The organism is Escherichia sp. WS2035 (genome assembly GCF_046487065.1).
Taxonomy (GTDB): domain Bacteria; phylum Pseudomonadota; class Gammaproteobacteria; order Enterobacterales; family Enterobacteriaceae; genus Escherichia; species Escherichia coli.
In genome coordinates, this window is sequence record NZ_JBJQKD010000003.1 from 172,535 (window position 1) to 230,205 (window position 57,671).

At 50.5% G+C, this 57,671-nt stretch carries 53 protein-coding genes, 1 tRNA gene and 1 riboswitch (2 of these 55 running past the window's edge); of the genes, 29 read left to right on the plus strand and 25 right to left on the minus strand.

What is annotated here, in order from left to right:
* The 5 genes in view from ACJHX4_RS07730 to ACJHX4_RS07750 are tightly spaced (at most 10 nt apart) and all read right to left on the minus strand, a layout consistent with a single transcriptional unit that may run on beyond the window.
* Nucleotides 1–646, minus strand: the 5' portion of a protein-coding gene (locus ACJHX4_RS07730; protein ID WP_000614945.1) for a MurR/RpiR family transcriptional regulator. 242 nt of this gene lie to the left of the window's left edge; 646 of the gene's 888 nt are visible here — the first part of the coding sequence; the start codon lies at nucleotides 644–646; its stop codon lies beyond the left edge, outside the window.
* A complete protein-coding gene (locus tag ACJHX4_RS07735; RefSeq protein ID WP_001531973.1) occupies nucleotides 643–1,590 on the minus strand; it encodes an iron-siderophore ABC transporter substrate-binding protein in 948 nt (315 codons plus the stop codon). The genes ACJHX4_RS07730 and ACJHX4_RS07735 overlap by 4 nt, the downstream gene beginning before the upstream one ends.
* Before the next feature lie 10 nt (nucleotides 1,591–1,600).
* Complete coding sequence (locus ACJHX4_RS07740) at nucleotides 1,601–2,638, minus strand: FecCD family ABC transporter permease (RefSeq protein WP_001298372.1); 1,038 nt, start codon at nucleotides 2,636–2,638, stop codon at nucleotides 1,601–1,603.
* 8 nt (nucleotides 2,639–2,646) lie between these two features.
* Complete coding sequence (locus ACJHX4_RS07745) at nucleotides 2,647–3,630, minus strand: FecCD family ABC transporter permease (RefSeq protein ID WP_000986445.1); 984 nt, start codon at nucleotides 3,628–3,630, stop codon at nucleotides 2,647–2,649.
* A complete protein-coding gene (locus tag ACJHX4_RS07750; RefSeq protein WP_000940874.1) occupies nucleotides 3,627–4,436 on the minus strand; it encodes an ABC transporter ATP-binding protein in 810 nt (269 codons plus the stop codon). Before ACJHX4_RS07750 ends, ACJHX4_RS07745 begins: the two co-directional genes overlap by 4 nt.
* Nucleotides 4,437–4,809: 373 nt before the next feature.
* Between ACJHX4_RS07750 and ACJHX4_RS07755 the strand changes: the two genes are divergently transcribed.
* Nucleotides 4,810–6,951 carry a TonB-dependent siderophore receptor gene (locus ACJHX4_RS07755; RefSeq protein ID WP_001240664.1) on the plus strand — a complete coding sequence of 714 codons (2,142 nt, stop codon included), beginning with the start codon at nucleotides 4,810–4,812 and terminating at the stop codon, nucleotides 6,949–6,951.
* A gap of 63 nt (nucleotides 6,952–7,014) precedes the next feature.
* Here the strand turns inward: ACJHX4_RS07755 and parE are convergent, their stop codons facing one another.
* The 5 genes from parE to nudF are packed head-to-tail and all read right to left on the minus strand — an operon-like array spanning nucleotide 7,015 to nucleotide 11,421.
* Complete coding sequence (parE, locus tag ACJHX4_RS07760) at nucleotides 7,015–8,907, minus strand: DNA topoisomerase IV subunit B (RefSeq protein ID WP_000195275.1); 1,893 nt, start codon at nucleotides 8,905–8,907, stop codon at nucleotides 7,015–7,017.
* Between the two features lie 28 nt (nucleotides 8,908–8,935).
* Nucleotides 8,936–9,517, minus strand: coding sequence for an esterase YqiA (gene yqiA, locus ACJHX4_RS07765; protein ID WP_000105733.1), 582 nt, complete (start codon nucleotides 9,515–9,517; stop codon nucleotides 8,936–8,938).
* The gene (gene cpdA, locus ACJHX4_RS07770) at nucleotides 9,517–10,344 is read right to left on the minus strand and encodes a 3',5'-cyclic-AMP phosphodiesterase (protein WP_000444744.1); all 828 of its coding nucleotides are present in this window, start codon (nucleotides 10,342–10,344) and stop codon (nucleotides 9,517–9,519) included. Before cpdA ends, yqiA begins: the two co-directional genes overlap by 1 nt.
* A gap of 24 nt (nucleotides 10,345–10,368) precedes the next feature.
* Complete coding sequence (locus ACJHX4_RS07775) at nucleotides 10,369–10,791, minus strand: DUF1249 family protein (protein ID WP_000833393.1); 423 nt, start codon at nucleotides 10,789–10,791, stop codon at nucleotides 10,369–10,371.
* The gene (nudF, locus tag ACJHX4_RS07780) at nucleotides 10,792–11,421 is read right to left on the minus strand and encodes an ADP-ribose diphosphatase (RefSeq protein WP_000917117.1); all 630 of its coding nucleotides are present in this window, start codon (nucleotides 11,419–11,421) and stop codon (nucleotides 10,792–10,794) included.
* 204 nt (nucleotides 11,422–11,625) lie between these two features.
* On the opposite strand from nudF, the gene tolC reads away from it, so the two are divergent.
* From tolC to dsbI, 6 genes are all read left to right on the plus strand, one after another.
* On the plus strand, nucleotides 11,626–13,107 hold the full coding sequence (gene tolC, locus ACJHX4_RS07785) for an outer membrane channel protein TolC (RefSeq protein WP_000735289.1): 1,482 nt from the start codon (nucleotides 11,626–11,628) through the stop codon (nucleotides 13,105–13,107).
* A 147-nt stretch (nucleotides 13,108–13,254) separates the two neighbouring features.
* Complete coding sequence (locus tag ACJHX4_RS07790; RefSeq protein WP_000831543.1) at nucleotides 13,255–13,926, plus strand: DUF1190 family protein; 672 nt, start codon at nucleotides 13,255–13,257, stop codon at nucleotides 13,924–13,926.
* Nucleotides 13,927–13,931: 5 nt separating this feature from the next.
* Nucleotides 13,932–15,092: a glutathionylspermidine synthase family protein gene (locus ACJHX4_RS07795; protein WP_000442882.1), complete on the plus strand. Its 1,161-nt coding sequence runs from the start codon at nucleotides 13,932–13,934 to the stop codon at nucleotides 15,090–15,092.
* Nucleotides 15,093–15,576: 484 nt separating this feature from the next.
* Complete coding sequence (locus ACJHX4_RS07800; RefSeq protein WP_001531979.1) at nucleotides 15,577–17,373, plus strand: aryl-sulfate sulfotransferase; 1,797 nt, start codon at nucleotides 15,577–15,579, stop codon at nucleotides 17,371–17,373.
* 17 nt (nucleotides 17,374–17,390) lie between these two features.
* Nucleotides 17,391–18,059 (plus strand): thiol:disulfide interchange protein DsbA/DsbL, encoded by a 669-nt coding sequence (locus tag ACJHX4_RS07805; protein ID WP_000040020.1) that lies wholly within the window; start codon nucleotides 17,391–17,393, stop codon nucleotides 18,057–18,059.
* A 14-nt stretch (nucleotides 18,060–18,073) separates the two neighbouring features.
* Nucleotides 18,074–18,745, plus strand: a complete 672-nt coding sequence (gene dsbI, locus ACJHX4_RS07810) for a protein-disulfide oxidoreductase DsbI (protein WP_000511508.1) — start codon at nucleotides 18,074–18,076, stop codon at nucleotides 18,743–18,745.
* A gap of 45 nt (nucleotides 18,746–18,790) precedes the next feature.
* Here dsbI and ygiD read toward each other — a convergent pair whose 3' ends face one another.
* The gene (gene ygiD, locus ACJHX4_RS07815; RefSeq protein WP_247773250.1) at nucleotides 18,791–19,564 is read right to left on the minus strand and encodes a 4,5-DOPA dioxygenase extradiol; all 774 of its coding nucleotides are present in this window, start codon (nucleotides 19,562–19,564) and stop codon (nucleotides 18,791–18,793) included.
* A gap of 157 nt (nucleotides 19,565–19,721) precedes the next feature.
* On the opposite strand from ygiD, the gene zupT reads away from it, so the two are divergent.
* Nucleotides 19,722–20,495: a zinc transporter ZupT gene (zupT, locus tag ACJHX4_RS07820; protein WP_332279026.1), complete on the plus strand. Its 774-nt coding sequence runs from the start codon at nucleotides 19,722–19,724 to the stop codon at nucleotides 20,493–20,495.
* A gap of 61 nt (nucleotides 20,496–20,556) precedes the next feature.
* On the opposite strand, the gene ACJHX4_RS07825 is transcribed toward zupT, so the two are convergent.
* On the minus strand, nucleotides 20,557–20,727 hold the full coding sequence (locus tag ACJHX4_RS07825) for a hypothetical protein (RefSeq protein WP_001296421.1): 171 nt from the start codon (nucleotides 20,725–20,727) through the stop codon (nucleotides 20,557–20,559).
* A gap of 578 nt (nucleotides 20,728–21,305) precedes the next feature.
* Between ACJHX4_RS07825 and ACJHX4_RS07830 the strand changes: the two genes are divergently transcribed.
* The 4 genes from ACJHX4_RS07830 to ACJHX4_RS07845 all read left to right on the plus strand — a co-directional run bounded on the left by ACJHX4_RS07830 (nucleotide 21,306) and on the right by ACJHX4_RS07845 (nucleotide 26,278).
* A complete protein-coding gene (locus tag ACJHX4_RS07830; RefSeq protein ID WP_000915008.1) occupies nucleotides 21,306–21,869 on the plus strand; it encodes a fimbrial-like protein in 564 nt (187 codons plus the stop codon).
* Between the two features lie 84 nt (nucleotides 21,870–21,953).
* The gene (locus tag ACJHX4_RS07835; protein ID WP_001060691.1) at nucleotides 21,954–24,476 is read left to right on the plus strand and encodes a fimbria/pilus outer membrane usher protein; all 2,523 of its coding nucleotides are present in this window, start codon (nucleotides 21,954–21,956) and stop codon (nucleotides 24,474–24,476) included.
* Between the two features lie 15 nt (nucleotides 24,477–24,491).
* A complete protein-coding gene (locus ACJHX4_RS07840; RefSeq protein WP_000841836.1) occupies nucleotides 24,492–25,232 on the plus strand; it encodes a molecular chaperone in 741 nt (246 codons plus the stop codon).
* Nucleotides 25,229–26,278 (plus strand): pilus protein, encoded by a 1,050-nt coding sequence (locus tag ACJHX4_RS07845; RefSeq protein ID WP_000631281.1) that lies wholly within the window; start codon nucleotides 25,229–25,231, stop codon nucleotides 26,276–26,278. The genes ACJHX4_RS07840 and ACJHX4_RS07845 overlap by 4 nt, the downstream gene beginning before the upstream one ends.
* A gap of 53 nt (nucleotides 26,279–26,331) precedes the next feature.
* On the opposite strand, the gene ribB is transcribed toward ACJHX4_RS07845, so the two are convergent.
* Nucleotides 26,332–26,985 carry a 3,4-dihydroxy-2-butanone-4-phosphate synthase gene (ribB, locus tag ACJHX4_RS07850; protein ID WP_001076989.1) on the minus strand — a complete coding sequence of 218 codons (654 nt, stop codon included), beginning with the start codon at nucleotides 26,983–26,985 and terminating at the stop codon, nucleotides 26,332–26,334.
* A gap of 103 nt (nucleotides 26,986–27,088) precedes the next feature.
* A riboswitch (FMN riboswitch) is annotated at nucleotides 27,089–27,237 on the minus strand.
* A 121-nt stretch (nucleotides 27,238–27,358) separates the two neighbouring features.
* Between ribB and ubiK the strand changes: the two genes are divergently transcribed.
* Nucleotides 27,359–27,658: a ubiquinone biosynthesis accessory factor UbiK gene (gene ubiK, locus ACJHX4_RS07855; protein WP_001296423.1), complete on the plus strand. Its 300-nt coding sequence runs from the start codon at nucleotides 27,359–27,361 to the stop codon at nucleotides 27,656–27,658.
* Nucleotides 27,659–27,692: 34 nt separating this feature from the next.
* Here ubiK and glgS read toward each other — a convergent pair whose 3' ends face one another.
* The gene (gene glgS, locus ACJHX4_RS07860; RefSeq protein WP_001296424.1) at nucleotides 27,693–27,893 is read right to left on the minus strand and encodes a cell surface composition regulator GlgS; all 201 of its coding nucleotides are present in this window, start codon (nucleotides 27,891–27,893) and stop codon (nucleotides 27,693–27,695) included.
* A 269-nt stretch (nucleotides 27,894–28,162) separates the two neighbouring features.
* Here glgS and ACJHX4_RS07865 point away from each other — a divergent pair, with 269 nt between their 5' ends.
* From ACJHX4_RS07865 to ibsE, 3 genes are all read left to right on the plus strand, one after another.
* On the plus strand, nucleotides 28,163–28,792 hold the full coding sequence (locus ACJHX4_RS07865) for an OB-fold-containig protein (protein ID WP_000599932.1): 630 nt from the start codon (nucleotides 28,163–28,165) through the stop codon (nucleotides 28,790–28,792).
* A 26-nt stretch (nucleotides 28,793–28,818) separates the two neighbouring features.
* Entirely contained in the window at nucleotides 28,819–30,480 is a 1,662-nt protein-coding gene (locus tag ACJHX4_RS07870; RefSeq protein WP_001296425.1) for a flotillin family protein, read from the plus strand.
* 239 nt (nucleotides 30,481–30,719) lie between these two features.
* Entirely contained in the window at nucleotides 30,720–30,779 is a 60-nt protein-coding gene (gene ibsE, locus ACJHX4_RS07875) for a type I toxin-antitoxin system Ibs family toxin (RefSeq protein WP_001387082.1), read from the plus strand.
* A 119-nt stretch (nucleotides 30,780–30,898) separates the two neighbouring features.
* On the opposite strand, the gene hldE is transcribed toward ibsE, so the two are convergent.
* The 3 genes from hldE to ygiF are packed head-to-tail and all read right to left on the minus strand — an operon-like array spanning nucleotide 30,899 to nucleotide 36,544.
* Entirely contained in the window at nucleotides 30,899–32,332 is a 1,434-nt protein-coding gene (gene hldE, locus ACJHX4_RS07880; RefSeq protein WP_001531980.1) for a bifunctional D-glycero-beta-D-manno-heptose-7-phosphate kinase/D-glycero-beta-D-manno-heptose 1-phosphate adenylyltransferase HldE, read from the minus strand.
* Nucleotides 32,333–32,379: 47 nt separating this feature from the next.
* A complete protein-coding gene (gene glnE / locus ACJHX4_RS07885) occupies nucleotides 32,380–35,220 on the minus strand; it encodes a bifunctional [glutamate--ammonia ligase]-adenylyl-L-tyrosine phosphorylase/[glutamate--ammonia-ligase] adenylyltransferase (protein ID WP_001296426.1) in 2,841 nt (946 codons plus the stop codon).
* A gap of 22 nt (nucleotides 35,221–35,242) precedes the next feature.
* Nucleotides 35,243–36,544: an inorganic triphosphatase gene (gene ygiF / locus ACJHX4_RS07890; RefSeq protein WP_000046307.1), complete on the minus strand. Its 1,302-nt coding sequence runs from the start codon at nucleotides 36,542–36,544 to the stop codon at nucleotides 35,243–35,245.
* A 241-nt stretch (nucleotides 36,545–36,785) separates the two neighbouring features.
* Here ygiF and ACJHX4_RS07895 point away from each other — a divergent pair, with 241 nt between their 5' ends.
* Nucleotides 36,786–37,406: a TIGR04211 family SH3 domain-containing protein gene (locus ACJHX4_RS07895; protein WP_001125335.1), complete on the plus strand. Its 621-nt coding sequence runs from the start codon at nucleotides 36,786–36,788 to the stop codon at nucleotides 37,404–37,406.
* A gap of 63 nt (nucleotides 37,407–37,469) precedes the next feature.
* Nucleotides 37,470–38,708 carry a fused tRNA nucleotidyltransferase/2',3'-cyclic phosphodiesterase/2' nucleotidase/phosphatase Cca gene (gene cca / locus ACJHX4_RS07900; RefSeq protein ID WP_000708473.1) on the plus strand — a complete coding sequence of 413 codons (1,239 nt, stop codon included), beginning with the start codon at nucleotides 37,470–37,472 and terminating at the stop codon, nucleotides 38,706–38,708.
* A gap of 79 nt (nucleotides 38,709–38,787) precedes the next feature.
* Here cca and bacA read toward each other — a convergent pair whose 3' ends face one another.
* Both bacA and folB read right to left on the minus strand, forming a co-directional pair.
* A complete protein-coding gene (gene bacA, locus ACJHX4_RS07905; RefSeq protein ID WP_001296428.1) occupies nucleotides 38,788–39,609 on the minus strand; it encodes an undecaprenyl-diphosphate phosphatase in 822 nt (273 codons plus the stop codon).
* 90 nt (nucleotides 39,610–39,699) lie between these two features.
* Nucleotides 39,700–40,068 carry a bifunctional dihydroneopterin aldolase/7,8-dihydroneopterin epimerase gene (gene folB, locus ACJHX4_RS07910; RefSeq protein ID WP_001295541.1) on the minus strand — a complete coding sequence of 123 codons (369 nt, stop codon included), beginning with the start codon at nucleotides 40,066–40,068 and terminating at the stop codon, nucleotides 39,700–39,702.
* A gap of 104 nt (nucleotides 40,069–40,172) precedes the next feature.
* On the opposite strand from folB, the gene plsY reads away from it, so the two are divergent.
* Nucleotides 40,173–40,790, plus strand: a complete 618-nt coding sequence (gene plsY / locus ACJHX4_RS07915) for a glycerol-3-phosphate 1-O-acyltransferase PlsY (RefSeq protein WP_001272796.1) — start codon at nucleotides 40,173–40,175, stop codon at nucleotides 40,788–40,790.
* 12 nt (nucleotides 40,791–40,802) lie between these two features.
* Here the strand turns inward: plsY and ttdR are convergent, their stop codons facing one another.
* Nucleotides 40,803–41,735 (minus strand): L-tartrate utilization transcriptional activator TtdR, encoded by a 933-nt coding sequence (ttdR, locus tag ACJHX4_RS07920; RefSeq protein ID WP_001531984.1) that lies wholly within the window; start codon nucleotides 41,733–41,735, stop codon nucleotides 40,803–40,805.
* A gap of 206 nt (nucleotides 41,736–41,941) precedes the next feature.
* Here ttdR and ttdA point away from each other — a divergent pair, with 206 nt between their 5' ends.
* From ttdA to ttdT, 3 genes are read left to right on the plus strand one after another with little or no spacing between them, the layout of a single operon-like run.
* Nucleotides 41,942–42,853, plus strand: coding sequence for a L(+)-tartrate dehydratase subunit alpha (gene ttdA / locus ACJHX4_RS07925; protein WP_000986806.1), 912 nt, complete (start codon nucleotides 41,942–41,944; stop codon nucleotides 42,851–42,853).
* A complete protein-coding gene (ttdB, locus tag ACJHX4_RS07930; protein ID WP_000722957.1) occupies nucleotides 42,850–43,455 on the plus strand; it encodes a L(+)-tartrate dehydratase subunit beta in 606 nt (201 codons plus the stop codon). Before ttdA ends, ttdB begins: the two co-directional genes overlap by 4 nt.
* Before the next feature lie 47 nt (nucleotides 43,456–43,502).
* The gene (gene ttdT, locus ACJHX4_RS07935) at nucleotides 43,503–44,966 is read left to right on the plus strand and encodes an L-tartrate/succinate antiporter (RefSeq protein WP_000804948.1); all 1,464 of its coding nucleotides are present in this window, start codon (nucleotides 43,503–43,505) and stop codon (nucleotides 44,964–44,966) included.
* Nucleotides 44,967–45,008: 42 nt separating this feature from the next.
* Here the strand turns inward: ttdT and tsaD are convergent, their stop codons facing one another.
* Nucleotides 45,009–46,022: a tRNA (adenosine(37)-N6)-threonylcarbamoyltransferase complex transferase subunit TsaD gene (gene tsaD, locus ACJHX4_RS07940; RefSeq protein ID WP_001264377.1), complete on the minus strand. Its 1,014-nt coding sequence runs from the start codon at nucleotides 46,020–46,022 to the stop codon at nucleotides 45,009–45,011.
* A 237-nt stretch (nucleotides 46,023–46,259) separates the two neighbouring features.
* Between tsaD and rpsU the strand changes: the two genes are divergently transcribed.
* From rpsU to rpoD, 3 genes are all read left to right on the plus strand, one after another.
* On the plus strand, nucleotides 46,260–46,475 hold the full coding sequence (gene rpsU, locus ACJHX4_RS07945) for a 30S ribosomal protein S21 (RefSeq protein WP_001144069.1): 216 nt from the start codon (nucleotides 46,260–46,262) through the stop codon (nucleotides 46,473–46,475).
* Between the two features lie 110 nt (nucleotides 46,476–46,585).
* On the plus strand, nucleotides 46,586–48,331 hold the full coding sequence (dnaG, locus tag ACJHX4_RS07950; RefSeq protein WP_000918810.1) for a DNA primase: 1,746 nt from the start codon (nucleotides 46,586–46,588) through the stop codon (nucleotides 48,329–48,331).
* Nucleotides 48,332–48,525: 194 nt separating this feature from the next.
* Nucleotides 48,526–50,367: an RNA polymerase sigma factor RpoD gene (gene rpoD, locus ACJHX4_RS07955; protein WP_000437380.1), complete on the plus strand. Its 1,842-nt coding sequence runs from the start codon at nucleotides 48,526–48,528 to the stop codon at nucleotides 50,365–50,367.
* Between the two features lie 77 nt (nucleotides 50,368–50,444).
* On the opposite strand, the gene mug is transcribed toward rpoD, so the two are convergent.
* A complete protein-coding gene (gene mug / locus ACJHX4_RS07960; protein WP_000228937.1) occupies nucleotides 50,445–50,951 on the minus strand; it encodes a G/U mismatch-specific DNA glycosylase in 507 nt (168 codons plus the stop codon).
* A 124-nt stretch (nucleotides 50,952–51,075) separates the two neighbouring features.
* Here mug and ACJHX4_RS07965 point away from each other — a divergent pair.
* A tRNA-Ile gene (locus ACJHX4_RS07965) sits at nucleotides 51,076–51,151 on the plus strand.
* Between the two features lie 53 nt (nucleotides 51,152–51,204).
* On the opposite strand, the gene nfeF is transcribed toward ACJHX4_RS07965, so the two are convergent.
* The gene (gene nfeF / locus ACJHX4_RS07970) at nucleotides 51,205–51,969 is read right to left on the minus strand and encodes an NADPH-dependent ferric chelate reductase NfeF (RefSeq protein WP_001066500.1); all 765 of its coding nucleotides are present in this window, start codon (nucleotides 51,967–51,969) and stop codon (nucleotides 51,205–51,207) included.
* A 287-nt stretch (nucleotides 51,970–52,256) separates the two neighbouring features.
* Between nfeF and nfeR the strand changes: the two genes are divergently transcribed.
* Nucleotides 52,257–52,880 (plus strand): DNA-binding transcriptional regulator NfeR, encoded by a 624-nt coding sequence (nfeR, locus tag ACJHX4_RS07975; protein WP_000017999.1) that lies wholly within the window; start codon nucleotides 52,257–52,259, stop codon nucleotides 52,878–52,880.
* A 106-nt stretch (nucleotides 52,881–52,986) separates the two neighbouring features.
* On the opposite strand, the gene aer is transcribed toward nfeR, so the two are convergent.
* On the minus strand, nucleotides 52,987–54,507 hold the full coding sequence (gene aer, locus ACJHX4_RS07980) for an aerotaxis sensor receptor Aer (protein ID WP_000094714.1): 1,521 nt from the start codon (nucleotides 54,505–54,507) through the stop codon (nucleotides 52,987–52,989).
* Nucleotides 54,508–54,924: 417 nt separating this feature from the next.
* Between aer and ygjG the strand changes: the two genes are divergently transcribed.
* A complete protein-coding gene (gene ygjG, locus ACJHX4_RS07985) occupies nucleotides 54,925–56,304 on the plus strand; it encodes a putrescine aminotransferase (protein WP_001297164.1) in 1,380 nt (459 codons plus the stop codon).
* Between the two features lie 41 nt (nucleotides 56,305–56,345).
* Here the strand turns inward: ygjG and ACJHX4_RS07990 are convergent, their stop codons facing one another.
* A complete protein-coding gene (locus ACJHX4_RS07990) occupies nucleotides 56,346–56,678 on the minus strand; it encodes a tRNA-binding protein (RefSeq protein ID WP_000450588.1) in 333 nt (110 codons plus the stop codon).
* Between the two features lie 218 nt (nucleotides 56,679–56,896).
* Here ACJHX4_RS07990 and ebgR point away from each other — a divergent pair, with 218 nt between their 5' ends.
* Nucleotides 56,897–57,671: the 5' portion of a transcriptional regulator EbgR gene (ebgR, locus tag ACJHX4_RS07995; protein WP_000212450.1), read on the plus strand. The gene runs 209 nt beyond the window's last position; 775 of the gene's 984 nt are visible here — the first part of the coding sequence; its start codon is at nucleotides 56,897–56,899; its stop codon lies beyond the right edge, outside the window.

Below are 57,671 nucleotides of genomic sequence, written 5' to 3' on the forward strand. Positions count from 1 at the left end.
CCAGCCGCCTCGCCTCACGAAGCGTTGTCAGCCCTTCCCGGTGCGCTGATTTTTGCGCCATCATGATCAGAACATCGCCACGTTGAAGCGCGATCAGTTGCTCGGCAAGGCCAATACCCGTACGGTTTAGTGCCGTGGCAGGCAAACCTATGCGGTTGAATAGTCGTGCGGTATAGTCCGCCAGAATACCCGAAGCGCCAATGCCAAAAATTGCGACTTGCCGTGCCTGCACCAACAACGCTACAGCTTGCGCAAGCGCGTGGCGGTTTTCAGGCTCTGACAGGACATTACAGGTATACAAATGCCCTTCAAGAACAAAGTCGATTGCGGTGTTAACATCGCTCGTCAAGTTACTCACCGTCGTAGACATCTTTTCGCTGGAACTAAGGGCTGGACCAAGCCACTGTTCCAGAGTGCGTTTCAGATCACGCAGCCCGGCAAACCCCAGGGCCTGTATAGCCCTGATAACTGTGGCATCGGAAGTGTTCAACGTGGCCGCAATTTCCATCGCCGTTTGCTCGAGTACCACTTCACGATGCTCATTTATGTAGCTGGCGACAACTCTTAACCCAGGCGTTAACTGACTCGCGCGAGTGCGAAAACGCTCACCAAAAATATCAACCCGCGCTTTATCTTTCTGGATCATTTAGCCTCCGGTAGAGGTCGCCCTGCAATTTGTGATTGTATCTGCGCAGCCATCAGCCCCAGAGATGCAAAGGAGTTAGAAATTGCCTCTTCACGAGAAATCAGCACATAACGCCCGGAACGACAGGCAGTCAGAAACTGACACCATCCCGGCATGACTTTTTCCATTGCTGCCAGCTCATCCTGAGGTTTACCACCGGTGTCACCGCGCCAGGTTGCAAAAACAAAATCGGCATCCAGTTCAGGTAAACGCTCCGCGCTCACATCCATTCGCCCACCTTCAGGAATGCTCTCAATCAGCGGCGGAAAACGAAAACCAGCATCGCGTAATACCCGCCCCAGCGAATGATAGCTATGCATCACATTAATTTTTCCCTGGTTTGCCTGAATCACCGATACCGTTATTTTTTGGCTGTCCAGCGTCGCCTTCAGCGCATTGATTTGTGCCTGATAGCGGCGTTCAAGTATCGCCAGCTTCGACTGCGTTCCTGTAAGTTCTGCCAGCTTGCGATAGATTTCTGGCGCGCCCCCTTTGAGATGATCAATGCTCACCGTGGGCGCAATTTTTTCAAGTTGTTCAATGGGCGTATTACGGGTCGGTTCTGTGATGATCAGGTCAGGCTTTGCCGCCACAATCGCTTCAATATCAATATCAGCGGTACCAATAAAGGCGATCGATGAATTATCAAAGTCGACACCTGTCAATAACGCGCCAGATCGAATGAAATGGCTACCGTCAGGCCGAGTTCGCCCGTGGCTGGCGACAGGAGGTACACCGAGCTCAATCAGAGGAATAGTGATATCAAGATCGTGTAAAGAGACAATTCTCTTTGGATGAGCAGGAACAGTGACTTTGCGCCCTAAATCATCAGTAAATACCTGAACAGGTTCTGTTGCACGGGAAAAAAATGACAACAGTATCAGCAGAGAAAAAAATAAACGCATATAACTCCCGTTAAAAACTGTTCCTGCGCTGCCAGAGCAGTAGCAAAAAAAATGGTCCACCAATCAGTGAGATAATGATTCCGGCAGGCAGTTGCAAAGGCAAAAAAGCCAAACGACCAATGCTATCCGCCAGAATAACTAACAACGCCCCCGATACCGCACTCCCCAGCAGTAATGTCGTCTGCCCGCCACGTAGAATAAAACGTGATATATGGGGTGCTATCAATCCGACAAAACCGATGTTACCAACACACGAAACGCAGACGGCTGTCAGGATTATGGGTGCGGCGACACGTAACAACGCCAGGCGAGAACTATTCACGCCTAACCCGGTTGCCACCTGATGACCAAGCAGAGCGATATCCGCAGTCCTGGCGGTGAACAGCAATAAAAGAGCGGCTGGCAACATCCAACAGGCTGAAATACCGACTAACATCCAGTTAGCTGCATGCAGGCTTCCCGATAACCACATCAATGCAGTTTGTACATCTCGAACATCTGCAGTGGTCATAAATACACCGATACCGGCGGCGAAAAACCAGGAAACACCAATACCAATCAGAACAAATCGCGGGCGGGAAATATCGCGCGCACAAAAAATCACGATTAAAGCCACCAACAGGCCACCAGCAAGACCAGCCACTGGACGCCAGAACATTCCCAGCATTGGAAACTGGAAAATCAGCCACAGCACAGCCACGCTACATCCTTCTTTGACGCCGATTAAACCAGGATCGGCAAGGCCGTTACGTGCAATGGATTGCATTGCGGCCCCTGCCATACCTAACATGGCCCCGCATAGCAATGCCATGATGACTCTCGGCAAGCGAATATCCTGCACAATATAACGTGCGTCTGTGCTTACGTTTTCTGGAGCAAACAACGCTCGTCCTACTTCCGATGCCGGAACAGAGAAAGAACCCTGCATCAGACCGAATATCAGTATTCCAACCGCAAGCAGGAACAGCCCACCAAGCAACAGCAGATTTTTAGGGCGTACCAGTGTCGAAAACTTACCAACACGTAGTGGGCGTAGCCCGACGTTCATTATCCGACTCATTTGAACATCCTCGTCGCCATAATGACAAAAACAGGCGCACCAACTAACGCCGTCATGACACCGGTCGCTAACTCATGGGGCGTGAAAAGCGTCCGGGCAATAATATCTGCCAGTAATAACAAAAGCGCGCCGACACAAGCTGAAAGAGGGAGCAGAACGCGCAGATCCGCTGATACCAGACGCCGGACAATCTGCGGTACTAGCAGGCCGACAAAACCAATGGGGCCAGCAATCGATACGGCTGCGCCACAGAGCAACGCGATCGCAAGCAGGGTGAATGTTCGCGTGCGGAGTACAGAGACGCCCAGCCCCTGCGCCATGCGATCGCCCAGTGCCAACATGTTAAGGGAGGGCGCAAGGTAAAGGGCTAACACAAATCCCCCCAGAGAAAACCAGGCGGACGTACCCAGCGTCGCCCAATCCTGCCCCGCTAAATCACCTGCTAGCCATGTCCGCATCGCCAGCAGTGTTTGTTCGTCAAGAATCAGGATTGCAGCCGTTATTGAGGACACGAACGCCGATAGCGCCACGCCGCATAAAGTAACTTTCATTGGCGTTACCCCTGAACGCCCTGCGGAGGAAAGCAGCAATATCAACAGGAACAATAACGCGCCCCCCGTAGATGCCAGCAGTGGGCGTCCAACCGGAAAGGCCAGTCCAAGCGCACTGGCGGCAACGACAGCAAGAGCGGCTCCGGCATTTAAGCCTAAAATATGTGGCTCCCCCAATGGGTTACGAATGACAGCCTGCAACAAAGCACCAGCAACACCAAGAGAAGCACCGGTAAGCAATGCTGCCGCTAAACGCGGCAAACGGAGTCTTACAATTACGTTGTGATCGAAGTTTTGCGGATCAAAATGAAGAAATGCCTGCAACACCGTTTGTGGTGCAATAAATCGGGCACCAATCCCTGGATATACCACGCATCCCACCAGCAGTAAGGTGAGGAAAATTACAGTAACCAGCCCTGTGCGCATCATACTTTTTCTACACCACGAAACGGCATGAAGAACGGCTTTCCCGTCAGAGGATTTATTGATGCGTGAACATCTACGTCAAAAACAGCTTTTACCAGCTCAGGCGTGCAATGCTCCCCCTCATTCAACACACGCACCACTTTCCCCTGGCGTAAAAATATCAACGTATCGCCATAATTGACGGCAAAATTCAGATCATGCAACACCACGACGACTGTACGCCCGTGATGACGCGTTAAATCATGTAATAACTCAAGAATTTCAACCTGATAACGTAAATCAAGCCAGGTTGTGGGTTCATCCAGCAGGATATAAGGCGTCTTTTGCGCCAACACCATCGCAATCCAGCAACGCTGGCGCTGCCCACCAGAAAGTTTTTCAACAGGTAAATGTGCAAACTCCTGCGTACCCGTTAATTTCAGGGCCTCTTCTACCGCCTGCTCATCGGCGTCGCTCCATTGACGTATGAAATTTTGCCAGGGAAAACGCCCACGCGACACCAGTTCATAAACGGTTAAGCCCTCCGGCAATAATGGCGACTGCGGCAAGATCCCAAGTCTACGGGATAACGCTTTCGTTGGTTGCTCGTGAATCGCTTTGCCATCAAGCAATATCGAACCGCCCATGGGTTGCAAGATACGTGCAATGGTGCTGAGCAACGTCGACTTTCCACAGCCGTTTGCCCCAACCAGAACGGTCATTTTTTCTGTGGGAACGGAGAAAGAAACACCATCAACAATGATTTTCTTGTGATACCCGGCAGAAACATTGTCGAGGATCAGCCCCTGCCCTTTTGCGTTATGTGCCACGTGTACGCCAACTTAATCAAAGACAAACAAAAATAAAACTCATTCTCCTTTGAGAGTTTGACGCCACAAAATGTAGTAGTCAAGCAGTTAAAAGCCACACAAAAACAAGGTAAATAACAGGTAAAATATTTTTATACATAAAAATAAAAACATTAAATATCAATAAATTAAAAGCAATCAAATTGTATAAACCTTTCATAAAAACACATGTAGCAATTTTTTGTTATTTCTCATTTACTACTACATTACTGCGTGATTGAATGATTCTCAATTACATATCCGATGGCGAAATAACAAACGGATAGTGCTTAGTGAGCAATAAGAAACAATTTTCACTCGCGACAATCCGCGAGTTTTTGGGATAACAGACTAAATGGCTATGTTCACACCTTCATTCTCAGGACTCAAAGGTCGGGCGCTCTTTTCACTGCTTTTTGCGGCACCGATGATTCATGCAACAGACTCTGTAACGACCAAAGATGGCGAAACAATCACTGTTACAGCAGATGCAAATACCGCAACTGAGGCAACCGATGGTTATCAACCTCTGAGCACCTCTACGGCGACATTAACCGATATGCCGATGCTGGATATCCCGCAGGTGGTCAATACGGTTAGCGATCAGGTTCTGGAAAACCAGAATGCGACAACGCTGGATGAGGCGCTTTATAACGTCAGTAACGTGGTACAGACCAATACATTAGGCGGAACTCAGGACGCCTTTGTACGCCGTGGGTTTGGCGCAAACCGGGATGGCTCCATCATGACCAACGGTCTGCGAACCGTACTTCCTCGCAGTTTCAACGCCGCCACAGAACGTGTGGAAGTGCTAAAAGGCCCGGCCTCCACGCTGTATGGCATTCTCGATCCTGGCGGACTGATTAACGTCGTGACCAAGCGCCCGGAAAAAACATTCCATGGTTCGGTTTCAGCCACCTCCTCCAGTTTTGGTGGCGGCACTGGGCAACTTGATATCACAGGTCCCATTGAAGGCACTCAGCTGGCGTATCGCCTTACCGGGGAAGTGCAGGATGAAGATTACTGGCGAAACTTCGGTAAAGAGCGCAGTACATTTATTGCCCCGTCACTCACATGGTTTGGTGATAATGCAACAGTAACCATGCTCTATTCCCATCGGGACTATAAAACTCCGTTCGATCGTGGAACGATTTTCGACCTTACGACGAAACAGCCCGTAAACGTTGATCGAAAAATACGTTTTGACGAACCGTTTAATATTACAGATGGTCAGTCCGATCTGGCGCAACTCAACGCAGAATATCATCTCAATAGCCAGTGGACAGCACGCTTTGATTACAGCTACAGCCAGGATAAATACAGCGATAATCAGGCGCGTGTTACCGCATATGATGCAACGACAGGAACACTGACACGGCGTGTTGATGCAACTCAGGGCTCTACCCAGCGTATGCATGCTACTCGTGCGGATCTGCAAGGGAATGTTGATATTGCCGGATTCTATAATGAGATTCTGGGTGGGGTGTCATATGAATATTATGATCTTCTGCGTACAGATATGATTCGCTGTAAAAAAGCTAAAGATTTCAATATTTACAACCCTGTTTATGGTAATACCAGCAAATGTACAACGGTTTCGGCGTCGGACAGTGATCAGACGATCAAACAGGAGAGCTACTCAGCGTATGCACAGGACGCACTCTATCTGACCGATAACTGGATTGCCGTCGCCGGGATCCGCTATCAGTATTACACGCAGTATGCGGGTAAAGGCCGTCCTTTTAATGTCAATACTGACAGCCGCGATGAACAATGGACTCCCAAACTGGGGTTGGTCTACAAACTGACGCCATCGGTATCCTTATTTGCCAATTATTCGCAAACATTTATGCCGCAGTCGTCAATTGCCAGCTACATTGGCGATCTTCCACCGGAATCATCTAATGCTTACGAAGTCGGGGCAAAATTCGAGCTATTCGATGGTATCACCGCAGATATTGCGCTGTTTGATATCCATAAACGTAATGTGTTGTATACCGAAAGTATTGGTGATGAAACCATCGCCAAAACGGCAGGCCGTGTTCGTTCAAGAGGGGTAGAAGTCGACCTTGCGGGAGCATTAACTGAAAACATTAATATCATTGCCAGCTACGGCTATACCGATGCTAAGGTTCTGGAGGATCCTGATTATGCAGGGAAACCATTGCCGAATGTTCCTCGTCATACCGGTTCGCTATTCCTGACCTATGATATTCATAACATGCCAGGCAATAATACGCTGACATTTGGCGGTGGTGGACATGGTGTAAGCCGTCGTTCGGCAACCAATGGGGCTGACTATTATCTGCCAGGCTATTTTGTTGCCGATGCCTTCGCCGCATACAAAATGAAATTGCAGTATCCGGTCACACTGCAATTAAACGTCAAAAACCTGTTTGATAAAACGTATTACACCTCTTCCATCGCCACAAATAATCTGGGGAATCAGATTGGCGATCCGCGTGAAGTGCAATTCACGGTGAAAATGGAATTTTGATCAAAAAAGCCCGGTATACACTTGTATACCGGGCTATGTTTTATTCTTCTGGCGGGAGGATTATCAGACCTCAATCTCTGCCATGTCGCCTTTTTCTTGCAACCAGTTGCGGCGATCTTCCGAGCGTTTCTTCGCCAGCAGCATATCCATCATCGCGTCAGTACGCTGATCGTCTTCATCATCGATAGTCAACTGCACCAGACGGCGAGTGTTCGGATCAAGCGTGGTTTCGCGCAATTGCATCGGGTTCATTTCCCCGAGACCTTTAAAACGCTGGACGTTTGGCTTGCCTTTCTTGCGTTTTAATTGCTCAAGTACGCCCTCTTTCTCTTCTTCCGTCAGCGCGTAATAAACCTCTTTCCCGAGGTCAAGACGGTAGAGCGGTGGCAGTGCAACGTAAACGTGACCGTGTTTCACCAATGCGCGGAAGTGTTTTACAAACAAAGCGCAGAGCAGCGTGGCAATGTGCAGACCATCGGAGTCAGCATCCGCCAGGATACAGATCTTGCCGTAACGAAGCTGGCTCAAATCGTCGCTGTCAGGATCGATACCGATAGCTACCGAAATATCGTGCACTTCCTGCGAAGCCAGCACTTCGTCGGAAGAGACTTCCCAGGTGTTAAGGATCTTACCTTTCAGTGGCATGATCGCCTGATATTCGCGATCGCGCGCCTGCTTGGCAGATCCGCCTGCGGAGTCACCTTCCACAAGGAATAGTTCGGTACGGTTAAGATCCTGCGCGGTACAGTCAGCCAATTTACCAGGCAGCGCCGGGCCGCTGGTTAGCTTTTTACGCACCACTTTTTTAGCCGCACGCATACGACGCTGGGCGCTGGAAATCGCCATCTCTGCCAACAGCTCCGCCGCCTGAACGTTTTGGTTCAGCCACAGGATGAAGGCATCTTTCACCACGCCCGAAACGAATGCCGCACACTGACGCGAAGAGAGACGTTCTTTGGTCTGCCCGGCAAACTGCGGATCCTGCATTTTTACTGACAGCACATAGGCGCAGCGATCCCAGATATCTTCCGCCGACAGCTTTACACCACGCGGCAGAATGTTGCGGTATTCACAGAACTCACGCATCGCGTCCAGCAGGCCCTGACGCAGGCCATTAACATGGGTACCGCCCTGCATCGTTGGGATCAGGTTGACGTAGCTTTCGGTCAGCAGTTCACCGCCTTCCGGCAGCCACAGTAGCGCCCAGTCCACCGCTTCAGTATCGCCAGCGAAATTACCGATAAACGGTTTTTCTGGCAGCGTCGGTAAACCGTTTACCGCTTCCGCCAGGTAATCATTCAGACCGTCCTGATAGCACCAGCGCTGTTCGGTGTTGTTGATCTCATCTTTAAAAGTGATCTCAACGCCCGGGCACAGTACCGCTTTGGCTTTCAGCACATGCGTCAGGCGTGAAACAGAAAAACGCGGGCTGTCAAAGAAGGTTTCATCCGGCCAGAAGTGCACGCTGGTACCGGTATTGCGTTTACCGCAAGTGCCGACAACCTGTAAATCTTGCACCTTTTCGCCATTTTCAAAGGCGATGTTATAGATCTGACCATCGCGGCGTACGTTAACTTCTACGCGCTTCGACAGGGCGTTAACTACCGAAATCCCCACGCCATGCAGGCCGCCAGAGAACTGGTAATTTTTGTTAGAGAATTTACCGCCCGCGTGCAGACGGCAAAGAATCAGTTCAACCGCCGGTACCCCCTCTTCCGGGTGAATATCTACCGGCATCCCGCGCCCATCGTCAATCACTTCTAACGACTGGTCGGCATGTAAGATTACATCCACGCGTTTTGCGTGGCCCGCCAGTGCTTCATCGACACTGTTATCAATAACTTCTTGCCCCAAATGGTTAGGGCGAGTGGTATCGGTATACATCCCCGGACGGCGGCGAACCGGCTCAAGCCCGGTGAGTACCTCAATGGCATCAGCGTTATAAGTTTGCGTCATGGTTTAAGTTAGCAATTCGAGTTGATCGTCAGAGATGGTGCAGACCAAGAAAATCGACGATCGGGTTGAAATAATCTTCGAAGCCCGTGAATGCGTGGTTGCCGCCTTCTATGACAGTCTGGCGGCAGGAAGCGTAGTACGCCACCGCCTGGCGGTAATCCAGCACTTCATCTCCCGTCTGTTGCAGCAGCCAGATCAAATCCGGCGCTTCCAGCGGGTCAATCTGCATGACTTTGAGATCGTAAATATGGCGTGACTCTAGCACATATTGCTGCCCGGTGTAGGGGTTCTCGTTCTGACCGAGATAGTCCGTCAGCAGTTCAAACGGGCGCACCGCCGGGTTGACCACCACTGCGGGCAGCATAAAACATTGCGACAACCAGGTGGCGTAATATCCCCCCAGTGACGAACCGACAATACCCAGCGAATCGCCGCCATGTTCCAGGACAATGGATTCCAGCAGTTCTGCCGCGTCGGAAGGATACGGCGGCAGCTGCGGAATGATCATCTCAACGTCAGGGTGATGTTCCGCCAGCCAGTTTTTTAACAAGCTCGCTTTTGCAGAGCGCGGCGAGCTGTTGAAACCGTGTAAATAAAGAAGCGTAGACATCAGTAGCCTTCTGAAGCGGTATCAGGTTGGAAGCGTGCGTCCGCCAGGCGATGCACCTCGGTGGTCAGCGTGCCATCAGCATGTAACTCAAGAGTACGCCAGCCGGGCGCGATGGTATCCAGCGTAAAGTTGGAACAGTGCGGCTTAAACTGCACACAGGTCGACGGCGTTGCCAGCAGGCGGCGACCGTTCCAGTCGAGATCCAGCTCCTGATGAATATGACCGCACAGCAAGTATTTGACGTGCGGAAACTTCGCCAGCACGGTATCCAGTTCGCCCGCGTTACGCAGGCTGTGTTGATCAAGCCAACTACAACCCGCAGGTAGCGGATGATGATGCAGCAGCAGCAACGTATGGCGTTCTGGCGCATCGGCCAGTTTACGTTCCAGCCACTCAAGCTGAAACTCGCTCAGCTCACCGTGCGGCACGCCAAACACCTGGCTATCCAGCAACAGGATTTGCCATTGCTCACCAATAAACACCCGCTTCGCCGGGGAGATACCCGCATCCTGTAACGCACTGTACATCGCGGGCTGGAAATCGTGGTTGCCCGGCAGCCAGACGCAGGGCGCACGAAAACTTGCGATGCCTTCAGCGAAATGCTGATAGGCCGCAGAGGATTGATCCTGCGCTAAATCACCTGTCGCGACAATCAGGTCGAATTCGTGCTGGTGTGGCCGAATCGCCTCCAGCACCGCCTGGTAGCTTTCCCAGGTGTTTACCCCTAACAGGGCTTCGTGCTTTTGTGCAAACAGGTGAGTGTCGGTAATTTGTAAAATCCTGACTCTGGCCTCACCAGCCAGAGGAAGGGTTAACAGGCTTTCCAAATGGTGTCCTTAGGTTTCACGACGCTAATAAACCGGAATCGCCATCGCTCCATGTGCTAAACAGTATCGCAACCAGTCCGCTAAAAACTGATTAATTTGATGCTTTTCGTCGCGTTGATGCAACTTTTTATTAGGATAATCATACCGCGCTTTGAAGCGAAAAATCTGCTGGCTTGAACACACTTCAGCCACCATCGCGTCATGATACAGACGCACCGTCATTGACGGAAGGCTCCAGTAACTGATCGCGGGCGCAGTCTGTTCTATTGTCACCAGGGTAGTGTATCGGGTCGATTCCACAATCGTCAGCCGATATTGTGCGTTTGCCACCTGATAGCTTACAGTTTCGCCGGGTGCGTCATTGCGCGGTAACAAACGGCGCAATTGTGAAAAGTTCATCTCGCACAGGCGCATCATTTCAGGAAAGTCAGGTGTGTAACGCTTCATTTATGCCCACTCATTTTTTAACGCTTGATGATGCAGCTGCAGCCATTGCAAAGCGATGACCGACGCTGCGTTGTCGATTTTCCCCTCTTCTACCCACTGGTATGCCTGTTCCCGGCTTACCACATGAACGCGAATATCTTCGTTTTCATCAGCCAGACCGTGAATACCGCTTGCGGTCGTGGCGTCCACTTCGCCCACCATAATTGACGAACGCTCACTGGTGCCCCCCGGGCTTGCCAGGAAACTTAACACCGGTTTGGTCCGTTTGACTATCAGTCCCGCCTCTTCAATCGCTTCGCGACGGGCAACATCTTCCACACTTTCACCCTCTTCAATCATCCCGGCAACCATCTCCAGTAGCCAAGGGGTTTCGCTGGTGTCGTACGCGGCAATCCGAATCTGCTCAATCAGCACAACTTCATCACGCACTGGGTCAAAGGGTAGCAAGACTGCGGCGTGACCGCGCTCAAAAATTTCCCGCCGTACCTCATGACTCATTTGCCCGTTGAATAGACGATGACGAAATCTATAAAGATCTAATGAAAAAAAGCCGCGATAAAGTGTTTCTCGTGCAATAATTTCTACATCGTTTTTGCCAAATGTAACGGGCAGGTTGTCTGGCTTAAGCATTGTTAATGTCCTGGCACTAATAGTGAATTAAATGTGAATTTCAGCGACGTTTGACTGCCGTTTGAGCAGTCATGTGTTAAATTGAGGCACATTAACGCCCTATGGCACGTAACGCCAACCTTTTGCGGTAGCGGCTTCTGCTAGAATCCGCAATAATTTTACAGTTTGATCGCGCTAAATACTGCTTCACCACAAGGAATGCAAATGAAGAAATTGCTCCCCATTCTTATCGGCCTGAGCCTCTCTGGGTTCAGTTCGTTGAGCCAGGCCGAGAACCTGATGCAAGTTTATCAGCAAGCACGCCTTAGTAACCCGGAATTGCGTAAGTCTGCCGCCGATCGTGATGCTGCCTTTGAAAAAATTAATGAAGCGCGCAGTCCATTACTGCCACAGCTAGGTTTAGGTGCAGATTACACCTATAGCAACGGCTACCGCGACGCGAACGGCATCAACTCTAACGCGACCAGTGCGTCCCTGCAGTTAACTCAATCCATTTTTGATATGTCGAAATGGCGTGCGTTAACGCTGCAGGAAAAAGCAGCTGGGATTCAGGACGTCACGTATCAGACCGATCAACAAACCTTGATCCTCAACACCGCGACCGCTTATTTCAACGTGTTGAATGCGATTGACGTTCTTTCCTATACACAGGCGCAAAAAGAAGCGATCTACCGTCAATTAGATCAAACCACCCAACGTTTTAACGTGGGCCTGGTAGCGATCACCGACGTGCAGAACGCCCGCGCACAGTACGATACCGTGCTGGCGAACGAAGTGACCGCACGTAATAACCTTGATAACGCGGTAGAGCAGCTGCGCCAGATCACCGGTAACTACTATCCGGAACTGGCGGCGCTGAATGTCGAAAACTTTAAAACCGACAAACCACAGCCGGTTAACACGCTGCTGAAAGAAGCCGAAAAACGCAACCTGTCCCTGTTACAGGCGCGTTTGAGCCAGGACCTGGCGCGCGAGCAAATTCGCCAGGCGCAGGATGGTCACTTACCGACTCTGGATTTAACGGCTTCTACCGGGATTTCTGACACCTCTTATAGCGGTTCGAAAACCCGTGGTGCCGCTGGTACCCAGTATGACGATAGCAATATGGGCCAGAACAAAGTTGGCCTGAGCTTCTCGCTGCCGATTTATCAGGGCGGAATGGTTAACTCGCAGGTGAAACAGGCCCAGTACAACTTTGTTGGTGCCAGCGAGCAACTGGAAAGCGCGCATCGTAGCGTCGTACAAACCGTACGTTCCTCCTTCAACAACATTAATGCTTCTATCAGTAGCATTAACGCCTACAAACAAGCCGTAGTTTCCGCTCAAAGCTCATTAGACGCGATGGAGGCGGGTTACTCGGTCGGTACGCGTACCATTGTTGATGTGTTGGATGCGACCACCACGCTGTACAACGCTAAGCAAGAGCTGGCAAATGCGCGTTATAACTACCTGATTAACCAGTTGAATATTAAGTCAGCTCTGGGTACGTTGAACGAGCAGGATCTGCTGGCACTGAACAATGCGCTGAGCAAACCGGTTTCCACTAATCCGGAAAACGTTGCCCCGCAAACGCCGGAACAGAATGCTATTGCTGATGGTTATGCGCCTGATAGCCCGGCACCAGTCGTTCAGCAAACATCCGCACGCACTACCACCAGTAACGGTCATAACCCTTTCCGTAACTGACGACGACGACGGGGCTTCGGCCCCGTCTGAACGTAAGGCAACGTAAAGATACGGGTTATCTGCCGCATTCTTCCCCCTTCTCGCTTCAATTTCGACCAGCCATCCTCTATTCTGATGGGTATTTACCACTGGTCCCGGAAGACAAAAATGAAACGGACAAAATCCATACGCCACGCATCGTTCCGCAAAAACTGGAGCGCACGCCATCTGACACCAGTCGCTCTCGCGGTTGCCACTGTTTTTATGCTGGCGGGCTGTGAAAAGAGTGATGAAACAGTGTCTCTCTATCAAAATGCTGACGACTGTTCAGCTGCAAACCCAGGCAAAAGCGCCGAATGTACCACCGCGTACAACAATGCGCTGAAAGAAGCCGAACGTACTGCGCCGAAATACGCCACCCGTGAAGACTGTGTTGCTGAATTTGGTGAAGGTCAGTGCCAGCAGGCACCAGCCCAGGCTGGCATGGCACCAGAAAACCAGGCGCAGGCCCAGCAATCCAGCGGGAGTTTCTGGATGCCGCTGATGGCCGGTTACATGATGGGACGTCTGATGGGCGGCGGCGCGGGATTTGCACAGCAGCCGCTGTTCTCCTCGAAAAACCCGGCCAGCCCGGCTTACGGTAAATATACCGACGCGACCGGTAAAAACTATGGCGCAGCCCAGCCAGGCCGCACCATGACCGTACCGAAGACGGCAATGGCACCAAAACCGGCGACCACTACTACTGTTACCCGTGGCGGTTTTGGTGAATCTGTTGCCAAACAAAGCACTATGCAGCGTAGCGCAACCGGCACCTCTTCTCGTTCAATGGGTGGCTGATACCGATGGAAAGAGTCAGTATTACCGAGCGCCCGGACTGGCGCGAAAAAGCCCACGAATACGGTTTCAATTTTCACACCATGTACGGCGAGCCGTACTGGTGTGAAGATGCTTACTACAAGTTGACCCTCTCTCAGGTTGAAAAGCTGGAAGAAGTCACCGCCGAACTGCACCAGATGTGCCTGAAAGTGGTGGAAAAAGTGATCGCCAGCGATGAGCTGATGACCAAATTCCGCATACCAAAACACACCTGGAGTTTTGTGCGCCAGTCATGGCTGACGCACCAGCCATCGCTTTATTCGCGTCTTGATCTGGCGTGGGATGGCACTGGCGAACCTAAACTTCTGGAAAATAACGCCGATACGCCAACGTCACTATACGAGGCGGCGTTCTTTCAGTGGATCTGGCTGGAAGATCAGCTTAACGCCGGTAACTTGCCGGAGGGCAGCGACCAGTTTAACAGTCTGCAAGAAAAGCTGATCGATCGCTTCGTTGAGCTGCGTGAACAGTATGGCTTCCAGTTGCTGCATCTCACCTGCTGTCGCGACACGGTGGAAGATCGCGGAACCATTCAGTATTTGCAGGACTGCGCAACGGAAGCTGAAATCGCCACCGAGTTCCTCTACATTGACGATATCGGGTTAGGTGAAAAAGGTCAGTTCACGGATTTACAGGATCAGGTGATTTCCAACCTGTTCAAGCTGTATCCGTGGGAATTTATGTTGCGTGAGATGTTCTCCACCAAGCTGGAGGATGCAGGCGTACGCTGGCTGGAACCGGCGTGGAAGAGCATTATCTCCAACAAAGCGCTTCTACCGCTACTGTGGGAGATGTTCCCGAATCACCCGAACCTGCTGCCCGCTTATTTTGCGGAAGATGATCATCCGCAAATGGAAAAATATGTGGTTAAACCGATCTTCTCCCGTGAAGGCGCAAACGTGTCGATCATTGAGAACGGCAAAACCATTGAAGCAGCGGAAGGTCCGTATGGCGAAGAAGGGATGATTGTTCAGCAATTCCACCCGTTACCGAAATTCGGCGACAGCTATATGCTGATTGGTAGCTGGCTGGTGAACGATCAACCTGCCGGAATTGGCATTCGTGAAGACCGTGCATTGATCACCCAGGATATGTCTCGGTTTTATCCACATATTTTTGTTGAGTAATACAGCTTAATATTGCCCCGATAAGCGGGGCAATCTCTTATAATCCACCATTCATAATTCCCATCAATATATAAACACATACATATCCAACCTTTATTTAACATTAATACTCAATTTAATGTTAAATCGTCATATGCAAGCGATATTGTAATTAAAGTAAGTGAATACATCACAACATAACTATTTGATATTATTTAAATACTTTACTTTTATCTCACCAGATTTAAATTTAATAATTAAAAAACAATGTTGCAGGGATCACACTACACAGTATTGAACATTGTGATTGATATATTGCCCCCCTACTATCCATTAAACATAAATATTTGTTTCACCGAATAACAACATATTTAAAAGAAACACAAAAACATTCTCACTCTTTATTGAATTAATATTTATATTCACGTAACGAATTTATTAGCACCCTCTCAACAGTCGATATTCATCATTATTATATATTTGCGTTATATAAGGAGATATATCCATGTTTGATAAATATAGAAAAACACTCGTAGCCGGAACTGTGGCGATAACCCAGGGTTTGTCAGCATCGGGGGTGATGGCTGCGGGTTTTAAACCAGCACCGCCTGCCGGGCAGCTTGGGGCGATTATCGTCGATCCCTACGGTAATGCGCCCTTAACCGCGCTGGTTGATTTAGACAGCCATGTTATTTCTGACGTCAAAGTTACCGTCCACGGGAAGGGCGAAAAAGGCGTTGACATCAGCTATAAAGTGGGCAACGAGTCACTGAAAACTTACGATGGTGTACCGATTTTTGGTCTTTACCAGAAGTTTGCGAACAAAGTGACCGTTGAGTGGAAAGAAAACGGTAAGGCCATGAAAGATGATTACGTGGTGCAGACTTCCGCCATCGTCAACAATTACATGGATAACCGCTCCATCTCCGACCTACAGCAAACCAAAGTCGTTAAAGTCGCGCCAGGTTTTGAAGATCGCCTCTATCTGGTTAATACCCACACCTTTACCGCCCAAGGTTCCGATCTCCACTGGCATGGTGAGAAAGATAAAAATGCCGGTATCCTTGATGCGGGTCCGGCAACTGGCGCACTCCCTTTTGATATCGCGCCATTCACCTTTATCGTCGATACGGAAGGCGAATACCGCTGGTGGTTGGATCAAAACACCTTCTACGATGGTCGTGACCGCAACATTAACAAACGTGGTTATCTGATGGGTATCCGTGAAACGCCACGCGGCACCTTTACCGCTGTACAAGGTCAGCACTGGTACGAGTTCGACATGATGGGGCAGGTGCTCGAAGATCACAAACTACCGCGCGGATTTGCTGACGCCACTCATGAGTCCATTGAGACGCCAAATGGCACGGTACTGTTGCGCGTAGGTAAGAGTAACTATCGTCGCGATGACGGCGTACACGTCACCACCATTCGTGACCATATCCTCGAAGTCGATAAATCTGGTCGCGTTGTCGATGTATGGGATCTGACCAAGATCCTCGATCCGAAACGCGATGCACTGCTCGGCGCGCTGGATGCAGGTGCAGTTTGCGTTAACGTTGACCTTGCCCATGCAGGACAACAGGCAAAACTGGAACCAGATACACCGTTCGGCGACGCGCTGGGTGTAGGGCCAGGCCGCAACTGGGCGCACGTGAACTCTATCGCCTATGACGCAAAAGATGACTCTATCATCCTCTCCTCTCGCCACCAGGGTGTTGTGAAGATTGGTCGTGATAAGCAAGTGAAATGGATCCTTGCGCCCTCTAAAGGTTGGGAAAAACCGCTGGCCAGCAAGCTGCTGAAACCGGTTGATGCTAACGGTAAGCCAATTACCTGTAACGAAAATGGCCTGTGCGAAAACTCAGACTTCGACTTTACCTACACCCAGCATACCGCCTGGATTTCCAGCAAAGGAACGCTCACCATTTTTGATAATGGCGATGGGCGTCATCTGGAACAACCTGCCTTACCAACCATGAAATACTCCCGCTTTGTGGAATATAAGATTGATGAGAAGAAAGGCACCGTTCAGCAAGTGTGGGAATACGGTAAAGAACGTGGCTACGATTTCTATAGCCCGATTACCTCCATCATTGAATATCAAGCCGACCGTAACACCATGTTTGGCTTCGGTGGTTCTATTCATTTGTTCGATGTCGGGCAGCCAACCATCGGTAAGTTGAACGAAATCGATTACAAAACCAAAGAAGTGAAAGTGGAAATCGACGTGCTGTCAGATAAACCCAATCAGACTCACTATCGTGCACTGTTAGTCCGTCCACAACAGATGTTCAAATAATTAAGAAGGGAATAAAAATGTCGAAATTAGGGATCTCATCACTATTTAAAACCATACTGCTTACCGCAGCTTTGGCTGTTTCATTTACCGCTTCTGCATTTACCGAAGGCACGGATTACATGGTTCTGGAAAAACCTATTCCGAATGCCGACAAAACGCTGATTAAGGTATTTAGCTACGCCTGCCCGTTCTGTTACAAGTACGACAAAGCGGTTACCGGTCCGGTATCGGAAAAAGTGAAAGATATCGTTGCTTTCACGCCGTTCCATCTGGAAACCAAAGGTGAATACGGCAAACAAGCAAGCGAAGTCTTTGCGGTCTTGATCAATAAAGATAAAGCAGCAGGCATTTCCTTATTTGATGCTAACTCTCAGTTTAAGAAAGCCAAGTTTGCCTACTACGCGGCTTATCACGACAAAAAAGAACGCTGGTCTGACGGTAAAGATCCCGCTGCCTTTATCAAAACTGGTCTGGATGCCGCAGGTATGAGTCAGGCGGATTTTGAAGCGGCACTGAAAGAACCAGCAGTTCAAGAAACACTGGAAAAATGGAAAGCCTCTTATGATGTCGCCAAAATCCAGGGGGTTCCAGCCTATGTCGTTAATGGTAAGTACTTGATCTACACCAAGAGCATCAAATCCATCGACGCGATGGCAGACCTTATCCGTGAGTTAGCAAGCAAATAACAGGGAAACAGGCTATGGGTATTAAGGGAATGTGGAAAGATCTTCGCACATCACCAGTTGACACACTGGTCAGATGGCAGGAGCAACGCTTGTTGTGGTTGTTAATGGCCGTTGCGATGGGCACGTTAATTATCCTGGCGCACTCTTTCTTCCAGATCTATCTCTACATGGCACCCTGTGAGCAATGTGTATACATTCGCTACGCCATGTTTGTGATGGTGATTGGAGGATTGGTTGCAGCGATCAATCCAAAGAACATCATCCTCAAGCTAATTGGCTGCGTGATGGCATTTTACGGCAGCATTTTGGGACTGAAGTTTTCGCTCAAACTGAACGATATCCACCATGCAGTACATAATCCGGATCCCGATTCACTGTTTGGCGTACAGGGTTGCTCTACCGATCCCACTTTTCCCTTTAACCTGCCGCTGGCACAGTGGGCACCAAATTGGTTCAAGCCTACCGGGGATTGTGGCTATGACGCACCAATCGTTCCTGATGGCGTCACACTGAGCAGCACGCAACAGTGGTTTGTGGAAATGTATCAGCAATCTGAAGGCTGGTATCTGCTACCACCATGGCATTTTATGAATATGGCTCAGGCTTGTATGCTGGCTTTTGGTATGTGTCTGGTGCTGCTGGTCATTATGAGTGGCGCATGGGCGCTTAAAATCATCAGAGGCTAACTCAGCAACACCCGAAGCCAGTCATTCTGGCTTCGGGTTCTTTTATTAACCTATCTGCACCGACAGCATACTTAAACTGCCCATTTCTATACCATCGACCGGAATGGTAATTGGCTCCTGCCCATCCCACGCCCCTAAGACATACAACAACGGCAGATAGTGCTCTGGCGTTGGGTTCGATAACGCGCCACCTTCATGGTCGAGATAATTCACCAGAGGATGTTGTTCCACCGGCCCTTGCCACGTCAGATTCGCTTTCACATACTCATTAAACGACATCGCCCACGGATACGGTGAACTATCACCGTGCCACTTCACTGTACGCAGGTTATGCACCACGTTGCCACTGGCGACCAACATTATCCCTTCATCACGCAGCGCCGCGAGTTTGCGCCCCATTTCGAAATGCCAGGCGGCAGGTTTGCTACTGTCGATACTCAACTGCACCATCGGGATATCGGCGTCAGGATACATCTTAATCAGTACGCCCCACGAGCCGTGGTCGAAGCCCCAGGCTTCTTTATCCAGCGTCACAGGGACCGGCGCTAACAGCTCAACCAGATGCTGTGCCAGCGCAGGTGAACCCGGAGCAGGATAATGCGTATCGTACAGCGCCTGCGGGAAGCCACCAAAGTCATGAATCGTGGGCGGCGTCTCCATCGCGGTCACTCCTGTTCCACGGGTAAACCAATGAGCCGAAACCACCACAATCGCTTGCGGGCGTGGCAATGTCATCCCCAACTTCTGCCAGCTGCGGGTATACAAATTATCTTCCAGCACGTTCATCGGACTACCGTGACCTAAAAACAATGCTGGCATACGTGTTCAAGACATGATGATATCCTTAACTAAAGGTGTCATTTTGATATCCTCACAATACGCTTGTTCGGCGGAGTAAGAACCCGGATAACAATGATGATGATCATCAGTTATTTTGACGATCTGCCTGAAGGTGAAGATTTATAAGGAGTTGTCGATGTCAGTACCTCTCATTCTGACCATACTGGCGGGGGCAGCCACGTTTATTGGCGCGTTTCTCGGCGTTCTCGGGCAAAAACCCTCGAACCGCTTACTGGCGTTTTCGCTAGGATTTGCGGCGGGGATCATGTTGCTCATCTCATTAATGGAAATGCTTCCTGCCGCATTAGCCGCCGAAGGAATGTCACCTGTGTTGGGTTATGGAATGTTTATCTTCGGTCTGCTTGGCTATTTTGGTCTGGACCGCATGTTGCCACATGCGCATCCGCAGGATTTAATGCAAAAATCGGTGCAGCCGTTGCCAAAATCGATCAAGCGCACAGCCATTCTGCTCACTCTCGGTATCAGTCTGCATAACTTCCCGGAAGGGATTGCCACCTTTGTCACGGCGAGCAGCAACCTGGAGCTGGGATTTGGTATCGCCCTGGCCGTAGCGTTGCACAATATTCCTGAAGGTCTGGCGGTTGCAGGCCCGGTTTACACGGCAACGGGGTCAAAACGTACCGCAATTCTGTGGGCGGGGATTTCCGGACTGGCTGAAATTCTCGGTGGTGTGCTGGCATGGTTAATTCTTGGCAGCATGATTTCTCCGGTGGTCATGGCGGCAATCATGGCGGCGGTTGCCGGTATTATGGTGGCGCTCTCGGTTGATGAATTAATGCCGCTCGCCAAAGAGATTGACCCCAATAATAACCCCAGTTATGGCGTGCTATGTGGAATGTCAGTGATGGGATTCAGTTTAGTGCTGCTACAAACGGCAGGAATTGGTTAAAGATGATAATGACAGATGTTGCCCATTGCTAAAGGCAACATCTGTATCGTTATTAAAGGTATTATTGATGCTTTTCAAACACTTCTTTATCGGAGCGTTTATCTAATTTACTTCGGGCAGCTAACAGCGCATCTCTGTCATGGCGAAAAGCTTTACAGTAACGTTTAAGATGAAGAAAATAGCCACCAGCTAGTAGAACAATTAATACAATCCAGTACCAGGCAATAAACATCCTTTTCACCTTCAAAATTTAACATTACTAAACATTTAGCGTTAAAATTTCACATATCCAACGTTGAATATATTCATATACTCGCATAGTTGTGGATCATGTATATGATTTCGATCATAGTAAGTGTTGTATTATATCTCATGATTGTTCAAAAAACAATCGATCGATAATATTGATTATGTATCAATTCTCCATAAAACATTACTCAGGATAATAAAATTTAATAAGTATCACTAGATATATATTATATCTTTGAAGTTATTCCTCCCTCCGATTTTCATAAAAAACACTCCCTAATCCACTTCAACACCCGTGTAAATAACTGTAAATAAATGGCTATTTATCAATCAAAATATACACTAAATATATTATAAAAACTTCAAACAGCTAATAACCAGAAAAATATGCTCAAACATATAATTATAAATTATATGTTTGAAATTTACTTAACCAATCTTCAATATAAACATATCTGGCCACCTCTAACTATGGTAATCTCTCTATGCAATTAATATTAAATTAGACCTGTATTAATTGTCCCATTCACAGCCTATCCTAATCTATAAAGGATTATAGTCATGTTAAAAAAAACATTGTTATCTATGTTCGCAACCGCATTGTTATCTGGCGTTGCTTTTAACGCGCTTGCTGATGACCCAAATCAGGGTTCTGGTAAAATAACATTTAAAGGTGAAGTTATCGATGCGCCTTGTTCTATTGCTCCTGGTGATGAAGATCAGACAATAAACCTCGGTGAAGTTGCTGATACTGTATTAAAAAGCGGACAGAAATCTCTTCCTGTAGATGTCACCATTCACTTGCAGGATTGTATTTTATCTGACGGCACTAACACTGTTGATAAAGTCAAAATCACCTTTAGTTCTGCCAGTGTTGACGCTACCGACTCCAACCTGCTTAAAAACACTCTGGAAGGTAACATCGGCGGCGCAACTGATGTAGGCGTACGTCTGGTGAAATCAGACAACACCAACGTGACTCTTGGCACTCCAATCACTATCAACTTCCCGACGACTAACTCCTACCAGGAGTTGAACTTTAAAGCCCGTATGGAATCTCTGGGACGCACCGCGACCCCGGGTAACGTGCAGGCACAGGCCAATTACGTACTCGACTACAAGTAAGCGGCAATTAATACGCACAACGTCAGACGGTAAAGCCGATGATATGTCATCGGCAACTTTGGGTCTTTTTTGAAATGGATTTTTATGAACAATAAAAACACGTTTACCGGGGATACATTATCCCACGCAATTAAAAATGCCCTGTCTGGCGTAGTGTGTTCGCTACTCTTCGTTTTACCTGCCCATGCAGTGGAATTCAACGTTGATATGATTGATGTTGAAGACCGTGAGAATATCGACATCTCTCGTTTTGAGAAAAAAGGCTATATCCCCCCAGGCAGATACCTCGCTCGTGTGCAAATAAATAAAAATATGTTGCCACAAGCGTTAATACTGGAATGGGTAAAAGCCGATAATGAAAGTGGTTCGTTACTCTGCTTAACCAAAGAAGATCTGACTAGTTTCGGTCTTAATACGGAATTTATTGAATCATTGCAAACCATAGCTGGCAGAGAATGTCTCGATTTAAGCCAACGTCAGGAGTTAACGACACGGCTTGATAAAGCTACGATGATATTATCGCTAAGTGTTCCCCAGGCGTGGTTAAAATACCAGGCAACAAACTGGACGCCACCAGAGTTTTGGGATACCGGTATCGCCGGGTTTATCCTTGATTACAATGTGTACGCCAGCCAATATGCCCCACATCATGGAGACAGCACCCAAAACGTCAGCTCCTATGGTACGTTAGGCTTTAACCTCGGCGCATGGCGCTTACGTAGCGATTACCAATATAATCAGAATTTTGCTGATGGACGCTCGGTAAACCGCGACAGCGAATTTGCGCGAACTTATCTGTTTCGCCCTATCCCCTCCTGGTCGTCAAAATTCACTATGGGCCAGTACGACCTGAGCTCCAATCTTTACGATACCTTCCACTTTACTGGCGCATCGCTGGAAAGTGATGAAAGCATGCTGCCGCCAGATTTACAGGGTTATGCGCCACAAATTACCGGCATCGCGCAGACCAACGCGAAAGTAACTGTGGCACAAAATGGTCGTGTACTTTATCAAACCACTGTCGCGCCAGGCCCTTTTACTATTTCTGATTTGGGGCAATCGTTTCAGGGGCAGCTGGATGTCACAGTGGAAGAAGAAGATGGCCGCACCAGCACCTTCCAGGTTGGATCCGCATCCATTCCCTATTTAACCCGTAAAGGGCAAGTGCGCTATAAAACGTCGCTGGGAAAACCGACATCCGTCGGGCATAACGATATCAATAATCCCTTTTTCTGGACGGCGGAAGCCTCCTGGGGCTGGTTGAACAATGTGTCGCTGTATGGTGGCGGCATGTTCACCGCTGATGATTATCAGGCTATCACTACCGGTATTGGCTTTAATCTTAACCAATTCGGTTCGCTTTCTTTTGATGTCACCGGAGCAGACGCGTCTTTGCAGAAACAAAATAGCGACAATCTGCGTGGTTACAGCTATCGCTTCAACTATGCAAAGCATTTCGAATCGACAGGTAGTCAGATTACCTTCGCGGGTTATCGCTTCTCAGATAAAGATTACGTGTCGATGAGTGAGTACCTAAGCTCGCGTAATGGCGATGAGTCAATTGATAATGAAAAAGAGAGTTATGTCATTTCCTTGAACCAGTACTTTGAAACACTGGAATTAAACTCTTATCTCAACGTTACACGCAATACTTATTGGGACAGCGCCAGCAATACCAACTACTCCGTATCTGTAAGCAAAAACTTTGATATTGGCGATTTCAAAGGTATCTCTGCATCGCTGGCAGTAAGTCGAATCCGCTGGGATGACGACGAAGAGAATCAATATTACTTCTCTTTCTCTCTACCTTTACAACAAAACCGCAACATCTCCTACAGTATGCAGCGTACGGGAAGCAGTAATACTTCGCAGATGATTTCCTGGTACGATTCATCAGATCGCAACAATATCTGGAATATTTCAGCGTCGGCAACGGACGACAATATACGTGATGGCGAACCAACACTGCGCGGCAGCTACCAGCACTATTCACCGTGGGGACGTCTGAACATTAACGGCAGTGTACAGCCGAATCAGTACAATTCTGTTACCGCAGGCTGGTACGGTTCACTTACCGCTACACGTCATGGTGTCGCCCTTCACGATTATAGCTATGCTGATAACGCCCGCATGATGGTCGATACCGACGGCATCTCCGGCGTTGAAATCAACTCTAACCGAACTGTTACCAACGGGCTGGGCATTGCCGTTGTACCTTCGTTATCGAACTACACCACCTCCATGTTGCGGGTGAACAATAACGATCTGCCAGAAGGTGTCGATGTCGAAAACTCGGTTATTCGTACTACGCTCACCCAGGGTGCCATCGGCTACGCAAAACTGAATGCCACCACCGGATACCAAATCGTCGGCGTTATTCGTCAGGAAAATGGCCGCTTCCCTCCACTAGGTGTGAATGTCACGGATAAAGCGACAGGTAAAGATGTGGGCCTGGTCGCGGAAGACGGCTTCGTTTATCTCAGCGGTATTCAGGAAAACAGTATTCTGCATTTAACCTGGGGTGATAATACCTGTGAAGTCACGCCGCCAAACCAAAGTAACATTAGCGAAAGCGCAATAATTTTACCTTGTAAAACAGTCAAATAATTCAGGATGAATATAATGAAATCACCATTAATCACAACAGGAATGATTTGTTTACTGGGGATCTGCAATTTTGCCCAGGCGACTGTCTCCCCCGACAGGACACGTATCATTTTTAATGCTTCGAATAAAAGCGCAACGGTCCGTCTGACTAACCAAAGTAAAATCGATCCCTATCTGGCTCAGTCGTGGATTGAAGATGCCAGCGGTAAAAAAACGCGTGGTTACATATCAACACTGCCGCCGATGGAACGTATTGAGCCGGATGAACAGGTACAAATTCGCCTGATGGCGCTGGCCTCATTAAACAACTTACCGCAGGACAGAGAAACGCTGTTCTACTATAACGTGCGGGAAATTCCGCCTCGCACTAAAGAACAGAATGTGATGCAAATCGCCATGCAGAGTCGACTGAAATTATTCTGGCGTCCGAAAGCAATCGAATTAAAAGAAGGGCAGATGGTGCCTTTACAAAAAGTCACAATAACACGGACCGCTGCAGGGCTGACACTCAATAATCCAACGCCTTATCACATCACCGTCGGGTATATCGGTACTAACGGCAAGACACTGATGCCCGGTGCAGACAGCATTATGGTGACTCCGTTTGCTTCTGCAACTCAATACTTGAACAACTTGCCCTCAACTTTCCAGTTAGGCTTTGTTGCTGACTATGGTGGACTGGAGATGTTTAAAGTCGAATGTAATTCCGTCCAATCCCTCTGCCAAAGCTCTCCTGCTAAGAAGGGAAAAATATGATTACGCTTTTCCGTTTACTGGCGATTCTTTGCCTTTTTTATAACGTTTCAGTTTATGCTGTAAATTGCTATCAGGATCAAAGAGGTGGTAATACACAAATACGTGGTACTTTACCTTCCTTCAGAATTCCAGAAAACGCCCAGCCGGGACAAAAAATTTGGGAAAGCGATGACGTTAATGTTACGGTATATTGTGATAACGCGACAGGATGGAGAGCTGATGATCCCGCAGAAAATATTTATGCCTGGATTAAAATGCCGGCTATAAATAGTGCAGACATTTTGAATAACCCATACCTGACATTCGGTGTAACCTATAATGGTGTGGACTATGAAGATAGCGATGTAGGAATTGATACTTTCGCCTGTCTGGATAAGTATGAACAGTATTATGGTGGTATTTATCATGATCCAGTTTGTAATGGCAGCACCCTACAAAAAAATGTCACGTTTAATGCCCGTTTTCGCGCATATGTGAAATTTAAAGCACGTCCAGCAGTGGATCAAACCTGGGATTTTGGCGTGGTAAATGTTCTGCAATTTGATGGTGAAGGTGGTGCTAACTTAGCAGCAGATAATAAAAATCTACGTTATATTATTGATGGATTAAATAATATTTTATTTCTTGATTGTAGTGTCGATGTCCGTATTTTTCCAGAAAGCCAGATCGTTAATTTCGGGCAAATCTCTGCAAACTCTATTGCTACTTATCGACCCAAAGCTGCATTTAGCGTATCTACTATAAAAGATGTTGCTGCCGACTGTACCGAGCAATTTGATGTTGTCACCAGTTTTTATACGACAGATACGTTACATGATGATACGCATCTGGAAATGGGTAATGGTTTGTTAATGCGTATTACTGATCAAAAAACACAAGAAGACATTAAGTTTAATAAGTACAAACGCTTCACCACATATATTCCAGGTCAGACTGGAGCGATGGTTACCCGTGATTACCAGGCTGAACTTTCACAAAAACCGGGGGAGACTCTCGTTTATGGGCCTTTCAAAAAAGATCTCATCGTAAAAATAAACTATAACTGAACAGCAAAATGCCGGGAACACCCCGGCATTTTCATATTTAGTATTTCACGTCATTAGCTGGCTTTACGCTCATGTGCCTGACGGTATGCCACCAGGTCTTCAATAGTCACGAGCGCCATATTGTGTTTATTCGCAAACTCAATGCACTCTGGTGCACGCGCCATCGTGCCATCGTCATTAGTCAGCTCACACAGCACACCAGCTGGTTTAAAGCCTGCCAGCGTCATCAGATCGATAGTCGCTTCAGTATGACCGCCACGCGTCAGTACACCACCTGCCTGCGCGCGAAGTGGGAAAACGTGGCCTGGGCGATTCAGATCTGAAGGTTTTGCGCCATCGGCAATCGCTGCGCGAACGGTCGTAATACGGTCAGCGGCAGAAACACCGGTAGTCACACCTTCAGCTGCTTCAATGGTCACGGTAAAACCGGTGCCATAGGCGCTGGTGTTATTTTCTACCATCATTGGCAGATCGAGTTGTTTACGGCGATCGTCAGTAATGCACAGGCAAACAATACCACTCCCGTGGCGAATGGTCAGCGCCATCTGCTCAACGGTCATGGTTTCTGCCGGGAAGATCATATCGCCTTCGTTTTCACGGTCTTCATCATCAAGCACCATCACACCGCGTCCTTCACGCAGCGCAGCCAGTGCATTTTCAACACGTTCGAAAGGCGTACCAAAAGAGGAAAGTAGCGTCTGATTCATGGTAAAAAAACCTCACTAAAATTATGGTTACCAGAATCAGGGCAGTCTTAGGAGTGGCGGCATATAGCCAAAATAACGTGAGCGGGTCCATGCCCGACAGAATCGTTACTCTCTCCCATCCGGACTCTAACCGTCGGCCCCGGAATTACACCGGATCTGCTGTCCTTTGAGTTCGCACCCAAAGCGCTCGCGGGCTTTCAACTGAGTTGATTTACCGCCGGTGGGGAATTTCGCCCCGCCCTGAGAATAAGCGGATTCACTATAACGCTAATGATTAGCGCCAGCAACGCATAGCTTCACATAATTCTGGTTTATGACTTACCCTTATCGCACTACAATGGCACTCAACACCTATCAGTACAGGGAAACTACAATGATTGACCCGAAAAAAATTGAGCAAATCGCTCGCCAGGTTCACGAATCAATGCCTAAAGGAATCAGGGAGTTCGGGGAAGATGTGGAGAAAAAAATCCGCCAAACCCTACAAGCGCAGCTGACGCGTCTCGATCTGGTAAGCCGCGAAGAATTCGACGTTCAGACGCAAGTCCTGTTACGGACTCGTGAAAAACTGGCGTTACTGGAGCAGCGCATCAGCGAACTGGAAGCGCGCAATAATCCGGCAGCAGAACTTCAATCTCCTCCGGCTATCCCGCCAGTTGATAAAGCAGAATAAAGCACCACAAAAACGGGCCAGACGGCCCGTAATATCAGTGTTCTAATTCAAGTTCTCTGGTTTGCATCATCTGTTGGCAATACCAGGCATAACGTGCGCAAAACCAGGTTCTATGTTCTTCATCCATGTTACCAGTAACGGCCAGAATATCGACCGGGCGACCTTCTGCGTGCATTCTGGCAAAACTACGCGCGAGAAAATCGAAATTATTTAAAGAATTAAGACTATGATCCATAAGCACATCCTCCGGTTATTGCATACCTTTTAAGGCCATATGCTTTTTCTGATTTCAGTATTCCCCAATTAGTGTAGTGCCTTTAAACATAACGTGCGTAAATATATTGTCCCCGATCACACTTTTTAGTGAAAAATAAAAAAACCATATTAAAAGACTTTCTCTTCCAGAACTTCTCAAACATGTGTTATTATTAACAAAGATAAAAGTAATCAAGGAAACTATTCCAAAGTAAATATTGCGTCACTAAATGGACATTGGAGTGACATATGATTTTATTCGCCGACTATAACACCCCTTATCTTTTCGCTATTTCCTTTGTACTCTTGATCGGCCTTTTAGAAATTTTTGCACTTATCTGCGGTCACATGCTCTCCGGTGCTCTTGATGCACATCTTGACCATTATGATTCCATAACCACAGGTCATATTAGCCAGGCACTTCATTATCTCAATATTGGAAGATTGCCAGCTCTCGTCGTCCTCTGCTTACTCGCTGGTTTTTTTGGTCTTATTGGCATCCTGTTGCAACATGCCTGCGTTACGCTCTGGCAATCACCACTCCCCAACCTGTTCGTGGTTCCTGTCAGTTTACTGTTTACAATTATTGCAGTGCATTATACCGGTAAAGTCGTTGCACCCTGGATTCCACGCGACCATAGTTCAGCTATTACAGAAGAAGAATATGTTGGTAGCATGGCATTAATTACCGGCCATCAAGCCACTTCAGGTAACCCCTGCGAAGGAAAACTCACCGATCAATTTGGCCAAATACATTATTTGCTACTGGAGCCTGAAGAAGGAAAAACTTTCACTAAAGGAGACAAAGTGTTAATTATTTGCCGACTTTCTGCAACGCGATATTTGGCGGAAAATAATCCCTGGCCCCAGATATTGTGATTTATTAATCAAAAGGAAATTTAATAATGGATGATATCGTTAATTCTGTGCCCTCCTGGATGTTTACCGCGATTATCGCCGTATGCATTCTGTTTATTATTGGAATTATTTTCGCCAGGCTCTATCGTCGCGCTTCGGCAGAGCAAGCATTTGTTCGTACTGGTTTAAGTGGGCAAAAAGTGGTGATGAGCGGTGGCGCAATCGTGATGCCGATCTTTCATGAAATAATTCCCATCAATATGAATACCCTGAAGCTGGAAGTCAGCCGCTCAACCATTGATAGCCTGATTACGAAAGATCGTATGCGCGTCGATGTCGTGGTTGCTTTCTTTGTGCGGGTAAAACCTTCAGTAGAAGGGATTGCCACCGCCGCCCAGACGCTGGGGCAACGCACCCTGTCGCCTGAAGACTTACGTATGCTGGTGGAAGATAAATTTGTCGATGCCCTCCGTGCAACAGCGGCACAAATGACCATGCATGAGTTACAGGATACCCGCGAGAACTTCGTGCAGGGAGTACAAAATACCGTAGCTGAAGATCTGTCGAAAAATGGCCTGGAACTGGAAAGCGTTTCACTTACCAACTTTAACCAGACCTCGAAAGAACATTTCAATCCGAACAATGCCTTTGACGCCGAAGGTTTAACCAAACTGACTCAGGAGACGGAGCGCCGTCGTCGCGAACGTAACGAAGTTGAACAGGATGTGGAAGTCGCAGTGCGTGAGAAAAACCGTGATGCACTTTCGCGCAAGTTGGAGATTGAACAACAAGAAGCGTTTATGACGCTTGAGCAGGAGCAGCAGGTTAAAACCCGTACCGCTGAGCAGAATGCGAAAATTGCGGCTTTTGAAGCTGAACGTCGTCGTGAAGCAGAGCAGACGCGAATTCTGGCTGAACGACAGATTCAGGAAACGGAAATCGACCGCGAACAGGCCGTCCGCTCAAGAAAGGTTGAGGCCGAACGTGAAGTTCGCATTAAAGAGATCGAACAGCAGCAGGTCACCGAAATCGCTAACCAGACGAAATCGATCGCTATTGCCGCCAAATCGGAACAACAGTCCCAGGCAGAAGCGCGTGCTAACCTTGCACTCGCAGAAGCAGTAAGCGCCCAACAAAACGTAGAAACCACTCGCCAGACTGCCGAAGCCGATCGTGCTAAACAAGTGGCGTTGATCGCCGCAGCGCAGGATGCAGAAACCAAAGCGGTTGAACTGACCGTGCGGGCGAAAGCAGAAAAAGAAGCCGCAGAAATGCAGGCGGCGGCTATCGTTGAGTTAGCCGAAGCTACACGTAAAAAGGGTCTGGCGGAAGCAGAAGCACAACGTGCGCTGAACGATGCTATCAACGTACTTTCTGATGAACAAACCAGCCTTAAATTCAAACTGGCATTATTGCAGGCGCTGCCTGCGGTAATTGAGAAATCCGTTGAGCCTATGAAGTCTATCGACGGCATCAAAATTATTCAGGTCGATGGTCTGAATCGTGGCGGCGCTACGGGTGATGCAAACACGGGTAATGTGGGGGGCGGAAACCTGGCAGAACAAGCGTTATCAGCCGCACTCTCTTACCGCACACAGGCACCGCTGATTGACTCCTTGCTCAATGAAATTGGCGTTTCAGGCGGCTCACTGGCGGCATTGACTTCATCCTTAAGCTCAACAACTCCCGTCGAAGAAAAAGCAGAGTAAACCCTCTTCTATGAATAATCCCTGGCCCAAAAAGCCGGGGATTTTTTATATCTGCGTTCCGCTAAAAGGTGCAAATGATCAGGCTGTTGCAGCATTTTGCGTGACTGCTCGGGGAAGGCAAAACTGCCTCTGGGAAAGCGTTGCGCGGGGTCCGGCGCTCATCAACAATCGGGGAGTCAGCAAGGGGCTGAAACGGGAAAGCCCCTCCCGAGGAAGGGGCCTTATAGAAGGAAAGGGTTATGATGAAGTTCGTCATCATACTGGTTGTGTTGTTACTGTTAAGTTTCCCGACTTACTAACAACTCATCAGAGGGGGGAGAAATCCTCCCTTACCCTTGTTCCTTTACTTTAGGTTGAAAAAACAACAGCGTCAATAGACCTGCCTGCTACGAAGCGAGATCTGTGAACCGCTTTCCAGTTAGCCTTTTTTATCCAGTTGGATCTTCTTGATGATGTTGGTCGTCGAGCAACCGTCTTCAAAGTTGAGCACCAGCACTTCGCCACCGTTGGCCCAGACTTCTTTACTCCCGGCAATCTCTTCTGGTTTATAGTCGCCGCCTTTCACCAGCAGATCTGGCAAGATCCCGGCGATCAAGCGCTGCGGTGTGTCCTCTTCAAACGACACCACCCAGTCGACCGCTTCCAGTGCGCCCAGCACAATCATACGCTGTTCGAGCGGGTTAACGGGGCGGGAATCCCCTTTCAGCCGTTTGGTGGAGGCATCGCTGTTCACAGCGACAATCAAACGGTCACCCAGTTTACGGGCATTTGCCAGATAAGAGACGTGCCCGGCGTGCAGGATGTCAAAGACACCGTTGGTCATCACCACTTTTTCACCGCGTTTACGCGCTGCCGCTACAGCAAGCTTCAGTTCCTCTTCGGTCATCACACCAAAGCCGGTATCTGCACGTCCACGTACTGCGTTTTCCAGCTCGATCGGCGAAACCGTGGATGTCCCCAGTTTGCCGACCACCACACCAGCCGCCGCATTGGCAAAGAAGCAGGCTTCTTCCAGCGAATTACCCGCTGCCAGCGTTGCCGCCAGGACGCCAATCACCGTGTCGCCCGCACCGGTAACGTCATACACTTCCTGCGCCTGGGTTGGCATATGCAGCGGCGCTTTACCCGGTTGCAGCAGCGACATACCCTGTTCGGAACGGGTCACTAACAGAGCCGAGAGTTCGTAATCGGCAATCAGTTTCATGCCGCGCTCAACAATCTCTTCTTCGGTCTTACATTTACCGACAACAGCTTCAAATTCCGAGAGATTCGGCGTTAACAGCGTAGCGCCGCGGTAGCGCTCAAAATCGGTACCTTTTGGATCAATCAGCACCGGAACACCCGCTTTACGCGCCAGTTGGATCATCTGCTGTATGCTTGCCAGCGCACCTTTGGCGTAGTCAGAAAGCACCAGCGCGCCAATCGAACTCAGTGCCTGATTAATCCGCTCGTGCAGCGGCTGCGGATCAACCCCTTCGAAACCTTCTTCGAAATCCAGACGGATCAGCTGTTGGTTACGGGAAAGTACCCGTAATTTGGTGATAGTCGGATGCGTCGGTACAGAAACAAAGTCGCATTTAACGTTGACGTCGGCCAGAGATTTACTGAGCGCGCGCGCCGCATCGTCAATGCCCGTCAACCCGACCAGGCGTGCATTAGCACCGAGAGAAGCGATATTCATCGCCACGTTAGCCGCGCCGCCCGGACGTTCTTCGATGGTATTCACTTTAACCACGGGTACCGGCGCTTCCGGCGAGATACGGCTGGTGGGACCGTACCAGTAACGATCCAGCATCACATCACCAACCACCATCACTCCTGCACGTTCAAACTCTGGCAGCGTTACTTTCATTCCTGTCTCCTGAGAGATTCAAAATTTGCGCGCGATAATACCATACTTCATTCTTCCACCAGCCACTTCTGCCAGCTTGCCCGCACCAGTTCACGCTCTGCGGTGAAGCAATCCTCCGACACATGGCCCGGCAATTCCTGTAATGCCAGATGATGAAGTTCATCGCGCAGCGTCGTGTAAGCACGGGTCAGCGCCATCGCTTCCTGCTCTTCCATAATGTCGTTTTGCGCCAGTAGTTCCAGAATGCGCACGTTGTCTGACCAGCGCGTTAACTTCGGTTTTTCGTGAGCGTAGCGCAACACCAGATATTGAGTAATAAATTCGATATCGGTAATTCCGCCTTCATCGGCTTTGATATCAAAGCGATCGCGATGTTTATTGCCGAGATGGGCACGCATTTTCTCGCGCATTTCCCGCACTTCTGTTTGCAGGGTTTTGCCTTCGCGCGGCAGCGTCATAATCTCCCGGCGTACTGCGTCAAAGTGCGCGGTGAGCTGCGGATCGCCGTACACTACACGCGCACGCACCAGCGCCTGATGCTCCCACGTCCAGGCCTCGTTTTTCTGATAATCAGCAAATGCTTCTGCGGATGTCACCAGCATTCCCGCCGCCCCGGACGGACGCAGTCGTGCATCCACTTCATACAAAATGCCGGAAGAGGTTCGCGTACTGAACAGATGCATAATGCGTTGCGCCAGACGCAGATAAAACTGTCGCCCGTCGATTTCCCGCTCGCCGTCAGTCATCGCATCCATTGGGCAATCATGGAGGAAGATCAGGTCAAGATCGGAACTGTAGCCTAACTCCCAGCCACCCAGCTTGCCGTAGCCGACCACCGCAAAACCACGCCCTTCGCGTTCGTTCAGGTGATTTGGCTTACCGTAGCGGGCAACCATTTGAACCCACGCCTGCTGAACGACGGCATCAATCATGGCTTCTGCCAGCCAGGTTAAGTGATCGCTCACTTTCATTACCGGTAGCGTACCGGCGATATCCGCTGCCGCAATGCGTAACAGCTGCGCCTGTTTGAACTGACGCAGCGCCTCAAGCTGTTGTTCTTCGTCATCTTCCGGCACGCGCAGCAAATACTGGCGCAGTTCATCACGGTAGGCATCCGTCGCCGTTGGTTGGTAGAGGGTATTTGGATCGAGCAATTCATCCAGCAATAATGGATAACGCGCTAGCTGGCTGGCAATCATCGGCGATGCAGCACACAGAGAAATCAAATGCTTAAGCGCCGCAGGGAATTCACTAAGCAGCTCAAGATAAGTGGTGCGAGTAACAATCCCCACCAGCAAGGCGGTAATGCGCGACAGCGTGACAGCAGCGTCTTCACGCGCACAGACATCACTTAGCAGATGTGGCATCAGATGGTCGAGCACCTGACGTCCTCGCGGCCCGATGGTGCGCTTATCCAGCTCTTTGCGGAAATCAGCAATCAGCATTAGCACCTGTTTGCGATCATCCTCGCTAAGATGCGCCAGCACTGGCGTGGTGTCATCTTCCTGCAACGCATCCTGCCACAGCTCACGCCACTGTTCCGACAGCGACTCTTCCTGAGTTTCACTTTCGTCGTCGCCAATCAATTCATTAAACACCCGGCGCACATTGGCCATATGTGCGGTCAGCACCCCGGTCAATTGCGGCCAGTCAGCAAAGTCCATCGCCCACGCCAGCCGCGCACGGTTAAGCTCATCAGAAGGAAGCGTCTGGGTTTGTTCGTCGTTAATGCTTTGCAGCAGGTTTTCCAGACGCCGCAGGAACAGATACGCCACTCGCAATTGTTCAGCATCGTTTTCAGAAAGCAGATGCAGCGCGGCAATGGCGCTGAGCGTTGGCAGTAAAGAGCGCGATTGCAGCGACGGTTCGCGCCCGCCGCGAATGAGCTGGAACACCTGGACGATAAATTCAATTTCGCGAATGCCGCCTGCGCCAAGTTTGATGTTGTCGGTCAAACCGCGTCGACGCACTTCACGGGCAATCATTCCTTTCATGTTGCGCAGCGACTGAATCACGCTGAAATCGATGTAACGACGGAAAACAAACGGGCGCAGCAACGCACGCAACTCGTTAGCATAGACGCCGTCGCTATCCCCCATAATCCGCGCCTTGACCATCGCGTAACGCTCCCAGTCGCGCCCCTGCTCCTGGTAATAATCTTCCAGCGCCGCAAAGCTCAGCACCAGCGGGCCACTTTCCCCAAACGGACGCAGCCGCATATCCACGCGATAGACGAAGCCATCCTGCGTTGGTTGATCCAGTACTTTAATCAGCCGCTGCCCCATGCGGGTAAAAAACTGCGCGTTATCCAGTTCCCGGCGTCCGCCCTGGGTACAACCATGTTCCGGCCAGGCAAAAATCAGATCGATATCTGAGGAGAAATTCAATTCCCCGCCGCCCAGCTTACCCATGCCTAAAATCAGCAGCGGTTGCGCTTCGCCCTGCGCATTGCACGGCGTTCCCCATTCGCGGCAGCAGGCGTCATACAGCCAGTCACGCGCCGCAACAATCAGCGTCTCCGCCAGATGGCTGAGCTGCTGCAATATGCTCTCTTCAGTAACCAGTGCCAGCGTTTGCGCCCAGGCGATGCGCACCATAATGCGCCGCCGGAATAGCCGCAGCTCGCGCATTAACCCAGCCTCGTCACTCACATTACTGAGCGCCTCCTGCAACCATGCAGCGTAATGCTGCCATTCGTCGGCCTGCGGCGGTTGGCTTTCCAGTTCCGTCAGCCACTCTGGATGCGCAATCACGCTGTCCTGCACAAAATCACTGAAAGTAAGTACTGACTTCGCCTGTGCGCTAAGTGATTCCTCGGCTAAAGGCTCTGGCAGCCGCTCAACAACGGTCTGCCAGTACTGCTGTAACGGTGAAGAGAGCGGCTTCATAAGCGATTTTATCCTTGCCTGATTAACGTTTTCCGCTGTGCAACCAGAACGGTTCCTGATTGTTTGCCTCATTACGGAAATGTTCAATTTCAATGCGTTGCCCGGTCGCAATAGCGTGACGCAGCCCCTGCCAGTTCTCCAGCCAGTCTTGCGCGACGACAGGATCGTAGTAACCCGCCAGCAACAGTATTGAGTCAATATCACGCGTCAGGCGTGGCAATTGGTCACGGTAGCGATCGCCTAACGGCTGGCAGAAAACGCTTTTCAGTTCAGCGGCATGGCGGGAAAGATGGATATCGGCAAAGCGTTTGAAGGAATCGCTCATTTTACTCTGCGCTTTGGCATCTAAAAACGGCTGCCAGGCTTTGCTTACCAGCCATTCGGTCAACGCCAGCTTCGCCATTGCCGTTTCGGTAGAGTAGACCGCCGTTACGGCAGAAACCGCAGAAGCAATGGTCGCCTCGCATTGAGTCAGCAGATCACGTAAGTGAGTGCTCGCTTTACGCGGCACAATGCCACCGAACAGCATCAGTGTATGACGAACCAGGCCAATGGCTGCCAGCACCTGCTCTTTCGCCGCATCGTTGCCGCGTACCCACAGTTCTTCATGATACTGCCATTGCGCTAACGCCAGCTCGAGCGCCGCTTCCAGCCCCTGTTCCACATCAGCTTTTGCCGCAACATGCAAAATGGTGGTCGGTTTGATTTCACGCGCCGGATTGCCCTGCGCCAGATGATAGCCACGCGCTGCTTTGCTCAGGCTGCCCTGGCGTAATCCGGTTTGCGATACCAGTTGGTTCGCCAGTTTCAGCACCGCACGCATGTCGCCGCTAAGCAGTTCCAGTTCCAGCTCACAGATAGGTTCAGCAAATTCACCCGCTTTCACCTCACCCTGATCGAGAGCGATTTCAATTCGGCTGCCATCGACCTCTACTAGCCATTTTTCGCGATAAAAATCGGTGCTAAACAGCGGCTGCACGCGGGAAGCGAGATCGGTAGGCAATTCGCCGTTCGGCCAGACTTCCGTCGGTAACTGCGCCAGGTCGAGCGTCGGTTCGCTCAACGCCACGTTATATTCCGGGCGCTGGTGTAAGCCGCCTGTCACTCTTCCTGCAACTTTCATGGTCATCTCATAGCGACCGTTTTCGCCACGAATACGCAAGCCCATGTCGTGCCCACGCAGCCAATTATCCGGCGTTTCGTAGTAAATATTCAGCAACTGCACGGGGTCATGGTGCTCGCCGCCCAGCGTATTGAGATGGTCACGCAGCGCCTCAACGGCACTGTGATTAACAATAAACTTTAATTCGATTTCCTGAGCCATGGCCTTTACTTACTGGTTATGTCACATAAGTGACGATGAACGGCGAACTTAATGCGATCTTTTTTGTCAGTAGATAGTATTTTGCGCCAAATTGCCATGCAACGGGCAATTTGACGGGCGTAAAAGTTTGAAGCAGTGGCAAGACCTGACACAGAGGATTCCGATTGATGTCGAATGCTTTGCGTAGCGACACTGATGCCACTACTATCGTTCCACTTTCCATGACAATAACGACAGCCTGATGCCAAAATTACGCCTGATCGGATTAACTTTACTCGCACTTAGCGCGACTGCCGTCTCACACGCTGAAGAAACGCGCTATGTTTCCGACGAACTGAATACCTGGGTCCGTAGCGGTCCGGGAGATCATTATCGCCTCGTGGGCACGGTTAACGCCGGCGAGGAAGTGACCTTATTACAAACTGACGCCAACACCAATTATGCCCAGGTGAAAGACAGCTCTGGCCGTACTGCCTGGATCCCGTTGAAACAACTTAGCACTGAACCAAGCCTGCGCTCCCGTGTGCCAGATCTGGAAAATCAGGTCAAAACTCTGACCGATAAACTCACCAATATCGATAACACCTGGAATCAGCGCACCGCAGAAATGCAGCAAAAAGTGGCGCAGAGTGACAGCGTGATCAACAGGTTAAAAGAAGAAAATCAGAAACTGAAAAACGAGCTGATTGTCGCGCAGAAAAAGGTCGATGCCGCCAGCGTACAGTTGGATGACAAACAGCGCACCATCATCATGCAGTGGTTTATGTATGGCGGTGGCGTGCTGGGGCTTGGCTTGCTGCTTGGTCTGGTACTGCCGCACCTGATCCCAAGCCGCAAACGCAAAGATCGCTGGATGAACTAAATCGCCTTCTTCGTTGCACTGTCTTATTATTAGGAATTGTGTATTTGACGAAGGGATGATGGCGTGAAGATTTATCTGGTCGGTGGTGCTGTTCGGGATGCATTGTTAGGGCTACCGGTCAAAGACAGAGATTGGGTGGTGGTCGGCAGTACGCCACAGGAGATGCTCGACGCGGGCTACCAGCAGGTAGGCCGCGATTTTCCTGTGTTTCTGCATCCGCAAACGCATGAAGAGTATGCACTGGCACGTACCGAACGGAAATCTGGTTCCGGTTACACCGGTTTTACCTGCTATGCCGCACCGGATGTCTCGCTGGAAGATGATCTTAAGCGTCGCGATCTGACCATTAATGCGCTGGCCCAGGACGATAACGGCGAGATTATCGACCCGTACAACGGTCTGGGCGATCTGCAAAATCGTCTGTTGCGCCATGTTTCCCCCGCTTTTGGCGAAGATCCGTTACGCGTGTTGCGCGTAGCGCGTTTTGCTGCGCGTTATGCCCACCTCAGTTTCCGTATTGCCGATGAAACTCTGGCGCTGATGCGCGAGATGACCCATGCGGGTGAACTGGAACACCTGACGCCTGAACGGGTATGGAAAGAGACGGAAAGCGCCCTCACCACCCGCAATCCCCAGGTGTTCTTCCAGGTACTGCGCGATTGCGGCGCACTGCGCGTTTTATTCCCGGAAATTGACTCCCTGTTTGGCGTTCCGGCCCCTGCCAGGTGGCACCCGGAAATCGACACGGGTATTCATACCTTAATGACGCTCTCAATGGCGGCGATGCTGAGTCCGCAGGTCGATGTTCGTTTCGCAACGTTATGCCACGATCTCGGTAAAGGACTGACGCCGCCAGAACTTTGGCCACGTCATCATGGTCATGGCCCGGCGGGTGTGAAGTTAGTGGAACAACTATGCCAGCGTCTGCGCGTGCCAAATGAAATTCGCGATTTAGCCAGACTGGTAGCTGAGTTTCACGATCTCATCCACACCTTTCCAATGCTGAACCCGAAAACCATTGTTAAATTGTTTGATTCCATTGACGCCTGGCGTAAACCGCAGCGTGTCGAGCAACTGGCGCTGACCAGCGAGGCTGACGTGCGCGGCAGAACCGGTTTTGAATCAGCGGACTACCCGCAAGGCCGCTGGTTGCGCGAAGCCTGGGAAGTGGCGCAGTCAGTGCCGACAAAAGCCGTCGTTGAAGCAGGATTTAAAGGTGTGGAGATTCGTGAGGAGCTGACCCGACGGCGGATTGCGGCGGTAGCCAGCTGGAAGGAACAACGTTGCCCAAAGCCTGATTAACTTTTTAAATTCAGTATATTGCAGAAATCCCTTAGGTCGGATAAGACGCACAAGCGTCATATCCGACACTATCTCTCAATCAAAAGAACACGACGTACACCGCAGCCGCCACAATAAAGCGATAAATGGCGAACGGGATAAACGAAATGCGCTTAATCAATTGCAGGAAGGTTTTAATCGCTATCAGCGCCACCACAAAAGCGGTGATAAACCCAACGGCAAACATCGGGATATCGCCGGTAGTCAGGAAGCCCCAGCTTTTGTAGAGATCGAGCGCCGTTGCGCCCATCATCATCGGCACCGCCAGCAGGAACGAGAACTCGGAAGCAGCGTAACGGCTCACCCCCATCAGCATCCCACCTGAAATGGTCGCCCCGGAACGGGAGAAACCCGGCCACAGCGCCAGACACTGGAAACAGCCAATCATAAACGCCTGACGATAGGTCATATCATCAAGACCCGGCGCACGCGGCTCTTTCGGCTTCAGGCATTCGGCAGCAATCAGCAACAGACCGCCAACGACCAGTGCATACATGACATTTATCGGGTTAAACAATGATTTAATCGTGTCGTGGAACAACAGCCCCAGTACCACCGCCGGAATCATCCCCAGCAAAATGTGGATCAGCGTTAAACGACCTTTGTTTTCTCCTTCGTGCTGCAACGGGCGGCCAAAGTGGATGCCAATCAGGCCAAACAGACGCCGCCAGAACATCACTACTACCGCCAGAATTGATCCTAACTGGATCACGACTTCAAAGGTTTTCGCCGTGTCGCCCTCAAACCCCAACAAGTGACCGACAATAATCATATGGCCCGTGCTGGATACCGGCAGAAATTCTGTCAATCCTTCGACCACACCCAATATTGCCGCTATCAGCAGCGAGTGCATATCGCTCATCAATAAACCCCTAAATTATAAAAATGTAACGCTTGTCCGAACTACTGCAGTATGACCAGGTTATAATCGTTTGGTTTAACAGCTGTAAAATTAATTATTTTCTTTCAGATTATTGCCACGCTCAATGATTACGCCAACATTCGCCGCCCGCGCCACTGCGCCTGGCTTGCTGAGTTTGATACGCACCCACGGCGAGTTGAAGCGTGCTAACAGCAGTTCCGCCACCTCTTCAGCCACGCGTTCCACCAGCGCAAAACGCGCCCCCTCGACGTGGCTGACCACCGTTTCTGCAATGTCAGCGTAACTGAGGCAATCCGCCACATCATCACTTTTCGCCGCTTTACGGTTATCCCACGCCATTTCGATATCGAACACTAACTTCTGTTCGATGGTCTGTTCCCAGTCGTAAACACCAATAGTGGTGATTACCGAAAGTTGCTCTATAAATACAATATCCATCACGTCCTGCCTGCTTTTTGGCTAACCGGATACCACTTCCGGCGAAATGTGCGTATTATCCACAGATTCATCGTTGAACACGAATTTTCAAAACGGAACAGCTTATGAGTGCAATCGCGCCTGGAATGATCCTCATCGCGTACCTCTGCGGCTCCATTTCCAGTGCCATTCTGGTTTGCCGCTTGTGTGGGTTACCCGATCCGCGAACCAGCGGCTCCGGCAATCCAGGCGCAACCAATGTGTTACGTATCGGTGGCAAGGGAGCAGCCGTAGCAGTACTGATTTTCGACGTTCTGAAAGGAATGTTGCCCGTCTGGGGCGCGTATGAATTAGGTGTCAGCCCCTTCTGGCTAGGCTTAATTGCCATCGCCGCCTGTCTTGGACACATCTGGCCCGTTTTCTTCGGTTTTAAAGGAGGAAAAGGCGTTGCTACCGCTTTTGGTGCCATCGCACCAATTGGCTGGGATCTCACTGGAGTAATGGCGGGAACCTGGTTACTGACCGTGCTATTGAGTGGTTACTCGTCGCTGGGAGCGATTGTCAGTGCACTGATTGCTCCGTTTTATGTCTGGTGGTTTAAGCCACAATTCACCTTCCCGGTTTCGATGCTCTCTTGCCTGATCCTGCTGCGTCATCATGACAACATCCAGCGTCTGTGGCGTCGCCAGGAGACAAAAATCTGGACGAAATTCAAAAGAAAGCGCGAAAAGGATCCCGAGTGATTTCTGGTGGATCTACATGACCTGATAGCCTTCGTCGGGCTTGCCCAGCCGTTGCTGGCACCATGCCGCCAGAAATTCCACACAGACACGTAATTTCATGCTGCGATAGAGCGGCTCCCGGTAAACAGCCCAGATATTGGCGCTTTGTGCATACTCCGGCAATACTCGCACCAGTTTGCCACTCTCCAGAAACGGCAACACATCCCACTCGGAACGCAGCATAATCCCTTTGCCCTCCAGCGCCCATTGCAACACAATCTCGCCGCTATTGGAGGAAAGATGTCCGCTTACCTTCACCGATTTTTTCTCCTGACCGTTCCCCAACTCCCATATTCCGTGGGTCATATCGCGCTCTTTGGTCACCAGGCAGTCATGACGACTTAATTCCTGTAAGGATTGTGGCTGCGGATATTTTTGCAGATACTCAGGTGCTGCGCATAATATTCTTTTATTTTTTGTCAAAAGATGCGCAATATAATAATCAGGAATTGCGTCATTAATACGAATATCCAGATCAATATTATCCTGCACTAAATCAATTTGTCGATCGAACAATTCAAAATGCACCTGTAACTCAGGATAATTGCGCATCAGTTCGGTAATAGCTGGCGCAATATGGCTGCGCCCAAAACCAAAACTGCAACCAATGCGGATCATCCCCTCCGGGCGCGTTTTGATTTGCGTGACGTCATCGACCAGTCGCTGATATTGGGTGAGGATTTCCAGCGCATGTTCGTAACAACGTTGGCCACTTTCAGTCAGCGCCACGCAGCGAGCGGAGCGGTTCAGCAGCGTTGTTGCCAGCGTATTTTCAAGGATTTGGATCCGCTTGGTGACAAATGCAGGCGTTTGCCCAAGCGTCGCCGCTGCAGCACTAAAACTCCCGCTATGGACGATTTCCACCAGTACCTGCAAGTCTTTGGCTAAAGGCCAGCTATTTAGCATTGTTAAATATCCGCAGTTTTGATAAACGCAGTGTATTTCGCAAAACATTACCATTCCCTGCTCTGGCGCAATATTCGTTCTTATTTTCGCGTTGATTCACGAACTGTTAATTACATATTCACGGTGGCAAAAAATATAAAACCACATTTTTAGTGGTAGTTTGTGGCGGTGAATTTTTCCAGACAAATACATAAACTGGAGTTGCCATGATGAGCGAAAGTAATAAGCAACAGGCAGTGAATAAGTTGACGGAGATTGTCGCTAACTTTACCGCCATGATTTCTACCCGAATGCCTGATGACGTGGTGGATAAACTAAAACAGCTAAAGGATGCCGAAACATCGTCGATGGGAAAAATCATCTACCACACGATGTTCGATAACATGCAAAAAGCGATCGACCTGAATCGTCCTGCCTGTCAGGACACCGGCGAAATCATGTTTTTTGTTAAGGTCGGTTCCCGTTTCCCACTGCTTGGCGAGCTGCAAAGCATACTCAAACAAGCCGTGGAAGAGGCAACCGTCAAAGCGCCACTGCGTCACAATGCGGTAGAAATTTTTGACGAAGTAAACACCGGCAAAAATACCGGCAGCGGCGTACCGTGGGTCACCTGGGATATCGTCCCCGACGGTGACGATGCGGAAATCGAAGTTTACATGGCAGGCGGCGGCTGCACGCTACCTGGCCGATCGAAAGTGTTAATGCCGTCAGAAGGCTACGAAGGCGTAGTGAAATTCGTCTTCGAAAATATCTCCACCCTCGCCGTAAACGCCTGTCCGCCGGTACTGGTGGGCGTTGGCATCGCTACCTCGGTGGAAACCGCCGCAGTGCTCTCGCGAAAAGCCATTTTGCGCCCGATTGGCAGCCGCCACCCCAATCCGAAAGCGGCAGAGCTGGAGCTACGCCTGGAAGAAGGACTCAACCGTTTGGGGATTGGTCCACAAGGGCTGACTGGCAACAGTTCAGTGATGGGCGTGCATATCGAATCTGCCGCTCGCCATCCGTCAACCATCGGCGTTGCTGTTTCTACCGGCTGCTGGGCGCATCGTCGCGGCACACTGCTGGTTCATGCCGATCTCACCTTTGAAAATCTGTCTCACACCCGGAGCGCGTTATGAAAAAGATCCTGACAACCCCGATCAAAGCTGAAGATCTGCAAGATATTCGCGTCGGCGATGTGATCTACCTGACCGGTACGCTGGTGACCTGCCGTGACGTTTGTCACCGTCGCTTGATCGAACTGAAACGTCCGATCCCTTACGATCTCAACGGCAAAGCGATTTTCCACGCTGGCCCCATCGTGCGCAAAAACGGCGACAAATGGGAGATGGTATCCGTCGGCCCGACAACCAGTATGCGTATGGAAAGTTTTGAACGTGAATTTATCGAGCAGACCGGCGTGAAACTGGTGGTCGGCAAAGGCGGAATGGGGCCGCTGACCGAAGAAGGCTGCCAGAAATTCAAGGCGCTGCATGTGATTTTCCCGGCTGGCTGTGCGGTACTGGCGGCAACTCAAGTGGAAGAGATTGAAGAAGTGCACTGGACAGAACTCGGGATGCCAGAGTCGCTGTGGGTCTGCCGGGTCAAAGAGTTTGGCCCGCTGATTGTCTCTATAGATACCCACGGCAACAACCTGATAGCCGAAAATAAAAAGCTGTTCGCCGAACGCCGCGATCCCATCGTGGAAGAGATCTGCGAGCACGTCCACTACATCAAATAACCCTCACGGAGAGGCTCGCCCCTCTCCTTTTTCGCAGGCATAACACGATGAAACCTTCCACTGAATGGTGGCGATACCTTGCGCCGCTGGCGGTCATCGCCATTATTGCTCTACTTCCGCTTCCCGCAGGGCTGGAGAGTCATACCTGGCTCTACTTTGCCGTTTTTACTGGCGTGATCGTTGGACTGATCCTCGAACCCGTGCCGGGTGCCGTGGTGGCGATGGTGGGTATATCCATCATCGCCATTCTTTCGCCGTGGCTGCTGTTTAGCCCGGAGCAGCTCGCCCAGCCAGGTTTTAAGTTCACCGCCAAATCCCTCTCCTGGGCGGTTTCTGGTTTTTCTAATTCAGTTATCTGGCTTATTTTCGCCGCCTTTATGTTTGGTACGGGCTATGAAAAAACCGGGCTTGGACGTCGCATCGCGCTGATTCTGGTGAAAAAAATGGGGCATCGCACGCTGTTTCTCGGCTATGCAGTGATGTTCTCCGAGCTGATACTCGCGCCTGTAACACCGTCCAACTCGGCGCGTGGTGCGGGGATTATCTATCCCATCATCCGTAACCTGCCACCGCTCTATCAATCACAACCAAACGACAGCAGTTCGCGCAGCATTGGCTCGTACATCATGTGGATGGGGATTGTTGCCGACTGCGTGACCAGCGCCATTTTCCTGACGGCGATGGCTCCAAATTTGCTGTTAATTGGACTGATGAAAAGCGCATCTCACGCCATGCTAAGCTGGGGCGACTGGTTCCTCGGGATGTTGCCGCTCAGCATTTTACTGGTTTTGCTGGTTCCCTGGCTGGCTTACGTGCTGTACCCGCCGGTACTGAAGTCTGGCGATCAGGTGCCGCGCTGGGCAGAGACGGAACTGCAGGCAATGGGCCCGCTCTGTTCGCGTGAAAAACGGATGCTGGGGCTGATGGTAGGCGCACTGGTGTTGTGGATTTTTGGCGGTGATTATATCGATGCCGCGATGGTCGGTTACAGCGTGGTGGCGCTGATGCTGCTTCTGCGCATTATCAGTTGGGACGACATTGTCAGTAATAAAGCGGCGTGGAACGTTTTCTTCTGGCTGGCCTCGCTTATCACCCTCGCTACCGGACTCAACAACACCGGTTTTATTAGCTGGTTTGGCAAACTGTTAGCAGGCAGCTTAAGCGGTTATTCGCCAACGATAGTGATGGTGGCGTTGATTGTGGTCTTTTATCTGCTGCGCTACTTTTTTGCCAGCGCCACAGCGTATACCTCCGCTCTCGCACCGATGATGATTGCCGCCGCGCTGGCGATGCCGGAAATCCCGCTGCCGGTGTTCTGCCTGATGGTTGGTGCGGCAATTGGTCTGGGGAGCATTCTTACACCATACGCCACCGGACCCAGTCCGATTTACTACGGCAGTGGTTATCTGCCAACGGCGGATTACTGGCGACTGGGGGCGATTTTTGGGCTGATATTCCTCGTATTGCTGGTGATTACCGGCTTACTGTGGATGCCCGTGGTGTTGCTTTAAGTGAGGACGGTGCCGGAAATTGCTCTCCGGCACCCAATAGTTTTACGCGGCCGGTAACTCTGCCAGTGGCCAGCGCGGACGCACACTCACGCCGAGATCCGCCGTCGCGCCTGCTTTAAACCGCACCATTCCGGCATAGGCGATCATCGCACCGTTATCCGTACAAAATTCCGGACGCGCGTAGAACACTTCGCCACGGCGTTTTTTCATCATTTCCGCCAGTTTCGCCCGCAACGTGCGGTTAGCACTCACGCCGCCTGCCATGACCAGTCGCTTAAAGCCCGTCTGATCCAGTGCTCGCTTACACTTAATCATCAACGTATCGACCACTGCATCTTCAAAGGCGCGGGCGATATCGGCACGCGTCTGATCGTCAGTGCCGTTGTCACGTATGGTATTTGCCGCGAAGGTTTTCAGACCAGAAAAGCTGAAATCCAGCCCCGGACGGTCGGTCATCGGACGCGGGAAAACAAAGCGCCCGGCAGTACCCTGAGCCGCCATTTTAGACAGTAACGGTCCGCCAGGATAATCCAGCCCCAGCAGCTTCGCGGTTTTATCAAACGCTTCACCAGCAGCATCATCGATAGACTCGCCGAGCAGCTCGTACTGACCAATGCCAGTCACGCTGATTAACTGCGTATGACCGCCGGAAACCAGCAGCGCGACAAACGGAAATTCCGGTGGGTTATCTTCCAGCATCGGCGCTAACAGATGTCCTTCCATATGATGTACCGGGATTGCCGGAACGTCCCAGGCAAACGCCAGAGAACGCCCCACGGTCGCGCCAACCAGCAGTGCGCCGACTAATCCTGGGCCTGCGGTATAGGCCACAGCATCAATGTCTTTTGCCGTTAAACCAGACTCCTTTAGCGCCTCCTGGATCAACGGTACGGTTTTACGCACGTGATCGCGGGAGGCCAGTTCAGGCACGACGCCGCCGTAGTCAGCGTGCAATTTCACCTGACTATACAATTGGTTGGCTAACAAACCTTTTTCATCGTCGTAAATGGCGATGCCGGTTTCATCGCAGGAAGTTTCAATACCCAGTACACGCATGACTTGTTTTACCTCGCTTTATTACCGCGCAGTGTAGGACCAATGCGGGTTGATGTAAAACTTTGTTCGCCCCTGGAGAAAGCCTCGTGTATACTCCTCACCCTTATAAAAGTCCCTTTCAAAAAAGGCCGCGGTGCTTTACAAAGCAGCAGCAATTGCAGTAAAATTCCGCACCATTTTGAAATAAGCTGGCGTTGATGCCAGCGGCAAACCGAATTAATCAAAGGTGAGAGGCACATGCCGGTAATTAAAGTACGTGAAAACGAGCCGTTCGACGTAGCTCTGCGTCGCTTCAAGCGTTCCTGCGAAAAAGCAGGTGTTCTGGCGGAAGTTCGTCGTCGTGAGTTCTATGAAAAACCGACTACCGAACGTAAGCGCGCTAAAGCTTCTGCAGTGAAACGTCACGCGAAGAAACTGGCTCGCGAAAACGCACGCCGCACTCGTCTGTACTAATTCCCCGAGAGCGTTGCTCTCCGATCAGACCGAGTTGTAGTTGTAAGGCCGTGCTTCCGAAAGGAATGCGCGGCTTATTTTCGTTTATGAATTGCTAAAAATCGGGGCCTATGGCTGGACGAATCCCACGCGTATTCATTAATGATCTGCTGGCACGCACTGACATCGTCGATCTGATCGATGCCCGTGTGAAGCTGAAAAAGCAGGGCAAGAATTTCCACGCGTGTTGTCCATTCCACAACGAGAAAACCCCGTCATTCACCGTTAACGGTGAGAAACAGTTTTACCACTGCTTTGGATGTGGCGCGCACGGCAACGCGATCGACTTCCTGATGAACTACGACAAGCTCGAGTTCGTCGAAACGGTCGAAGAGCTGGCAGCAATGCACAATCTTGAAGTGCCATTTGAAGCAGGCAGCGGCCCCAGCCAGATCGAGCGCCATCAGAGGCAAACGCTTTATCAGTTGATGGACGGTCTGAATACGTTTTACCAACAATCTTTACAACAACCTGTTGCCATGTCTGCGCGCCAGTATCTGGAAAAACGCGGATTAAGCCACGAGGTTATCGCTCGCTTTGCGATTGGTTTTGCGCCCCCCGGCTGGGACAACGTCCTGAAGCGGTTTGGCGGCAATCCAGAAAATCGCCAGTCATTGATTGATGCGGGCATGTTGGTCACTAACGATCAGGGGCGCAGTTACGATCGTTTCCGCGAGCGGGTGATGTTCCCCATTCGTGATAAACGCGGTCGGGTGATTGGTTTTGGCGGACGCGTGCTGGGCAACGATACCCCCAAATACCTGAACTCGCCGGAAACGGACATTTTCCATAAAGGCCGCCAGCTTTACGGTCTTTATGAAGCGCAGCAGGATAACGCTGAACCCAATCGTCTGCTTGTGGTCGAAGGCTATATGGACGTGGTGGCGCTGGCGCAATACGGCATTAATTACGCCGTTGCGTCGTTAGGTACGTCAACCACCGCCGATCACATACAACTGTTGTTCCGCGCGACCAACAATGTCATTTGCTGTTATGACGGCGACCGTGCAGGCCGCGATGCCGCCTGGCGAGCGCTGGAAACGGCGTTGCCTTACATGACAGACGGTCGTCAGCTACGCTTTATGTTTTTGCCGGATGGCGAAGACCCTGACACGCTGGTACGAAAAGAAGGTAAAGAAGCGTTTGAAGCGCGGATGGAGCAGGCGATGCCACTCTCCGCATTTCTGTTTAACAGTCTGATGCCGCAAGTTGATCTGAGTACCCCTGACGGGCGCGCACGTTTGAGTACGCTGGCACTGCCACTGATATCGCAAGTGCCGGGCGAAACGCTGCGAATATATCTTCGTCAGGAATTAGGCAACAAATTAGGCATACTTGATGACAGCCAGCTTGAACGATTAATGCCAAAAGCGGCAGAGAGCGGCGTTTCTCGCCCTGTTCCGCAGCTAAAACGCACGACCATGCGTATACTTATAGGGTTGCTGGTGCAAAATCCAGAATTAGCGACGTTGGTCCCGCCGCTTGAGAATCTGGATGAAAATAAGCTCCCTGGACTTGGCTTATTCAGAGAACTGGTCAACACTTGTCTCTCCCAGCCAGGTCTGACCACCGGGCAACTTTTAGAGCACTATCGTGGTACAAATAATGCTGCCACCCTTGAAAAACTGTCGATGTGGGACGATATAGCAGATAAGAATATTGCTGAGCAAACCTTCACCGACTCACTCAACCATATGTTTGATTCGCTGCTTGAACTGCGCCAGGAAGAGTTAATCGCTCGTGAGCGCACGCATGGTTTAAGCAACGAAGAACGCCTGGAGCTCTGGACATTAAACCAGGAGCTGGCGAAAAAGTGATTTAACGGCTTAAGTGCCGAAGAGCGATCGGGAAGCCCCCGACAGCCGCACTGAGAGGCAGCGGCAAATATATAAGTACGCCCTCGTAATTATCGTTGGCGGTAAACAACCGTTGGATTTCAGCGTTAACGGCTGAAGGACATCGGGTCAATCGCCCAACACCAACCTCATGAAATAAGTGTGGATACCGTCTTATGGAGCAAAACCCGCAGTCACAGCTGAAACTTCTTGTCACCCGTGGTAAGGAGCAAGGCTATCTGACCTATGCCGAGGTCAATGACCATCTGCCGGAAGATATCGTCGATTCAGATCAGATCGAAGACATCATCCAAATGATCAACGACATGGGCATTCAGGTGATGGAAGAAGCACCGGATGCCGATGATCTGATGCTGGCTGAAAACACCGCGGACGAAGATGCTGCCGAAGCCGCCGCGCAGGTGCTTTCCAGCGTGGAATCTGAAATCGGGCGCACGACTGACCCGGTACGCATGTACATGCGTGAAATGGGCACCGTTGAACTGTTGACCCGCGAAGGCGAAATTGACATCGCTAAGCGTATTGAAGACGGGATCAACCAGGTTCAATGCTCCGTTGCTGAATATCCGGAAGCGATCACCTATCTGCTGGAACAGTACGATCGTGTTGAAGCAGAAGAAGCGCGTCTGTCCGATCTGATCACCGGCTTTGTTGACCCGAACGCAGAAGAAGATCTGGCACCTACCGCCACTCACGTCGGTTCTGAGCTTTCCCAGGAAGATCTGGACGATGACGAAGATGAAGACGAAGAAGATGGTGACGACGATACCGCCGATGATGACAACAGCATCGACCCGGAACTGGCTCGCGAAAAATTTGCGGAACTGCGCGCTCAGTACATTGTAACGCGTGACACCATCAAAGCGAAAGGCCGCAGTCACGCTGCCGCTCAGGAAGAGATCCTGAAACTGTCTGAAGTATTCAAACAGTTCCGCCTGGTGCCGAAGCAGTTTGACTACCTGGTCAACAGCATGCGCGTCATGATGGACCGCGTTCGTACGCAAGAACGTCTGATCATGAAGCTCTGCGTTGAGCAGTGCAAAATGCCGAAGAAAAACTTCATTACCCTGTTTACCGGCAACGAAACCAGCGATACCTGGTTCAACGCGGCAATTGCGATGAACAAGCCGTGGTCGGAAAAACTGCATGATGTCTCTGAAGAAGTGCATCGCGCCCTGCAGAAACTGCAGCAGATTGAAGAAGAAACCGGCCTGACCATCGAGCAGGTTAAAGATATCAACCGTCGTATGTCCATCGGTGAAGCGAAAGCCCGCCGTGCGAAGAAAGAGATGGTTGAAGCGAACTTACGTCTGGTTATTTCTATCGCCAAGAAATACACCAACCGTGGCTTGCAGTTCCTTGACCTGATTCAGGAAGGTAACATCGGCCTGATGAAAGCGGTTGATAAATTCGAATACCGCCGTGGTTACAAGTTCTCCACCTACGCTACCTGGTGGATCCGTCAGGCGATCACCCGCTCTATCGCGGATCAGGCGCGCACCATCCGTATTCCGGTGCATATGATTGAGACTATCAACAAGCTCAACCGTATTTCTCGCCAGATGCTGCAAGAGATGGGCCGTGAACCAACGCCGGAAGAACTGGCTGAACGCATGCTGATGCCGGAAGACAAGATCCGCAAAGTGCTGAAGATCGCCAAAGAGCCAATCTCCATGGAAACGCCGATCGGTGATGATGAAGATTCGCATCTGGGGGATTTCATCGAGGATACCACCCTCGAGCTGCCGCTGGATTCTGCGACCACCGAAAGCCTGCGTGCGGCAACGCACGACGTGCTGGCTGGCCTGACCGCGCGTGAAGCGAAAGTTCTGCGTATGCGTTTCGGTATCGATATGAACACCGACCACACGCTGGAAGAAGTGGGTAAACAGTTCGACGTTACCCGCGAACGTATCCGTCAGATCGAAGCGAAGGCGCTGCGCAAACTGCGTCACCCGAGCCGTTCTGAAGTGCTGCGTAGCTTCCTGGACGATTAATCGGTAGGCCGGATCAGGTGTTACGCCGCACCCGGCACTAGTCCCTCCGCACAAACGCCACCTTTTCGGTGGCGTTTTTATCGCCCACGCACCACCAGCGCCTGGTCCAGCTCGCGATACGCTTCAACCAGTTTCTCCAGTGAAACGCGACTTAAACCGCTGGGATTTGGCAGCACCCAAATCTGCGTCGAACCAATGGTGAGCGTTTGTTTCCCCCACTGTGCACCGCGCTGGCTGAATCCCTGTTCATATGCTTGTTTGCCCAGAATCGCCAACGCCTGCGGCTGATAATCTTCAATTTTTTCAATCAGCTTACGCCCGCCTGCGTGTAGCTCCTGCTTTGAAACTTCATTGGCTTGCACCGTTGGACGGTCTACCAGTTTGGTGACGCCACAACGATAATCCAGCAGATGCTGTGCCTCCTGCGGCTTCAACTGACGGTCGGTAAACCCGGCCTGATATATCACCTTCCAGAAGCGATTTGCCGGATGAGCAAAGGGAAAACCAGTCCCGGCGGATGAAAGACCAGGGTTGATACCGCAAAACACGACCCGTAACCCTGGAGCCAAAATATCCTCAACCATATTTACTCCTTTCTAACATCACCAGGAAAAGTATAACGGATTGAAAATACATTGTTTATAAAAACAGCAGGCGCGCGGTAATGGCTGGATTGCGACACGGAGTTACTTTATAATCCGCTACCATGGCCCCTTAGCTCAGTGGTTAGAGCAGGCGACTCATAATCGCTTGGTCGCTGGTTCAAGTCCAGCAGGGGCCACCAGACATAGCAAAGGCTGACGAGAAATCGTCAGCCTTTTTCTTTTTATATATCCGTTACTTTGCGTGCCAGTAAGCCGCCGCACGTACCCGCTGTGGGTCATACTGTTCCGTTTCAAAGCGGCGGCTTAAATTCTTAACGACTTTGCCTTCGCCGGTTATCCAGATGAAGTAATCATCGGCAGGGATTTGCATCTGCGCCAGACGCGCATCTACCGCCTGCTCATCATGTGCCAGCCATTCGATATTAAAACCATCAAGGTGCGCGAGATAATCCTGACAGGCGTTATCCCGCACGCTAACCAGCGCACTAACTTGCGGTTTAACAGCAAGTTTGCTCAACGTTTCCAGGCGGCGGCGCAGTGCGGGCATTCCGGATTCATCGCAGACATACAGCTGATACGCGTAATCTTCCGGCACCACCAGCGAACCGCGCGGACCTGCCACCGTAAGTTTATCGCCCGGTTTCGCCTGCATCGCCCAGCCGCTGGCGACCCCACCGTCGTGAATAAAAAAATCAATCGCCAGTTCATGGCGTAGTTCGTCATACAGCGGCGTATAGTCACGCGACGGTGGGCGTGATCCTTCCGGCCAGACGATGCCCTCTTCCGTTACCGTTGGCGGCACAAAGTGAGCGTCAGGTTGAGGAAAGAAGAGTTTGCTGTGATCGTCAAAGCCGCGCGATGTAAAACCGTCCAGCGCCTCGCCGCCGAGGACAATGCGCTGAAAACCGGCGCTGATGCGCTCAACGCGTAGCACAGTCAGTTCACGGAAGCGCAGATCATTGCGAACGCGCTGTGGGTAGCGGGGGGTGTTATTCATTGTTATCGCCTTCGTGATGGTAATCAGATATATCTAAATAAATTCCACAAATGATAATGATTGTTAATCATGATAAATGCAAGTGATTTGTAGCACTGATATATCTGTAGTCTGATAAGACGCGCAACCTCTTATCAAGCATCATTGCTCAATGCCGGATGCGGCGTGAACGCCTTATCCGGCCTACATGTTGAGTAAACCTGCGTTTAAAAATCATTTTTGTACTTGCAGTAATGCTCATATCAGATATAAATTAGATATATCTAATTAAGCAAAAGGAGGCTGATATGAGCCATCATCACGAAGGGTGTTGTAAACATGAAGGCCAGCCACGCCATGAGGGCTGCTGCAAAGGTGAGAAGTCAGAACACGAGCACTGCGGACACGGTCACCAGCATGAACACGGTCAATGCTGCGGTGGTCGCCACGGTCGCGGCGGCGGTCGTCGGCAACGTTTCTTTGGTCACGGTGAATTGCGTCTGGTGATTCTGGATATTCTCTCGCGCGATGACAGCCACGGTTACGAGTTGATTAAAGCGATTGAAAATCTGACCCAGGGGAATTACACCCCAAGCCCGGGCGTCATCTACCCGACGCTGGATTTTCTGCAGGAGCAGTCGCTGATTACCATCCGCGAAGAGGAAGGTGGTAAGAAGCAGATTGCGCTGACCGAACAAGGCGCGCAGTGGCTGGAAGAAAACCGCGAACAGGTAGAGATGATTGAAGAACGCATCAAAGCGCGTTGCGTTGGCGCTGCGCTGCGCCAGAACCCGCAAATGAAGCGGGCGCTGGATAATTTTAAAGCGGTGCTGGATTTATGCGTCAACCAGAGCGATATCACTGATGCACAAATAAAAAAGATCATTGCGGTGATCGACCGCGCCGCTTTTGATATTACCCAACTGGATTAATCACCGATTGCCGGATGCGGCGTACCCTACACACCCCGTAGGCCTGATAAGATGCGCCAGCATCGCATCAGGCATTGTGCTCCAACCGCCGGATCCGGCATACCGATTAATGCAGCACCGTCACCGCGTCTTCCAGTCGGCTGGCGCGGTGTTTCACCATCGCCGACGCCTGCGCACTCTCTTCCACTAACTCGGCGTTTTTCTGGGTGATCAGGTTAAGCTCATCCACTGCACGGGTCAGGCTGGAAAGCCCATCGGCCTGTTCCAGCGTTGAATGGCTAATCTGAGCTATCAACTGGGTGACGTTTTTTACCTGCGCCACAATATCTTCCATCGTCCGTCCGGCGGCGTGTACCTGCTGCGAACCAGATTGCACCTTATCAGCACTGGCATCAATCAGCTTGCGAATATCGTTGGCAGCATTGGCGCTGCGGCTGGCTAAATGACGCACTTCCCCCGCCACCACTGCAAAACCTTTGCCCTGTTCGCCGGCACGCGCCGCTTCCACCGCCGCATTCAGGGCCAGAATATTGGTCTGAAACGCAATATCGTTAATCAGCGAAGTAATGGTGCCAATGCGCTGGGTACTGTCGGCAATATCGTCCATTGTCTTGATCACCGTAGTCATCGCCTCCCCGCCCTGCACTGCCGCATTACTGGCGGTGATAGAAAGTTTATCGGCAGCCGACGCCGTGGCAGAGTTCTGTTTCACCGACGCCGCCATTTGGTTCATGGTCGCCACCGTTTGCTGAACGTTATCAACTGTCTGCTGGGTATGTTCGTTCAGTTCATCGGTGCCTTTCGCCAGCGTCTCACTGCCGTTTCTGACACTGGACACCTGGCTTGAGACATCATTAATTAGCCAACGGCACATCAGGCCAAGCTGCCCTACCGCGCGTAATGTCAGCCCCAGCTCATCGCTGCGCTTCAGATGCTCAACACTATTACGTTCTCCGGTCGCCACTTTCAGTGCCTGGCTGGCGACATTTTCTATCGGACGTACAATTTGCCATTCAAAACAGGCATTTCCCAACAACATCACTAATGCACAGAAGATATACGTCACCACCGGGGCAGCAACAAACCAGAGCATGGCCGCCAGCACGATAAACATCAGGGTCATCACTCCACGCGCCCGCCAGCGAAGCGGTAATGAAGGCAGTTTACCCAGCCAGCCTTTACGCACCACCAGGCCTTTATGAATACGCTTACCGGTACGTCCGGCATTCAGCGCTTTGTACAGCGGCTCCACCGCCGCGATCTCTTCATCCGTCGCCCGGGTACGAATCGACATATAGCCACTGATTTTTCCCTCGCGCACCATCGGTACCGCATTGGCCCGCACCCAATAATGGTCGCCATTTTTGCGGCGATTTTTCACGATGCCGCTCCAGGGTTCCCCTTTTTTCAGGGTGAACCACATATCCGCAAACGCCGCTTTTGGCATATCCGGGTGACGCACCATGTTGTGCGGTTGCCCCTGTAACTCCTGCAAGGTATAGCCGCTCACCTGCACAAAAGTGTCATTAGCATGAGTGATATAGCTTTGCAGATCGGTAGTGGACATCAGAGTGGTGTCGTCCGCCAGCGGGGTATTTTGCTGGGTGACATACGGATGAGAAGACATGTTCGCGTCCTGTGCAGGTTATATGGTTGTTAACTTCTTGTCAGAGTTTATGTCGGCCCCGCTGCGGTTATCTTTAACCAATTAATTTGATTTAGATCGCAATTTGCGATTAAAGCACAAATCTAATTCCTTGATTTAAAATACTTTCACTCTGTTACTATACGAAAACGTTAATTATCTTGCCCAAAAATCAGGCAATTATTGCCCTGAAAGCGTGCATTTGCGCAGCAATCATCAAATCCATACCCGACAAAAACCGTGCAAAATAACAGCAAATGTTAGCAAATAGCATTAAATATTGCGCAAATGATAACCACATTTGTGTTTATCCCGATTTTCGCGATCGCAGCCGGAGTGGCGCAATCCCTGCAATACTTAAATCGGTATCATGTGATACGCGAGCCTCCGGAGCATATTTTGAACAGGTTACCTTCGAGCGCATCAGCTTTAGCGTGCAGCGCCCACGCCCTGAATCTCATTGAAAAGCGAACGTTGGATCATGAGGAGATGAAAGCACTTAACCGGGAGGTGATTGAATACTTCAAAGAGCATGTCAATCCGGGGTTTTTAGAGTATCGCAAATCTGTTACCGCCGGCGGGGATTACGGAGCCGTAGAGTGGCAAGCGGGAGGTTTAAATACGCTTGTCGACACCCAGGGACAGGAGTTTATCGACTGCCTGGGAGGTTTTGGAATTTTCAACGTGGGGCACCGTAATCCAGTTGTGGTTTCCGCCGTACAGAATCAACTTGCGAAACAACCGCTTCACAGCCAGGAGCTGCTTGATCCGTTACGGGCGATGCTGGCGAAAACCCTTGCGGCGCTAACGCCCGGTAAACTGAAATACAGCTTCTTCTGTAATAGCGGCACCGAATCCGTTGAAGCGGCGCTGAAGCTGGCGAAGGCTTATCAGTCACCGCGCGGCAAGTTTACTTTTATTGCCACCAGCGGCGCGTTCCACGGTAAATCACTTGGCGCGCTGTCGGCCACGGCGAAATCGACCTTCCGCAAACCGTTTATGCCACTGCTGCCAGGGTTTCGTCATGTACCGTTTGGCAATATCGAAGCCATGCGCACGGCTCTTAACGAGTGCAAAAAAACCGGTGATGATGTTGCTGCGGTGATCCTCGAACCGATTCAGGGCGAAGGTGGCGTAATTCTGCCGCCGCCAGGCTATCTCACCGCCGTGCGTAAGCTGTGCGATGAGTTCGGCGCACTGATGATCCTCGATGAAGTACAAACGGGCATGGGGCGCACGGGCAAGATGTTCGCCTGCGAGCATGAGAACGTACAGCCGGATATCCTTTGTCTGGCAAAAGCGCTCGGCGGCGGCGTGATGCCGATTGGCGCAACCATCGCCACTGAAGAGGTGTTCTCAGTCCTGTTCGACAATCCGTTCCTGCACACTACCACCTTTGGCGGCAACCCGCTGGCCTGTGCGGCGGCGCTGGCGACCATCAATGTGTTGCTGGAGCAGAACTTACCGGCTCAGGCTGAACAAAAAGGCGATATGTTGCTGGACGGTTTCCGTCAACTGGCGCGGGAATATCCCGATCTGGTACAGGAAGCGCGTGGTAAAGGGATGTTGATGGCGATTGAGTTTGTTGATAACGAAATCGGCTATAACTTTGCCAGCGAGATGTTCCGCCAGCGCGTACTGGTGGCCGGAACACTCAACAACGCTAAAACGATCCGCATTGAACCGCCACTGACACTGACCATTGAACAGTGTGAACTGGTGATCAAAGCGGCGCGTAAGGCGCTGGCGGCCATGCGAGTCAGTGTCGAAGAAGCGTAATATCAAATCGGATGGCGATACGACGTCGCCATCCGATCTTTTTATACGATACGTACGCCCGCAGGCATCATCCGCTCCGGCGTTAACAGCACGCTTTCACTGCCGTCATCGGTTTCCGCACACAACAGCATGCATTCCGACGTTTCACCGCGCATTTTCGCTTTTTGCAGATTGCATAAGACCACCACTGTTTTTCCCATCAGCTCTTCTTCGCTGTAGTACGGCACCAGACTGGTCACGGTTTGCAGCGTTTTTTCCCCCACATCAACCTGTACGATGTACAGCTTGTCGGCGTTTTCATGGCGTTTCACTTCCACAATCTTTCCGACGCGCATTTCCAGACGTGCAAAATCAGCGTAAGCCACGGTTTCCATTGTTTCCTCCCTTCAAGTAAAATTTTACTAAACTATAGCAAAAGTTTTTCTCAATCCTGTAGGCTAAAAATGGAGAATGCAGGCGTGATCACATTCGTGAGCCGCTGTGTTACCGTCACAGCGTCAAAGAAACGCGCTTTATTTACTGAAAACAGGTGACCCGATAAGCACTTCCTCTACAATGGGGGCGCACATCAGGGAAAGTAAAAAAGGTAAACATGGCAACACTAAAAGACATCGCAATCGAAGCTGGCGTATCCCTGGCGACAGTATCCAGGGTCTTGAATGACGATCCGACATTGAATGTGAAAGAAGAGACGAAACATCGCATTCTCGAGATCGCCGAAAAGCTGGAGTACAAGACCAGTAGCGCCCGTAAACTCCAGACAGGCGCAGTCAACCAACACCATATTCTGGCTATCTACAGCTACCAACAGGAGTTGGAGATCAACGATCCTTACTATCTGGCGATCCGCCACGGCATTGAAACTCAGTGCGAAAAGCTGGCGATCGAACTGACCAACTGTTATGAACACAACGGCTTACCAGACATTAAAAACGTCACCGGTATTTTAATTGTCGGCAAACCCACGTCCGCCCTGCGCGCCGCCGCCTGTGCGTTGACCGACAATATCTGTTTTATCGACTTTCACGAACCCGGCAGCGGTTACGATGCGGTGGATATCGATCTGGCACGTATCAGTAAAGAAATCATCGATTTCTATATCAATCAGGGCGTTAATCGTATTGGTTTTATTGGCGGTGAAGACTTACCCGGCAAGGCGGATATTCGTGAGGTCGCCTTTGCGGAATATGGTCGTCTGAAACACGTGGTACGCGAAGAGGATATCTGGCGCGGCGGTTTTTCCAGTTCGTCGGGCTATGAACTGGCAAAACAGATGCTGGCGCGGGAAGACTATCCGAAGGCACTGTTTGTTGCTTCCGATTCCATTGCTATCGGCGTACTGCGGGCAATTCATGAACGTGGCCTGA

Coding starts and splice junctions, on each gene's coding strand:
- ACJHX4_RS07825 (WP_001296421.1), bottom strand. CDS start 20,727: ATGTTTATTGCCTGGTACTGGATTGTATTAATTGTTCTACTAGCTGGT.
- ACJHX4_RS07735 (WP_001531973.1), bottom strand. CDS start 1,590: ATGCGTTTATTTTTTTCTCTGCTGATACTGTTGTCATTTTTTTCCCGT.
- ygiF (WP_000046307.1), bottom strand. CDS start 36,544: ATGGCTCAGGAAATCGAATTAAAGTTTATTGTTAATCACAGTGCCGTT.
- parE (WP_000195275.1), bottom strand. CDS start 8,907: ATGACGCAAACTTATAACGCTGATGCCATTGAGGTACTCACCGGGCTT.
- ACJHX4_RS07745 (WP_000986445.1), bottom strand. CDS start 3,630: ATGATGCGCACAGGGCTGGTTACTGTAATTTTCCTCACCTTACTGCTG.
- ttdB (WP_000722957.1), top strand. CDS start 42,850: ATGAAAAAGATCCTGACAACCCCGATCAAAGCTGAAGATCTGCAAGAT.
- dsbI (WP_000511508.1), top strand. CDS start 18,074: ATGGGTATTAAGGGAATGTGGAAAGATCTTCGCACATCACCAGTTGAC.
- ACJHX4_RS07835 (WP_001060691.1), top strand. CDS start 21,954: ATGAACAATAAAAACACGTTTACCGGGGATACATTATCCCACGCAATT.
- tsaD (WP_001264377.1), bottom strand. CDS start 46,022: ATGCGTGTACTGGGTATTGAAACTTCCTGCGATGAAACCGGCATCGCC.
- zupT (WP_332279026.1), top strand. CDS start 19,722: ATGTCAGTACCTCTCATTCTGACCATACTGGCGGGGGCAGCCACGTTT.
- ACJHX4_RS07865 (WP_000599932.1), top strand. CDS start 28,163: ATGATTTTATTCGCCGACTATAACACCCCTTATCTTTTCGCTATTTCC.
- tolC (WP_000735289.1), top strand. CDS start 11,626: ATGAAGAAATTGCTCCCCATTCTTATCGGCCTGAGCCTCTCTGGGTTC.
- ACJHX4_RS07845 (WP_000631281.1), top strand. CDS start 25,229: ATGATTACGCTTTTCCGTTTACTGGCGATTCTTTGCCTTTTTTATAAC.
- ACJHX4_RS07775 (WP_000833393.1), bottom strand. CDS start 10,791: ATGAAGCGTTACACACCTGACTTTCCTGAAATGATGCGCCTGTGCGAG.
- ACJHX4_RS07895 (WP_001125335.1), top strand. CDS start 36,786: ATGCCAAAATTACGCCTGATCGGATTAACTTTACTCGCACTTAGCGCG.
- aer (WP_000094714.1), bottom strand. CDS start 54,507: ATGTCTTCTCATCCGTATGTCACCCAGCAAAATACCCCGCTGGCGGAC.
- dnaG (WP_000918810.1), top strand. CDS start 46,586: ATGGCTGGACGAATCCCACGCGTATTCATTAATGATCTGCTGGCACGC.
- ACJHX4_RS07790 (WP_000831543.1), top strand. CDS start 13,255: ATGAAACGGACAAAATCCATACGCCACGCATCGTTCCGCAAAAACTGG.
- mug (WP_000228937.1), bottom strand. CDS start 50,951: ATGGTTGAGGATATTTTGGCTCCAGGGTTACGGGTCGTGTTTTGCGGT.
- ACJHX4_RS07800 (WP_001531979.1), top strand. CDS start 15,577: ATGTTTGATAAATATAGAAAAACACTCGTAGCCGGAACTGTGGCGATA.
- ribB (WP_001076989.1), bottom strand. CDS start 26,985: ATGAATCAGACGCTACTTTCCTCTTTTGGTACGCCTTTCGAACGTGTT.
- ttdR (WP_001531984.1), bottom strand. CDS start 41,735: ATGCTAAATAGCTGGCCTTTAGCCAAAGACTTGCAGGTACTGGTGGAA.
- glnE (WP_001296426.1), bottom strand. CDS start 35,220: ATGAAGCCGCTCTCTTCACCGTTACAGCAGTACTGGCAGACCGTTGTT.
- ACJHX4_RS07990 (WP_000450588.1), bottom strand. CDS start 56,678: ATGGAAACCGTGGCTTACGCTGATTTTGCACGTCTGGAAATGCGCGTC.
- glgS (WP_001296424.1), bottom strand. CDS start 27,893: ATGGATCATAGTCTTAATTCTTTAAATAATTTCGATTTTCTCGCGCGT.
- plsY (WP_001272796.1), top strand. CDS start 40,173: ATGAGTGCAATCGCGCCTGGAATGATCCTCATCGCGTACCTCTGCGGC.
- ACJHX4_RS07755 (WP_001240664.1), top strand. CDS start 4,810: ATGGCTATGTTCACACCTTCATTCTCAGGACTCAAAGGTCGGGCGCTC.
- rpsU (WP_001144069.1), top strand. CDS start 46,260: ATGCCGGTAATTAAAGTACGTGAAAACGAGCCGTTCGACGTAGCTCTG.
- ttdT (WP_000804948.1), top strand. CDS start 43,503: ATGAAACCTTCCACTGAATGGTGGCGATACCTTGCGCCGCTGGCGGTC.
- hldE (WP_001531980.1), bottom strand. CDS start 32,332: ATGAAAGTAACGCTGCCAGAGTTTGAACGTGCAGGAGTGATGGTGGTT.
- ygiD (WP_247773250.1), bottom strand. CDS start 19,564: ATGCCAGCATTGTTTTTAGGTCACGGTAGTCCGATGAACGTGCTGGAA.
- ACJHX4_RS07795 (WP_000442882.1), top strand. CDS start 13,932: ATGGAAAGAGTCAGTATTACCGAGCGCCCGGACTGGCGCGAAAAAGCC.
- yqiA (WP_000105733.1), bottom strand. CDS start 9,517: ATGTCTACGCTTCTTTATTTACACGGTTTCAACAGCTCGCCGCGCTCT.
- folB (WP_001295541.1), bottom strand. CDS start 40,068: ATGGATATTGTATTTATAGAGCAACTTTCGGTAATCACCACTATTGGT.
- nudF (WP_000917117.1), bottom strand. CDS start 11,421: ATGCTTAAGCCAGACAACCTGCCCGTTACATTTGGCAAAAACGATGTA.
- bacA (WP_001296428.1), bottom strand. CDS start 39,609: ATGAGCGATATGCACTCGCTGCTGATAGCGGCAATATTGGGTGTGGTC.
- ACJHX4_RS07805 (WP_000040020.1), top strand. CDS start 17,391: ATGTCGAAATTAGGGATCTCATCACTATTTAAAACCATACTGCTTACC.
- ACJHX4_RS07830 (WP_000915008.1), top strand. CDS start 21,306: ATGTTAAAAAAAACATTGTTATCTATGTTCGCAACCGCATTGTTATCT.
- ACJHX4_RS07840 (WP_000841836.1), top strand. CDS start 24,492: ATGAAATCACCATTAATCACAACAGGAATGATTTGTTTACTGGGGATC.
- nfeR (WP_000017999.1), top strand. CDS start 52,257: ATGAGCCATCATCACGAAGGGTGTTGTAAACATGAAGGCCAGCCACGC.
- ACJHX4_RS07870 (WP_001296425.1), top strand. CDS start 28,819: ATGGATGATATCGTTAATTCTGTGCCCTCCTGGATGTTTACCGCGATT.
- ACJHX4_RS07740 (WP_001298372.1), bottom strand. CDS start 2,638: ATGAACGTCGGGCTACGCCCACTACGTGTTGGTAAGTTTTCGACACTG.
- nfeF (WP_001066500.1), bottom strand. CDS start 51,969: ATGAATAACACCCCCCGCTACCCACAGCGCGTTCGCAATGATCTGCGC.
- rpoD (WP_000437380.1), top strand. CDS start 48,526: ATGGAGCAAAACCCGCAGTCACAGCTGAAACTTCTTGTCACCCGTGGT.
- ubiK (WP_001296423.1), top strand. CDS start 27,359: ATGATTGACCCGAAAAAAATTGAGCAAATCGCTCGCCAGGTTCACGAA.
- ttdA (WP_000986806.1), top strand. CDS start 41,942: ATGATGAGCGAAAGTAATAAGCAACAGGCAGTGAATAAGTTGACGGAG.